At 72.5% G+C, this 57041-nt stretch carries 50 protein-coding genes and 1 tRNA gene; 29 read left to right on the top strand and 22 right to left on the bottom strand.

Features of this window, described 5'->3' with window-relative positions; genetic code table 11:
* Positions 1 to 17: 17 nt before the first annotated feature.
* Together ABZ471_RS25015 and ABZ471_RS25010 are read right to left on the bottom strand one after the other, a co-directional pair.
* Positions 18 to 1007, bottom strand: coding sequence for an EamA family transporter (locus tag ABZ471_RS25015; RefSeq protein WP_359069117.1), 990 nt, complete (start codon positions 1005 to 1007; stop codon positions 18 to 20).
* A complete protein-coding gene (locus ABZ471_RS25010) occupies positions 1004 to 2350 on the bottom strand; it encodes an MFS transporter (protein ID WP_359069116.1) in 1347 nt (448 codons plus the stop codon). The genes ABZ471_RS25015 and ABZ471_RS25010 overlap by 4 nt, the downstream gene beginning before the upstream one ends.
* Positions 2351 to 2457: 107 nt before the next feature.
* On the opposite strand from ABZ471_RS25010, the gene ABZ471_RS25005 reads away from it, so the two are divergent.
* Entirely contained in the window at positions 2458 to 2976 is a 519-nt protein-coding gene (locus tag ABZ471_RS25005) for a MarR family transcriptional regulator (protein WP_359069114.1), read from the top strand.
* On the opposite strand, the gene ABZ471_RS25000 is transcribed toward ABZ471_RS25005, so the two are convergent.
* Positions 2973 to 4436, bottom strand: a complete 1464-nt coding sequence (locus ABZ471_RS25000; RefSeq protein WP_359069112.1) for an FAD-dependent monooxygenase — start codon at positions 4434 to 4436, stop codon at positions 2973 to 2975. The two genes, ABZ471_RS25005 and ABZ471_RS25000, sit on opposite strands and share 4 nt — an antisense overlap.
* 146 nt (positions 4437 to 4582) lie before the next feature.
* Between ABZ471_RS25000 and ABZ471_RS24995 the strand changes: the two genes are divergently transcribed.
* Positions 4583 to 5182 carry a TetR family transcriptional regulator gene (locus tag ABZ471_RS24995; RefSeq protein ID WP_359069110.1) on the top strand — a complete coding sequence of 200 codons (600 nt, stop codon included), beginning with the start codon at positions 4583 to 4585 and terminating at the stop codon, positions 5180 to 5182.
* Between the two features lie 112 nt (positions 5183 to 5294).
* On the opposite strand, the gene ABZ471_RS24990 is transcribed toward ABZ471_RS24995, so the two are convergent.
* From ABZ471_RS24990 to ABZ471_RS24980, 3 genes are read right to left on the bottom strand one after another with little or no spacing between them, the layout of a single operon-like run.
* Positions 5295 to 5561, bottom strand: coding sequence for a hypothetical protein (locus ABZ471_RS24990; protein ID WP_359069108.1), 267 nt, complete (start codon positions 5559 to 5561; stop codon positions 5295 to 5297).
* A 52-nt stretch (positions 5562 to 5613) separates the two neighbouring features.
* Positions 5614 to 7713, bottom strand: a complete 2100-nt coding sequence (gene malQ, locus ABZ471_RS24985) for a 4-alpha-glucanotransferase (RefSeq protein ID WP_359069107.1) — start codon at positions 7711 to 7713, stop codon at positions 5614 to 5616.
* Positions 7714 to 7959, bottom strand: a complete 246-nt coding sequence (locus ABZ471_RS24980; RefSeq protein WP_359069106.1) for a hypothetical protein — start codon at positions 7957 to 7959, stop codon at positions 7714 to 7716.
* A 183-nt stretch (positions 7960 to 8142) separates the two neighbouring features.
* On the opposite strand from ABZ471_RS24980, the gene ABZ471_RS24975 reads away from it, so the two are divergent.
* The 3 genes from ABZ471_RS24975 to ABZ471_RS24965 are packed head-to-tail and all read left to right on the top strand — an operon-like array spanning position 8143 to position 10747.
* A complete protein-coding gene (locus tag ABZ471_RS24975) occupies positions 8143 to 8676 on the top strand; it encodes a PadR family transcriptional regulator (RefSeq protein ID WP_359069104.1) in 534 nt (177 codons plus the stop codon).
* Positions 8673 to 9371, top strand: a complete 699-nt coding sequence (locus tag ABZ471_RS24970; protein ID WP_359069102.1) for an ABC transporter ATP-binding protein — start codon at positions 8673 to 8675, stop codon at positions 9369 to 9371. The genes ABZ471_RS24975 and ABZ471_RS24970 overlap by 4 nt, the downstream gene beginning before the upstream one ends.
* A complete protein-coding gene (locus ABZ471_RS24965) occupies positions 9368 to 10747 on the top strand; it encodes an ABC transporter permease (RefSeq protein ID WP_359069101.1) in 1380 nt (459 codons plus the stop codon). Before ABZ471_RS24970 ends, ABZ471_RS24965 begins: the two co-directional genes overlap by 4 nt.
* Before the next feature lie 98 nt (positions 10748 to 10845).
* Here ABZ471_RS24965 and ABZ471_RS24960 read toward each other — a convergent pair whose 3' ends face one another.
* The gene (locus ABZ471_RS24960) at positions 10846 to 11382 is read right to left on the bottom strand and encodes an HNH endonuclease (RefSeq protein ID WP_359069099.1); all 537 of its coding nucleotides are present in this window, start codon (positions 11380 to 11382) and stop codon (positions 10846 to 10848) included.
* Between the two features lie 316 nt (positions 11383 to 11698).
* Between ABZ471_RS24960 and ABZ471_RS24955 the strand changes: the two genes are divergently transcribed.
* The 8 genes from ABZ471_RS24955 (at position 11699) to ABZ471_RS24920 (ending at position 20296) form a co-directional block, all read left to right on the top strand.
* Positions 11699 to 12805 (top strand): mechanosensitive ion channel family protein, encoded by a 1107-nt coding sequence (locus ABZ471_RS24955; protein ID WP_359069097.1) that lies wholly within the window; start codon positions 11699 to 11701, stop codon positions 12803 to 12805.
* Between the two features lie 147 nt (positions 12806 to 12952).
* Positions 12953 to 13381, top strand: a complete 429-nt coding sequence (locus tag ABZ471_RS24950) for a hypothetical protein (RefSeq protein ID WP_359069095.1) — start codon at positions 12953 to 12955, stop codon at positions 13379 to 13381.
* A gap of 215 nt (positions 13382 to 13596) precedes the next feature.
* Positions 13597 to 14808, top strand: a complete 1212-nt coding sequence (locus tag ABZ471_RS24945; protein ID WP_359069094.1) for an ROK family transcriptional regulator — start codon at positions 13597 to 13599, stop codon at positions 14806 to 14808.
* Positions 14809 to 14859: 51 nt separating this feature from the next.
* On the top strand, positions 14860 to 16215 hold the full coding sequence (locus ABZ471_RS24940; protein WP_359069093.1) for an ABC transporter substrate-binding protein: 1356 nt from the start codon (positions 14860 to 14862) through the stop codon (positions 16213 to 16215).
* A gap of 2 nt (positions 16216 to 16217) precedes the next feature.
* Positions 16218 to 17159 (top strand): sugar ABC transporter permease, encoded by a 942-nt coding sequence (locus ABZ471_RS24935; protein ID WP_359069091.1) that lies wholly within the window; start codon positions 16218 to 16220, stop codon positions 17157 to 17159.
* Between the two features lie 2 nt (positions 17160 to 17161).
* Positions 17162 to 18055 (top strand): carbohydrate ABC transporter permease, encoded by an 894-nt coding sequence (locus ABZ471_RS24930; RefSeq protein ID WP_359069089.1) that lies wholly within the window; start codon positions 17162 to 17164, stop codon positions 18053 to 18055.
* 7 nt (positions 18056 to 18062) lie between these two features.
* Complete coding sequence (locus ABZ471_RS24925) at positions 18063 to 19328, top strand: 6-phospho-beta-glucosidase (RefSeq protein ID WP_359069088.1); 1266 nt, start codon at positions 18063 to 18065, stop codon at positions 19326 to 19328.
* Positions 19319 to 20296, top strand: coding sequence for a BadF/BadG/BcrA/BcrD ATPase family protein (locus tag ABZ471_RS24920; protein WP_359069086.1), 978 nt, complete (start codon positions 19319 to 19321; stop codon positions 20294 to 20296). The genes ABZ471_RS24925 and ABZ471_RS24920 overlap by 10 nt, the downstream gene beginning before the upstream one ends.
* A 34-nt stretch (positions 20297 to 20330) precedes the next feature.
* Here ABZ471_RS24920 and ABZ471_RS24915 read toward each other — a convergent pair whose 3' ends face one another.
* Positions 20331 to 20849 carry a GNAT family N-acetyltransferase gene (locus ABZ471_RS24915; protein WP_359069084.1) on the bottom strand — a complete coding sequence of 173 codons (519 nt, stop codon included), beginning with the start codon at positions 20847 to 20849 and terminating at the stop codon, positions 20331 to 20333.
* A gap of 20 nt (positions 20850 to 20869) precedes the next feature.
* Entirely contained in the window at positions 20870 to 21337 is a 468-nt protein-coding gene (locus tag ABZ471_RS24910) for a VOC family protein (RefSeq protein ID WP_359069083.1), read from the bottom strand.
* 263 nt (positions 21338 to 21600) lie between these two features.
* Between ABZ471_RS24910 and ABZ471_RS24905 the strand changes: the two genes are divergently transcribed.
* From ABZ471_RS24905 to ABZ471_RS24875, 7 genes are all read left to right on the top strand, one after another.
* Entirely contained in the window at positions 21601 to 22983 is a 1383-nt protein-coding gene (locus ABZ471_RS24905; protein ID WP_359069081.1) for a hypothetical protein, read from the top strand.
* A 14-nt stretch (positions 22984 to 22997) separates the two neighbouring features.
* Entirely contained in the window at positions 22998 to 24029 is a 1032-nt protein-coding gene (locus tag ABZ471_RS24900) for a glutamate ABC transporter substrate-binding protein (protein ID WP_359069079.1), read from the top strand.
* A gap of 49 nt (positions 24030 to 24078) precedes the next feature.
* Positions 24079 to 25395, top strand: a complete 1317-nt coding sequence (locus ABZ471_RS24895) for a hypothetical protein (protein ID WP_359069078.1) — start codon at positions 24079 to 24081, stop codon at positions 25393 to 25395.
* Complete coding sequence (locus ABZ471_RS24890; RefSeq protein WP_359069076.1) at positions 25392 to 27869, top strand: tetratricopeptide repeat protein; 2478 nt, start codon at positions 25392 to 25394, stop codon at positions 27867 to 27869. The genes ABZ471_RS24895 and ABZ471_RS24890 overlap by 4 nt, the downstream gene beginning before the upstream one ends.
* Before the next feature lie 3 nt (positions 27870 to 27872).
* Positions 27873 to 29189 (top strand): protein phosphatase 2C domain-containing protein, encoded by a 1317-nt coding sequence (locus ABZ471_RS24885; protein WP_359069075.1) that lies wholly within the window; start codon positions 27873 to 27875, stop codon positions 29187 to 29189.
* A gap of 102 nt (positions 29190 to 29291) precedes the next feature.
* A complete protein-coding gene (locus tag ABZ471_RS24880; protein ID WP_359069073.1) occupies positions 29292 to 30638 on the top strand; it encodes a VWA domain-containing protein in 1347 nt (448 codons plus the stop codon).
* A gap of 50 nt (positions 30639 to 30688) precedes the next feature.
* The gene (locus tag ABZ471_RS24875) at positions 30689 to 32161 is read left to right on the top strand and encodes an FHA domain-containing protein (protein WP_359069072.1); all 1473 of its coding nucleotides are present in this window, start codon (positions 30689 to 30691) and stop codon (positions 32159 to 32161) included.
* Positions 32162 to 32184: 23 nt separating this feature from the next.
* Here the strand turns inward: ABZ471_RS24875 and ABZ471_RS24870 are convergent, their stop codons facing one another.
* The gene (locus tag ABZ471_RS24870) at positions 32185 to 33162 is read right to left on the bottom strand and encodes a methyltransferase domain-containing protein (RefSeq protein ID WP_359069070.1); all 978 of its coding nucleotides are present in this window, start codon (positions 33160 to 33162) and stop codon (positions 32185 to 32187) included.
* Between the two features lie 101 nt (positions 33163 to 33263).
* Here ABZ471_RS24870 and ABZ471_RS24865 point away from each other — a divergent pair, with 101 nt between their 5' ends.
* The 4 genes from ABZ471_RS24865 (at position 33264) to ABZ471_RS24850 (ending at position 40995) form a co-directional block, all read left to right on the top strand.
* A complete protein-coding gene (locus tag ABZ471_RS24865) occupies positions 33264 to 33668 on the top strand; it encodes a globin (protein ID WP_359069069.1) in 405 nt (134 codons plus the stop codon).
* Positions 33669 to 33862: 194 nt separating this feature from the next.
* A complete protein-coding gene (locus tag ABZ471_RS24860; protein ID WP_359069068.1) occupies positions 33863 to 37228 on the top strand; it encodes an FtsX-like permease family protein in 3366 nt (1121 codons plus the stop codon).
* Between the two features lies 1 nt (position 37229).
* Entirely contained in the window at positions 37230 to 39944 is a 2715-nt protein-coding gene (locus tag ABZ471_RS24855; protein WP_359069066.1) for an FtsX-like permease family protein, read from the top strand.
* A gap of 94 nt (positions 39945 to 40038) precedes the next feature.
* Positions 40039 to 40995: an ABC transporter ATP-binding protein gene (locus tag ABZ471_RS24850; protein ID WP_359069065.1), complete on the top strand. Its 957-nt coding sequence runs from the start codon at positions 40039 to 40041 to the stop codon at positions 40993 to 40995.
* Between the two features lie 26 nt (positions 40996 to 41021).
* On the opposite strand, the gene ABZ471_RS24845 is transcribed toward ABZ471_RS24850, so the two are convergent.
* From ABZ471_RS24845 to ABZ471_RS24820, 6 genes are all read right to left on the bottom strand, one after another.
* Positions 41022 to 41699, bottom strand: a complete 678-nt coding sequence (locus ABZ471_RS24845; RefSeq protein WP_359069064.1) for a hypothetical protein — start codon at positions 41697 to 41699, stop codon at positions 41022 to 41024.
* Positions 41696 to 42109 carry a thioesterase family protein gene (locus ABZ471_RS24840; RefSeq protein ID WP_359069062.1) on the bottom strand — a complete coding sequence of 138 codons (414 nt, stop codon included), beginning with the start codon at positions 42107 to 42109 and terminating at the stop codon, positions 41696 to 41698. The genes ABZ471_RS24845 and ABZ471_RS24840 overlap by 4 nt, the downstream gene beginning before the upstream one ends.
* A 6-nt stretch (positions 42110 to 42115) precedes the next feature.
* Positions 42116 to 43780 (bottom strand): energy-dependent translational throttle protein EttA, encoded by a 1665-nt coding sequence (gene ettA, locus ABZ471_RS24835; protein WP_359069061.1) that lies wholly within the window; start codon positions 43778 to 43780, stop codon positions 42116 to 42118.
* Between the two features lie 260 nt (positions 43781 to 44040).
* Positions 44041 to 44337 carry a zinc-ribbon domain-containing protein gene (locus tag ABZ471_RS24830; protein ID WP_359069060.1) on the bottom strand — a complete coding sequence of 99 codons (297 nt, stop codon included), beginning with the start codon at positions 44335 to 44337 and terminating at the stop codon, positions 44041 to 44043.
* Positions 44338 to 44565: 228 nt separating this feature from the next.
* Positions 44566 to 44823 (bottom strand): hypothetical protein, encoded by a 258-nt coding sequence (locus ABZ471_RS24825; protein ID WP_359069059.1) that lies wholly within the window; start codon positions 44821 to 44823, stop codon positions 44566 to 44568.
* 601 nt (positions 44824 to 45424) lie between these two features.
* Positions 45425 to 45835: a hypothetical protein gene (locus ABZ471_RS24820; protein WP_359069057.1), complete on the bottom strand. Its 411-nt coding sequence runs from the start codon at positions 45833 to 45835 to the stop codon at positions 45425 to 45427.
* Positions 45836 to 46165: 330 nt separating this feature from the next.
* On the opposite strand from ABZ471_RS24820, the gene ABZ471_RS24815 reads away from it, so the two are divergent.
* Positions 46166 to 46522 (top strand): DUF805 domain-containing protein, encoded by a 357-nt coding sequence (locus ABZ471_RS24815; RefSeq protein ID WP_359069055.1) that lies wholly within the window; start codon positions 46166 to 46168, stop codon positions 46520 to 46522.
* A 47-nt stretch (positions 46523 to 46569) separates the two neighbouring features.
* On the opposite strand, the gene ABZ471_RS24810 is transcribed toward ABZ471_RS24815, so the two are convergent.
* The 4 genes from ABZ471_RS24810 to ABZ471_RS24795 form a co-directional block, all read right to left on the bottom strand.
* Positions 46570 to 47916 (bottom strand): TQXA domain-containing protein, encoded by a 1347-nt coding sequence (locus tag ABZ471_RS24810; RefSeq protein WP_359069053.1) that lies wholly within the window; start codon positions 47914 to 47916, stop codon positions 46570 to 46572.
* 387 nt (positions 47917 to 48303) lie between these two features.
* Entirely contained in the window at positions 48304 to 48774 is a 471-nt protein-coding gene (locus ABZ471_RS24805) for a single-stranded DNA-binding protein (protein ID WP_359069052.1), read from the bottom strand.
* Between the two features lie 388 nt (positions 48775 to 49162).
* On the bottom strand, positions 49163 to 51313 hold the full coding sequence (locus tag ABZ471_RS24800; RefSeq protein ID WP_359069151.1) for a YfjP family GTPase: 2151 nt from the start codon (positions 51311 to 51313) through the stop codon (positions 49163 to 49165).
* Positions 51314 to 51640: 327 nt separating this feature from the next.
* Positions 51641 to 53248 carry a dynamin family protein gene (locus ABZ471_RS24795; protein WP_359069050.1) on the bottom strand — a complete coding sequence of 536 codons (1608 nt, stop codon included), beginning with the start codon at positions 53246 to 53248 and terminating at the stop codon, positions 51641 to 51643.
* Between the two features lie 271 nt (positions 53249 to 53519).
* Between ABZ471_RS24795 and ABZ471_RS24790 the strand changes: the two genes are divergently transcribed.
* Positions 53520 to 53592: transfer RNA gene (locus ABZ471_RS24790), tRNA-Arg, on the top strand.
* A gap of 203 nt (positions 53593 to 53795) precedes the next feature.
* On the opposite strand, the gene ABZ471_RS24785 is transcribed toward ABZ471_RS24790, so the two are convergent.
* The gene (locus tag ABZ471_RS24785) at positions 53796 to 54071 is read right to left on the bottom strand and encodes a hypothetical protein (RefSeq protein WP_359069048.1); all 276 of its coding nucleotides are present in this window, start codon (positions 54069 to 54071) and stop codon (positions 53796 to 53798) included.
* Between the two features lie 74 nt (positions 54072 to 54145).
* On the bottom strand, positions 54146 to 54907 hold the full coding sequence (locus ABZ471_RS24780) for a hypothetical protein (RefSeq protein ID WP_359069046.1): 762 nt from the start codon (positions 54905 to 54907) through the stop codon (positions 54146 to 54148).
* Between the two features lie 503 nt (positions 54908 to 55410).
* Between ABZ471_RS24780 and ABZ471_RS24775 the strand changes: the two genes are divergently transcribed.
* The 3 genes from ABZ471_RS24775 to ABZ471_RS24765 all read left to right on the top strand — a co-directional run bounded on the left by ABZ471_RS24775 (position 55411) and on the right by ABZ471_RS24765 (position 56920).
* Positions 55411 to 55887, top strand: a complete 477-nt coding sequence (locus tag ABZ471_RS24775) for a hypothetical protein (protein WP_359069044.1) — start codon at positions 55411 to 55413, stop codon at positions 55885 to 55887.
* 218 nt (positions 55888 to 56105) lie between these two features.
* Complete coding sequence (locus ABZ471_RS24770) at positions 56106 to 56402, top strand: hypothetical protein (protein ID WP_359069043.1); 297 nt, start codon at positions 56106 to 56108, stop codon at positions 56400 to 56402.
* Between the two features lie 224 nt (positions 56403 to 56626).
* Positions 56627 to 56920, top strand: a complete 294-nt coding sequence (locus ABZ471_RS24765; protein ID WP_359069042.1) for a hypothetical protein — start codon at positions 56627 to 56629, stop codon at positions 56918 to 56920.
* Positions 56921 to 57041 lie beyond the last annotated feature (121 nt).

Here is a 57041-nt window from a genome sequence, read left to right as displayed (position 1 = left end):
GGTGGTGGGGTGTGCACCTACCGTCGCAGCACCGAACCTGTCAGGTCCATCGAATCTTTTCGAGCAGTCTTTTCAGCAGAACTGAACAATGAGCGCCTTCCGGCACGGCCTCCGGCACGGCTTCCGACACGGCCTCCGGTACGGCTTCCGGCACGGCCTCCGGTACCCACCTGCCCGGCCACCGTCGCCCCGAACGCCAGCGCCATGCCCGCCACCTGCACGGGAGTGAGCGCCTGCCCGAGCGCCGCCCAGCCGACCACGGCGGCGGTCAGCGGGGAGAGCGGGCCGAGGAAGCCGGCCCGGGTGGCGCCGAGCCGGCCGATACCGCGGAACCAGAGCCAGTACGAGACCGCCGTGTTCGCCAGCGCGAGGTAGAGGTAGCCGCCGGCCGCACGGCCGTCGAGCGCGGGCGGGGCGCCCTCGACCAGGAAGGCCACCGGCGCGATGAGCAGGCCGCCCGCGGTGAGCTGCCAGCCGGTGAGCGCCAGCGGTCCGACGCCGTCCGGACGGCCCCACTTCTTCGTCAGCACCGTCCCGGCGGCCATCGAGGCGGTGGAGGCGACGGCCGCGAGCACCCCGACCGTGTCGAGGGCGCCGGCCCCCTTGAGGACGACCAGACTCACGCCGAACGCGGCCACGAGCCCGGTGAGCAGCGTGCGCGCGGCCGGCCGCTGCCCGAGCAGCAGCGCCGAGAGGCCCACGACGAACAGCGGCCCGACCGAGCCGACGACGGCGGCCATGCCGCCCGGCAGCCGGTACGCCGACACGAACAGCAACGGGAAGAAGGCGCCGATGTTCAGCGCACCCAGCGCGAACGCCTTCGCCCACCAGACACCCCGCGGCAGCACCCGGGCCAGCGCCACCAGGACCAGCCCGGCGGGCAGGGCCCGCATCAGGCCGGTGAACAGGGGGCGGTCGGCCGGGAGGAACTCGGTGGTGACGGCGTAGGTCGTGCCCCAGGAGACGGGGGCGAGGGCGGTGAGCAGGACGGTCACAGAGCGCTTCACGGCCGGGTCCCTTCGGTTTCGGGAGAGGTTTCGGCAGAGATGGGGGTGCTCACGGCGTGCCGGGTGGGCGAGGGTGCGGCGGCGGCGCGGGTCACGGTCACCGGCAGGGGCCGTACCGCCTCCGCCGGCAGCCGGCGCTCCACCCGGATCAGCAGGGCGGCGGCCACCGCCGAGGTGAGGACGAGGACGGCCCACGGCGCCCGGCCGTCCAGCGCGAGCAGGGTCGTGAACAGGGACGGCGCCACCGCCTTCGCCAGCGACCAGGACATCTGGTAGGCCGCCAGGTACCGGCCGCGCACCGCCTCCGGCGCCGCCGACACGGCGAGCACCTCGGCCGCGGGGCTGTGGACCAGCTCGCCGAGGGTGTAGACGACGACCACGGCGACCAGGGCGACGCCCAGGACCGTGCCCGAGGCGGGGCGCAGGGTGCCGAGCACGATCTGTGCGGCGAACGCGGTCGCGAACAGGGCCCCGCCCAGCGCAGCCGCCCGGGTGCGCCGGGCGCCGGCCCGCCGGACCCGCGCGCCGACGAGGACGCCGGCCGCCGCGCACAGCACGGTGTTGACGGTGAACGCGGCACCCGTGAGCACCGCGGGCCCGTGCAGCCACTCCACGACGAACAGCGGGAAGAGGACCGAGAGGGCCGAATAGCTCAGCGCGTTCAGGAAGTTGGCGCCGGTGACGACCAGGAAGGGCCGGTCGGCGAGGACGATCCGGTAACCGGCGCCCGTGCGCCGCGGAACCCGGGCTCCGGCCGCCGCACGCACCGGCTTCAGCGGGCGCAGCAGCAGCGCGGCCAGCGCGAAGGAGAGGGCGTTGCCCCAGGCCGCGTACGTGTAACCGGCGCTGCCCGCGAGGGCGATGACCAGCGTGGCCAGCAGCGCGCCCGCGCCGTTGCCGGCGTTCTGCAGCGCACGCGTCGACGCCTGCAGCCGGTCCCGCCCGGACCCGCGCGCCACCTCACCGATCAGGGACTGCTGTGCGGCGGGGAAGGCGCGGTCGGCGGCCGCGGTGACCAGGGCCACGGCCGCGAAGGCGGCGAGGGACTCGGCGAAGGGGTAGAGGACGAAGCCGACGACCCGGACGCCGTACAGCGTGTACTGCACGCGCTTCGCGCCGTACCGGTCCACCGCCGCCCCGGCGAGCGGCAGCGCGGCGATGCCGACGAGTCCGGTGGCCGTGAGCACGGCGCCCACGACCGTGAAGGACAGCCCGGTGACGTAGTGGAAGAACACCAGCGTGAACGGGACGTACATGCCGGTGCCGACGCCGTTGACCGCGGCGGCCGCGGGCAGGGCCCACTCCCCCGGGACGCGCTCGCTCTGCCCGCTCCGCCTCTTCATCCTGCTGCCCCCTCCAAAATGACTTGATGGAAAGTAGCTTACCATCAAGCTACTTTCCGTCAAGCTACTTTCTTGCGGGTGACCGTCCGGAGGTTCATACTCGGCGCATGAGTGCAGGCCGGCAGCAGCATGGGGATCCCGTCGACGCGATCATCGAGCAGTGGGCGGCCGTACGGCCCGACCTCGACACGAAGGCGATGGAGGTCTTCGGGCGGATCTATCGCCTCTCCCGCGCCCTGGGCGACCGCACGGAGAAGGCGTACGAGCCCTACGGCATCTCGCGCGGCGAGTTCGACGTACTGGCCACCCTGCGCCGCGCCGGCGAGCCGTACACCCTCTCCCCGCGCCAGCTCTCGGCGACGCTGATGCTCACCACCGGCGGCATGACCGGCCGCCTCGACAAGCTGGAACGGGCCGGCCTGCTGCGCCGCTCCCCCGACCCCCACGACCGCCGCGGCCTCCAGGTGACGCTGACCGACAAGGGGTTGGACATCATCGACCAGGCGGTCGGCGCGGGCCTCGCCGTCCAGACGGAGGCCCTGTCGTCCCTCGACGACGAACAGGCCGGCCAACTGGCCGGCCTGCTGAGAGAGTTGCTCGCGGGAACCCGGAGGGCGGGGGACTAGGGCCTGCCCGCCAGGGACGTCTCGTCGCCGACGTACGCGGCCAGCGCCGCCTCGGTGCGGGCCGGGTCCGTGGAGTCCGCGGCCCAGGCCACATAGCCGTCGGGGCGCACCAGCACGGTCGTACGACGCCCGGTCGCCCACCCCGCGACGGTCAGCCGGCCGGCCCGCCCGCCCTCGTACGGCTCCGGGGTGATCAGGACGAACCGGCCGCCGCGCAGGGCCTCGTAGAGGCGGCCGCCGCCGGCCAGGGCGACGTCGGGGACGCGGGTGCCGGTGAGCCGGTGGGCGCCCCGGGGCGCGGGGTAGCGGTAGCCGATACCGGTGATCTGGCCCGCGACCTTGCGGCGGGCGGGGCCGACGGCGTCGAGGAACGCGGTGAGTGCGGCGCGGGCGGCCAGCGTCCAGGGGTGCTTGGCCATGGCGAGGCGCACGATGCCGCCGCTGCTCCTCAGCACCGCCTTGCCGACCGGGTGGCGCTCGGCCTGGTAGCTGTCGAGCAGCTCCGGGTCCGCGTGGCCGGCAACGACCGCGGCGAGCTTCCAGCTCAGGTTGGCCGCGTCCTGCAGCCCGGTGTTCATGCCCTGGCCGCCGGCCGGGGTGTGCACATGCGCGGCGTCCCCGGCGAGGAAGACGCGGCCGGCCCGGTAGGCGGGCGCCTGGCGCTCGTCGCTGTGGAAGCGGGACATCCAGCGGGCGTCGTGCATCCCGAAGTCCCGGCCGAGCGCGAGCCGGGTGATCTCCTTGACCTCGGCCAGGTCGAGGGGCTCACTGTCGGGGACGTTGCGGCCGCGGTGCCAGCCGATGACCCGGTGGTAGCCGTCACCGAAGGGCGCGAGGAAGGCGAAGGCGTCACCGACGGCGTTGACGGTGAGCAGGGCCGGAGGCTTCTCGGCGAGCCGGACGTCGGCGAGGACGACGGACCGGATCACCGACCTGCCCGGGAACGGCAGCCCGATCGCCTCCCGCACGGCGCTGCGCATGCCGTCGGCGCCGACGACGTACGCGGCCCGCAGGGTCTCCGTCCGGCCCTCGGGACCCCGGACCTCCACGGTCACGCCGTCCGCGTCCTGGGTGAGGCCGGTCAGCTCGGTCTCGTGACGGAAGTCGACGCCCGCCTCGACCGCCCGCCGCTCCAGCACCTTCTCCACCTCGTACTGCGGGAGGACGAGGAGGTGGTTGAAGCGGGAGGGGAGGGTGTCGAGGTCGATGGTGAGGCGGCCGAAGAGGCGGAGCCGGTCCAGGGGTTGACCGACGGCCTCCAGGTCGTCGGCGAGACCCCGGGCATCGAGCTGTTCGAGGGTGCGGGCGTGCAGGACGAAGGCGCGGGAGAGGTTGCTGGTCTTGTGCGGGCGCTTTTCGAGGACGGTGACCGGGACGCCGGCGGCGGCGAGATCGCCGGCGAGGAGGAGGCCGGTGGGGCCGGAGCCGACGACGAGGACGCGGGGCGTGGTGCCGTTCATGAGGGCCTCCTGGAAACCAACGCTTGTGGGCCAACATCTGTTGGTCAACGCTTGTTGGCAAGCGTAGGGCGGCACGGAGAGGAGTGTCAACGCTTGTTGGCCAACAGATGTTGGCCTACGGCGCACGGTGGCCTACGCTCGTTGGCATGACCGGCAGCCCCAGCAGAAGCACAGATTCCGCCACCGCCCCGGCGGCCCGTCGCTCCGACTCCACCCGAGCCGCGATCCTCGCCTCGGCCCGCGACCGCTTCGCCTCCGACGGCTACGAGCGGGCCACCATCCGCGCCATCGCCAAGGACGCGCGCATCGACCCGTCGATGGTGATGCGGTACTTCGGCAGCAAGGAGGGGCTCTTCGCCGCGGCCGTCGCACTCGACCTGCACCTGCCCGACCTGGGGCCGGTCCCGCGGGACGAGGTCGGCCGGGCGCTGGTGACCCACTTCCTCGGCGTATGGGAGGAGAACGAGGAGCTGACGGCCGTACTCCGGGTCGGTGCGACCAACCAGGCCGGGGCCGAGCGTATGCAGGGCATCTTCCGGGAGCAGTTGCTGCCGGTGGCCGCGCGGGTGTGCCCCGACCCCGAGCAGGTGCCCACGCGGGCCGCGCTCATCGCCACGCAGCTGCTCGGGCTGGCGCTCACGCGCTACGTACTGCGGCTGCCGCCGGCGGTGGCGCTGCGCCCCGAGGAGATCGTGGCGTGGCTCGCGCCCACCGTGCAGCGCTACCTGACGGCGCCCAGCCCCTGAGCCGCGCCGCCCGGGAACTCACCGAGGGCACCGGCCGGAGAAACACCGAGGGCGCCGTCCCCACCGCACATGTGCGGCAGAACGGCGCCCTCGGCAGAGATCAGGTGCGCGCTCAGGCCTTCGCCCTGGCCTTCGCGGCGCTGGGCTTGTGCACGCGGATCTTGGACTTGTCCAGGATCATCACCAGCCCCGCGATGACCACGAACAGCACCAGCGGAAGGACCACGTAGAGGCCCAGCGTCTGGATGACACTCAGACCCGGGCCGGGGTCGTCACCGTCGTCGCGGGCGACCGCGAGCGCGGGGGACGACATGAGCAGCATCATCAGCGTCGTACCGGCAGCCAGGGCGCCGGCGCGCAGGGCGTTCTTCTTGTCCACGCTCCCCAAGTTAGCGAACGGTCGGAAGGGGCGCGCGCCCGGGGTGCCGTACTCAGGCTCCGGGCGGGCCGAGGCGCTCCCGCAGGACGTCCAGCAGGTCCCTGAGCCGCGGTGCGGCCGTCAGTTCCTCCAGCGTCACCGGCCTGCCCCCCGCGTCCGCGATCGGCAGGCGCCAGTTCGGGTACTGGTCCCAGGTGCCCGGCAGGTTCTGCGGGCGGCGGTCGCCGACACCGTCCGGTAGCCAGACGCCGATCAGGTGGGCCGGGGTGCGCAGCAGGAAGCGGTACACGCCCTGGATCTCCGCCTCCTCGTCGGATCCCGGGGGCCCGGCCGCCGGGCGGTCGAGCAGGCCGAGGCTGCCCAGCAGGGCGAGCCACTCCGCCGTGTCCGCGGTCGCCTCCGCATGTTCCTCGGACGCCGGGCGGGCGAGCAGGCCGAGACGGTCGCGCAGGTCGACGTGTTCGCCGGTGAGGCGGGCCGCGGTGGGCGGCAGGTCGTGGGTGGTGGCGGTGGCCAGGCAGTCCGCACGCCAGCGCTCCGGCGGCAGCGGGCGGCCGTCGCCCTCCCAGTCCCGCTCGAACCAGAGCACGGAGGTGCCGAGCACCCCGTGCCGCTGCAGCGTCTCGCGCACCCCCGGCTCGACGGTGCCCAGGTCCTCGCCGATCACCACCGTCCCGGCCCGGGACGCCTCCAGGGCGAGCAGGGCGAGCATGGCGTCGGCGTCGTAGCGGACGTAGGTGCCCTCGGTGGGCGGGCTGCCGCGGGGCACCCACCACAGCCGGAACAGGCCCATCACGTGGTCGATGCGCAGGGCGCCGGCGTAGCGGAAGAGGGCGCGCAGGAGGTGGCGGTAGGGGGCGTGGCCGGAGGCGGCGAGGCGGTCGGGGCGCCAGGGCGGCAGCCCCCAGTCCTGGCCGCGGGCGTTGAAGGCGTCGGGCGGGGCGCCGACCGACATGCCGACGGCGAAGTGGTCCTGCTGGGCCCAGGCGTCCGCGCCCCCGGGATGCACGCCGACGGCGAGGTCGTGCACGATCCCGACCGGCATGCCGGCCTCCCGGGCGGTGCGCTGGACGGCGCGCAGCCGGCCGTCGGTGAGCCAGGCGAGGCGGGCGTGGAAGTCGACGCGGCCGGCCAGCTCGGCGCGGGCGCGGGCGGTCTCGGCGGAGCGCGGGTCGCGCAGTTCCTCGGGCCACAGCTGCCAGTCGGAGCCGTGCCTCTCGGCGAGGGCGCACCAGGTGGCGTGGTCCTCCAGGGCCTGCCCCTCCTCGGCGCGGAAGGCGTCGTACGCGGCCTGCCGGCCGGGCCCGAGCGGGACCCGGACGACCAGCTCCAGGGCCTCCCGCTTCAGCTCCCACACCGCGTCCCGGTCGATGTGGGCGCCCTTGTCGAGGACGTCGGTGCGCAGCCGCTCGGCGCGCTCGAGCAGGGCGCGGACCCGGGCGCGGTCTTCGGGGTGCTCGATGTGGGCGAACTCGGGGATCTCCTCGATCCGCAGGTGCACCGGGTCGGGGAAGCGGCGCGAGGACGGCCGGTACGGGGACGGGTCGGTCGGCGCCCCGGGTACGGCCGCGTGCAGCGGGTTGACCTGTACGAACCCGGCCCCGGCGGTGCGCCCGGCCCAGTCGGCCAGCTCGGCGAGGTCGCCGAGGTCGCCCATGCCCCAGGAGCGCCGGGAAAGCAGCGAGTACAGCTGGACGAGCAGGCCGTAGGAGCGGGTGGCGAGGGCGGGCAGCCGGTCCGGGGCGACGATGAGATGGGCGTGCCCGGTGCGGCCGTCGGGGGCGGTGGCGCTCACCCGGTGCACACCCGCGGGCAGACCCTCGGTCCCGTCCCGTTCCTCCCCCTCCTCGGTCTCGACGCGCAGACGGGTGCCGGGCGGCAGCGCGGCGACGGCGTCGGGCGGTCCGCCGGCGCCGGCCCAGCGGACGACTGTCGGCGGGAGCAGCCGTTCGCGCAGCTCGCGCTCCCGTGCGGCCAGTGCGGTGCGGACGGCGTCCGGGGTGCCCGCGTCGACGCCGAGGGCGGCCAGGGCGGCGACCACGGCGGAGGCGGAGACCGCGACCGTACGGTCCGGTGAGGGGCTGTAGGAGGTGGCGACACCGTGCAGCCCGGCGAGCCGGGACAGCTCCTCGTCCTCGAGCGCCGTGGTCATCTACAGTCCCGCGCCGAAGGAGTCCGGAACCGGGTCGGACTCGCTGGTCAGCGGGGCGGCGTCGGCGAGCGGCGGCTCGCTGGTCAGGGGCTCGGCGTCGGGCAGCGGCGGTTCGCTGGTCAGCGGGGCCTCGGCGCACGCGCTCTCCGCGCTGAAGACGCACGCCTGCGTCCCGGGGGTCTCGGCGGACGACTCCGCCGCGGGTTTCCACTGGGCCGGGATCGGGAGCTGAGCCGGTGCGGCCACGGGGGCCTCCTCGTCATGGGTCGAATGCTGCGGCTTGCGGTGGTAGAGGCAGGCCTACCCCGTGGAGGCGATCGCAGACGTGACGCGGGGGAACTGCGCCGGAGGACCGGCTGCCAGTTCTCTCCCGGTCCCTTCCCAGATCACTATTCACTCAGTACATGTAGTCAGTGCATAATGATCCGCATGAGCACCCGCCACATCCTCCTGGGACTGCTCGCGGCAGGGCCGAGCCACGGCTACGACCTCAAGCGACGTCACGACGCACGCTTCCCGCAGGCCCGCCCGCTGGCCTACGGGCAGGTCTACACCACCTTGCAGCGCCTGGTGCGCGACGGCCTCGCGGAGGTGGACGGCACCGACGCGGACGGCGGACCGGAGCGGACGCTGTACCGGACGACGGCCGCCGGCTCCGGCGAACTGGCGCAGTGGGCGGCGCAGATCGCCCCGCCCGCGCCCTTCGTGGCGAACGAGATCTTCGCGAAGGTCGTCGTGTCGCTCCTGTCCGGGGGCGATCCGGAGGCCTACCTCCGGGCCCAGCGCGCCGCACACATGAATCGGATGCGGGAACTCACGGCCGTGAAGACGGCCCCGGGCGCCGATCTGACGACTGTGCTCTCGGCGGACTACGCCCTCGACCATCTCGACGCCGACCTCCGCTGGATGAACACCACGGCGGCCCGGCTCACCACTCTGACCGCGGAGGTCGACACAGCATGAGCAACAGGGGGGACTCCTCGGTGCCGCTTCTGGAGGGCCGGGACCTCGTGAAGGCGCACGGCAGGACGGACGCGCTGCGCGGCGCCTGCGTCGAGCTGCGCGCGGGCGAGATCCTCGCCGTGACCGGAGCCAGCGGAAGCGGCAAGTCGACGCTGCTGCACTGCCTGGCGGGGATCGTACGACCGGACGAGGGCGCGGTGGTCTACGAGGGGCAGCGGCTCGACCAGCTGCCGGAGAAGCGGCTGAGCGAGTTGCGCCGTACCGACTTCGGGGTGATGTTCCAGTTCGGGCAGCTGATCCCCGAGCTGACGGCCGTGGACAACGTGGCGCTGCCGCTGATGCTGGCAGGAGCCGACCGCGCCGGGGCGCGGGGGCCGGCCTCCGAGTGGCTGGAGCGGTTCGGGGTGCGCGGACAGGAGGAGCTGCGGCCCGGCGAGATGAGCGGCGGCCAGGCCCAACGGGTCGCACTGGCCCGGGCGCTGGTGACAGGCCCGAAGGTGGTCTTCGCGGACGAGCCGACGGGGGCGCTGGACTCCCTGGCGACCGAGCAGGTGATGACGGCACTGGTGCACACGGCCCGCGAATCGGGCACGGCGGTGCTGCTGATCACGCACGACGCCCGGGTGGCGGCGTACGCGGACCGCGAGGTGCGGCTGGCCGACGGCACGGTGGCGCCGGCGGAGGTGGCGGCATGACGGCCCGTGCGAGCGGCGGTCTGACCGCCGATGTGCGGCTCGCCTGGCAGCTCACCCGCGGCTCCGACCGGCAGGAGTGGTGGCGGGTGGGACTGACCGCGGCCGGGGCGGCGGCGGCGACGGGGTTCGCCCTCACGGCCGTCGCGCTGGCGTCGGTCCGGGGGTATCACCGGGTGCCCCTCGGCAGCGGCCTGCTGGACAACCCCGGCGAGCGCTCGGGGGTGATCGTCAGCCTGCTGCTTCTCCTGGTGCCGGTGCTGGGCTTTCTCGGACAGTGCGCCCGGATCGGCGCCGTGCACCGCGACCGGCGGCTGGCCGGGCTGCGGCTGGCCGGCGCCGGCCCGGCCCAGGTGCGCCGGATCGCCGCGCTGGAGACGGGGCTGGCCTGTCTGCTGGGCTCGCTCCTCGCCACCGCCGTCGCGGTGCCGGTCCTGCTGGGGCTGTGGGACAGCCCGACAGCCGTGGCCTGGGCCGGCCTCGTGATGGTCGCCCTCGGGGTGCCGGTGCTGGGCGCGGCCGCCGGCGCGCTGGCGCTGCGCCGCGTCGTGGCCTCGCCGCTCGGGTGGGTGCGCCGGGTGCGGCCCGGCAGCGGGCGGGGACCGGGGCTGCTGTTCGTCGGCGGGGTGCTGGTCGTCCTGCTCCTGGCGCTCTGGGCTCTCACGAACACCTCCGGCACCGACCGCGGGCAGCTGCCGCTGACCGTGTTCGGACTGGTCGTCGCCGTCGGGTCGGGAACGGTGTGGCTGGCCGGGGGCACGGCCAAGCTGCTCGGGCGGGTGCTGGCGGGGCGCGCCCGGTCCGCGGCGACACTGATCGCGCTGGAACGGCTGCGTGACGACCCGTGGGCCGCGGCCCGCACGCACGCGGCCGTCCTGCTGGTCACGATCGTCGGTACGGGCTTCGTCGGCGTCCGCCAGGCGTTCCTCGCCGACCTGCACGGCATGAGCCGCGAGGACCACCTCGGCATGCCCCTGTCCTTCTACACCACCGGCGTCAACCTCACCGGCGCCGCGATCCTCGTCGCCTTGGTGATCACCCTCTCCGGCCTCGCGGTCGGCACCGCCGAGTCACTGGCGAACCGCCGCCGCGGACTGGCCGCACAAGTGGCTGCCGGAGTGCCGCGGGCGGTGCTCGGCCGGGCGCTGCTCCTGGAGACGGCACTGCCGCTGGCTCCCGCGGTCGTGCTGGCCGGCGCGGGCGGCATGGCGATCGGCATCTGGTACGCCTCGCTCGCCCAGGAGTACGTCACCCAGACCGTGCCGTACGCCGCGCTGCTGGTCCCGGTGGGGGTGTACGCGTGCTGCCTGCTGGCGGCGGCCACCTCGCTGCCCCTGCTGCGCCGCTCGGTGCACCCGGCGGAGCTGCGCTACGCGTGATCCCCGCAGGAGACGTCCGGCCCCGGGGCACGGGGGTCCCCGGGGCCGGACCGCACGCGTGCCCCGGTACGACCCCGGGCACACAAAGGCCCGGATCGTCAGGCGGAGATGCCGTCGATCCGGGCCATGGCGTCGTCCGCGCCGAACGGCTGCAAGTACGGCAGCCAGCGCGGGTCCCTATGGCCGGTCCCGATGATGCGCCAGGCCAGACCGGTGGGCGGGGCCGGTTTGTGGCGCAGCCGCCAGCCGATCTCGACGAGGTGTTTGTCGGCCTTCACGTGGTTGCAGCGGCGGCAGGAGGCCACCACGTTGTCCCAGGCGTGCTTGCCTCCGCGGCTGCGTGGGATCACGTGGTCGACGCTGGTTGCGACGCCACCGCAGTACATGCACCGGCCCCCGTCGCGGGCGAACAGCGCCCTGCGGGTCAGAGGAACGGGCCCCCGATAGGGAACCCGGACGAATCGCTTGAGCCGGACCACGCTGGGTGCGGGGACTGTGACGGTTGCGCTGTGCATATAGGCGCCGGATTCCTCCAGGGAGACTGCCTTGTTCTCCAGGACGAGGACGAGCGCGCGGCGAAGCGGTACGACGCCGAGCGGCTCGTACGACGCGTTGAGGACCAGGACATGCGGCACGGGGGCCTCCTTGGGCGTCGGCGGCGCGTGGCTCGCGCCGGGACGATCTGCAGTCAGTCTCCCCTCATGCCTGGTGGAAGCGCCACCATGTCCCGGTAACGGGCTGGGAGTGTTTTCGACCACACCCGATTCATCCCCCGGATCACGGCCTGTTCAAGCCCGGGTGATGCCGGTCTCTCCTGCACCTCTCCTTTGCGGATCGGCGCGGGGCACACACAATGCCCCGTTAGTGTGGTGGGTCAGTCCGTCCGGTGACCTTTTCGTGACCTTGACCGCCCACCGGAGCGGACCGCGCAGCACCATGGAGGTACCTGCCGTGTCCTTGCCCGTCGTCCTGTCGGCCGCCGGAGCGACGCCGTCCCCGTCCCCCTCGGGGTCGACGGCCCCGGTCGTGCCGAGCCTTCAGGATGCCCAGCAGAGCGCGACGAACGCGGCGAGCTGGGTGGAACAGAACTGGTCGACCTGGCTCGCGATGGGCCTGCAGATCCTGCTGATCCTGGTCGTGGCGTTCGTCCTCAGAGCGGCGGTGCGGCGGGCGATCACCAAGCTGATAGACCGGATGAACAGGACCGTGGAGTCGGTGGACGGCACCGCGCTGAGCGGACTGCTGATCAACGCCGAGCGGCGCAGGCAGCGTTCGCAGGCGATCGGCTCGGTACTGCGCTCGGTGGCGAGCTTCCTGATCCTCGGCACGGCCGCGCTGATGGTGCTGTCCACCTTCAAGATCAATCTGGCACCGCTGCTGGCTTCGGCCGGTGTGGCCGGTGTGGCGATCGGTTTCGGCGCCCGGAACCTGGTCACGGACTTCCTCTCCGGCGTGTTCATGATCCTGGAGGACCAGTACGGCGTCGGCGACACGATCGACGCGGGCGTGGCCTCCGGCGAGGTGATCGAGGTCGGGTTGCGCGTGACCAAGCTGCGCGGGGACAACGGCGAGATCTGGTACGTCCGCAACGGCGAGGTCAAGCGGATCGGCAACCTCTCCCAGGGCTGGGCGACCGCCGGGGTCGACGTGACCGTGCGGGCGAGCGAGGACCTGGACCGGGTCAAGGCCACGCTGGACGAGGTCGCCGATCAGATGAGCAAGGAAGAACCCTGGAACGAGCTGCTGTGGGGGCCGATCGAGGTGCTCGGCCTGGACAGCGTGCTGATCGACTCCATGGTGGTCCGCATCTCGGCCAGGACCATGCCCGGCAAGTCGGTGACCGTGGAACGCGAGCTGCGCTGGCGCGTCAAGCGGGCGTTCGACGCGGCGAACATCCGCATCGTGGGCGGGGAGACGGCCGCGGCGAGCCCGGAGGCAACCCCGGCCGCCGACCCGGCTGCTGCGGTGGCAGCACCCTCGGTGTACTCCAACGCGGACTCGCCGCAGTCGGCGGCGGCCTCGCCGATCACACCGCAGCAGCGGTCGGCGCCGAAGTAGGGCGCCCAGGAGCGGAACGGTTCAGCACGCTCGTTCGAGTGGGCAGGTGGGGCATCCGGCGCCGAGCGCGCGCCGGGTGCCCCATCGTTCTGCCGGGGCACCCGGCGCGGGCTCAGCCCGGCACCAGTGCGACAAGGAGGACGAGCGATGAGCGCCGAACCTCCCCACAGTGACGGCAGCGTCTCGGACGACTACCTGCACAGCGACAACGACGTGACCATGTGGGGCAACCTCACCTCGGTCATGATGCAGCGCGCGGCCAGGCTGACGGTCGACGCCACCCCGGAGCCGGCGGTCGCGGGCCGGACGCTCACCGTCAAGGGCAAGCTGACCCGGGCCGACCGGGAGAACCTCAGGTACTCCGGTTACCAGGGGCAGAAGGTCGTGCTCCAGTTCCGGGCGGACGGGGCCGGCGCGTACAAGGCCGTGAAGACGATCACCTCCGGCGCCGGGGGCGCACTGTCCACCACCACGAAGGCGACCAAGAGCGGCTCCTGCCGCTTCGTCTTCGCCGGTACGGCCACCACGGGCACCGCGCAGGCCGCCGCCGACCACGTCAAGGTCACCCGGCACTGACCGGTCGCACCACGCCGTCTCCCACGCCCCCGAGGTAACGACTCTGTTGCCTCGGGGGCGTTGTCTATTGACGCCCTCTTCGTCCTGGGCTTACGTTCCTCCCACCCAATAGGAAAGTTTCCTAACAGTGATCTCCACCGTCCAGTGATCAAGGCTGGACGTCCGGCCCGGGTCACTGGGAAGCTGGGCAGTTGGAAAGGCAGGTGTCGACCCCCATGGCAGGAACCGCCGGTACGCCGGGCACCCCGCGCGTCCTGCGCGCCATGAACGACCGCGCCGCCCTGGACCTCCTGCTGGAACACGGGCCGCTGTCCCGCACCCGCATCGGCAAGCTCACCGGCCTGTCCAAGCCGACCGCCTCCCAGCTGCTGGCCCGGCTGGAGGCGGCCGATCTGGTCCGGGTCACCGGCACCAGCGAGGGCCGGCCGGGCCCCAACGCCCAGCTGTACGCGGTCAACCCCACGGCCGCGTACGCCGCCGGGCTCGACGTCACCCCCCACCGCATCCGCGCCGCCGTCGCCGACATCACCGGCCGCACGGTCGGCGAGTACGAACTGCCCACCCCCGGCCGCCGTCCGGCCCACCCCGTCGTCCAGCAGGTCACCGACGCTCTCGACGGCGCCTTGAAGGCCGCCGGGCTGGCCCGTGACGACGTCCACCGGCTGGTCATCGGCACCCCCGGCGCCTTCGACCCGGGCACCGGCCGCCTGCGCTACGCCTCCCACCTGCCCGGCTGGCACTCCCCCGCGCTGCTCGACGACCTCGCGGCGGCGCTCCCGATGCCGGTCGAGTACGAGAACGACGTCAACCTCGTCGCCATCGCCGAACAGCGGCTCGGCGCGGCCCGCGGCCACGCGGACTTCGTGCTGCTGTGGAACCAGGAGGGCATGGGCGCCGCCCTGGTCCTCGGCGGCCGGCTGCACCGCGGCTGGACCGGCGGCGCCGGCGAGGTCGGCTTCCTGCCCGTGCCCGGCACCCCCCTCGTACGCCAGGTGACCAAGGCCAACAGCGGCGGCTACCAGGAACTGGCCGGCTCCCAGGCCGTACCGAAGCTGGCCCGCGAACTCGGTATCGAGGACGTGCCGTCGGGGCCGTACACCGAGGCCGCCGCCGACCTCCTGGCCCGCGCCGCCGACCACGCGGGCGGACCCCACCGGGAGCTGCTGGCGACCTACGCGACCCGGCTGGCCACCGGTCTCGCCTCGCTCGTCTCCGTCCTCGACCCCGAACTCGTCGTCCTCAGCGGCTCCGCCCTGACGGCCGGCGGCGAGGTGCTGCGCGCCCTCGTCCAGGCCGAACTGGAGGAGCTGGCGGCGGCCCGCCCCCGGCTCGTCGTCGGCGACGTCCGTGAACACCCCGTGCTGCGCGGCGCGTTGGAATCTGCGCTCGCGACCACCCGCGACGAGGTCTTCGACACCTCGCGCTGAGCCCCCCGCAGTCCCCCTTCCTCACCCACCTCGCCCCTGGGAGACCTCGCCATGCCCGAAGTCGTACCCTCAGCCATATCCTCAGTCGCCCGAAAGACGGCTTTTGCCCTGACCGTGTCGCTGGCCCTGCTCACCACCGCCTGTACCGGCCAGTCCAGCTCCGGCGCCACTGACGACGCCTCCAAGGACACGACGATCAACTTCTGGCACGCGTGGAGCGCGCCGAACGAGGTGAAGGCGGTCAAGTCCCTGGTCGCCGGCTTCGAGAAGGCCCACCCCAACATCCACGTGAACATCGTCGGCAACATGACCGACGACAAGATGAACCAGGCGCTGCGCTCGGGCGGCGACAAGGCCCCGGACGTGATCTCCTCCTTCACCACCAACAACGTGGGCAAGTTCTGCTCCTCGGGCGCGCTGGTGGACCTGAACCCGTTCTTCAGGAAGGCGAAGATCGATCCGGAGACGACCTTCCCGAAGACGATGAACGAGTACACCCAGTTCGACGGCAACCGCTGCGCGGTGCCGCTGCTGGGCGACGCGTACGGCCTCTACTACAACAAGACGGCGTTCGAGAAGGCGGGCATCACCGCCCCGCCGAAGACCTGGTCCGCATTCGAGGCCGACGCCAAGAAGCTGACGATCCCGCAGGGCGACAGCTACAAGCAGCTGGGTTTCATGCCGGACTACCACGGCTGGGAGTCCACGACCGAGCACTACTTCGGGCAGTTCTCGCCGACGTACTTCGACAAGAACGGCAAGTCCGACGTCGCCGAGGACCCGGCGTTCGAAAAGGGCTTCACCCTCCAGAAGAAACTCGTCGACGAACTCGGCGGATTCCAGAAGCTGGAGAAGTTCCGGGCGACGCTGGGCGACGAGTGGGGCCGCAAGCACCCCTTCCACACCGGTCAGGTCGCCATGCAGCTGGACGGTGAGTGGCGCCTGGGCATGGCCGAGGAGACCAAGCCGGACTTCGAGATCGGCGTCGCCCCACTGCCCGTGCCGGACGACCAGGCCGACCAGTACGGCAAGGGCTACATCACCGGCACCATCGCAGGCATCGCCGCCACCAGCCACAAGCAGAACGCGGCCTGGGAACTGGTGAAGTACATGACGACGGACACGGACGCGGTGGTCGGCTTCGCCAACGACATCCACAACGTGCCCTCCACACTCGCCGCCCTGAAGTCCCCGAAGCTGAAGTACGACCCCCGGTTCAAGACCTTCCTGGACATCGCCGCGAACCCGGACTCCACCACGACTCCCGCCTCCATCAACGGCGGTGTGTACCTGGTGACGATCCAGCAGTTCGGCTACGACTACGAGAGCGGCAAGGTCACCGATCTGAGGGCCGGCCTGAAGAAGACGGCCGCGCAGATCGACACGGACATCGCGCAGGCGAAGTGACGATGAGCAGCATCACGCTGGCGTCGAAGCGCCGTCGCGCGGCGCTTCGTACGGCCGCCTTCATGTCGCCCTGGCTGATCGGCTTCGCGGTCTTCTTCGCGTACCCGCTGATCTCGACGGTCTACTTCTCGTTCATGCACTACGACGGCTTCAAGCCGCCGACGTGGAGCGGCACGAAGAACTGGACGTACGTCTTCGAGCACTACCCGCTCTTCTGGCCCGCCCTGCGCAACACCCTGTGGCTGGTGCTGGTCATGGTGACCCTCCGGGTCGTCTTCGGACTGGGTGTGGGCCTGCTCATCACCAAGATCAGGACGGGCGCGGGCGTCTTCCGCACCCTCTTCTACCTGCCCTACCTCGCCCCGCCGGTGGCGGCGACGATGGCCTTCGCCTTCCTCCTCAACCCCGGTACGGGCCCGGTCAACTCGATCCTGGAGAAGGTGGGCGTCCCGGCGCCGGGCTGGTTCAACGACCCCACGTGGTCCAAGCCCGCCCTGACCCTGCTGGCCCTGTGGGGCATCGGCGACCTGATGGTCATCTTCATGGCCGCGCTGCTCGACGTACCGACGGAGCAGTACGAGGCGGCCGAGCTGGACGGCGCGTCGGCGTGGCAGCGGTTCCGCTACGTCACCCTGCCCAACATCTCACCGATCGTGATGTTCGCCGTGGTCACCGGCGTGATCCAGACGATGCAGTACTACACGCAGCCGCTGATCGCGGGGAAGGTCGCCTCGGGCGTGATCCAGGGCGCGGGCACCCAGTTCGAGCCCGGCTACCCGGACAAGTCCACGCTCACCCTCCCGCAGCTCGTCTACAACCTCGGCTTCCAGCGCTTCGACTACGGATCCGCGTGCGTCGTCGCCCTCGTCCTCTTCGTCCTGTCGATGGCGTTCACCGCGTTCCTGATGCGGCGCCGGGGCGGTCTCATCCAGGCAGGTGACTGACCATGACCCACGTACTGGACCAGCCGGTGAAGCCGGCGCCGCCGCTGTCCGGGGCGGAGCGCACCGCCCGCCGCAGGGCACTGCTCGAATGGATCGCGATCCACTCCCTCGGGGTCGCCGCCGCGCTGTTCTTCACGCTGCCCTTCGTGTTCGTGTTCCTGACCTCGCTGATGAGCGACAGCCAGGCCCTGAGCCGGGACCTGATCCCGCACACCTGGGAGTGGGGCAACTACAAGAAGGTCTTCGACACCCCCGGCTTCCTGACCTGGTGGAAGAACACGCTGATCTACGCCGGCCTCGGCACCGTACTGACCGTGGTGTCGTCCATACCGGTGGCGTACGCGCTCGCGAAGTTCCGCTTCCGGGGCCGCAATCTGTCCCTCATGCTGGTGATCTCGATGATGATGCTGCCCCCGCAGGTGATCATCATCCCGATGTACCTGTTCTGGGCGAAGCAGCTGGACCTGTCGGGCACACTGTGGCCGCTGATCGTCCCGATGGCGTTCGGGGACGCGTTCTCGATCTTCCTGCTGCGCCAGTTCCTGATGACGATCCCGAACGAGTACGTCGACGCGGCGAAGGTGGACGGCTGCGGCGACCTGCGCACCCTGCTGCGGGTGGTCCTGCCGATGGCGAAGCCGGGCATCGCCGCCGTCGCCCTCTTCCAGTTCTTCTACGCCTGGAACGACTACTTCGGCCCCCAGATCTACGCCTCGGAGAACCCCGGCGCCTGGACCCTCTCCTACGGCCTGGAGTCCTTCAAGGGCGCGCACCACACCGACTGGAACCTGACCATGGCCGCGACCGTGCTGGTCATGGCCCCCGTGATCCTCGTGTTCTTCTTCGCCCAGAAGGCGTTCGTGGAAGGCGTCACGCTCACCGGAGTGAAGGGTTAATCCGTACATGAAACTCACCGTGGTCGGCGGAGGCTCGACCTACACCCCCGAACTCATCGACGGCTTCGCACGCCTCAGGGACACCCTGCCCATCGAGGAACTGGTACTCGTGGACCCGGCCGCCGAACGCCTGGAACTGGTGGGCGGTCTGGCCCGCCGGATCTTCGCCAAGCAGGCGCATCCCGGCCGGATCGTCACGACCTCCGACCTGGACGCGGGAGTCGACGGCGCCGACGCCGTACTGCTCCAGCTCCGTGTCGGCGGTCAGGCGGCCCGCGAGCAGGACGAGACCTGGCCGCTGGAGTGCGGCTGCATCGGCCAGGAGACGACCGGCGCGGGGGGCCTCGCCAAGGCACTGCGCACGGTCCCCGTCGTCCTCGACATCGCCGAGCGGGTCCGCCGGACGAACCCCCGCGCCTGGATCATCGACTTCACCAACCCGGTCGGCATCGTCACCCGCGCCCTGCTCCAGGCGGGCCACCGGGCGGTGGGCCTGTGCAACGTGGCGATCGGCCTCCAGCGCAAGTTCGCGGCGGTGCTGGGCACCGACCCGAAGGACGTCCACCTGGACCATGTGGGCCTGAACCACCTCACCTGGGAGACAGGGGTGCGCCTCGGCGGCCCCGAGGGTGCGAACGTCCTCCCCGAACTGCTGGCCGAACACGGCGACACCATCGCCGACGACCTGCGGCTGCCCCGCCCCCTCCTGGACCGCCTGGGCGTGGTCCCCTCCTACTACCTGCGCTACTACTACGCGCACGACGAGGTGGTACGGGAGCTGGGCACCAAACCCTCCCGGGCGGCGGAGGTCGCGGCCATGGAACGCGAGTTGCTGACGATGTACGGCGACCCGGCCCTGGACGAGAAGCCGGCGCTGCTGGCCAAGCGGGGTGGCGCCTTCTACTCGGAGGCGGCGGTGGACCTGGCGTCGGCGCTGCTGGGCGGCGCGGGCAGCCCGTACCAGGTGGTGAACACGCTCAACAAGGGCACGCTGCCGTTCCTCCCCGACGACGCGGTGATCGAGGTGCAGGCGGCGGTGGGACCGAGCGGAACTGCGCCGCTCCCGGTCCCGGACCTGGACCCGCTGTACGCGGGCCTGGTGGCCAACGTGACGACGTACGAGGACCTGGCCCTGGAGGCGGCGCTGCGCGGCGGCCGCGACCGCGTCTTCAGGGCGCTGCTGGCCCACCCCCTGATCGGCCAGTACGAGTACGCCGACACCCTCACCGACCGACTGATCGCGCACAACCGGGAGCACCTGGCGTGGGCCTGACCTCGACCGTCCTTGCCATCGACGCGGGCAACAGCAAGACCGACGTGGCCGTGGTCACCGCCGACGGGCAGGTGCTGGCCACGGCCCGCGGCGGCGGCTTCCGCCCGCCTGCCGTGGGCGTGGAGGCGGCGATGGACGCGCTGGCCGACCCGGTCGCCCGGGCACTCACGGACGCGGGCCTGCCCAACGCCTCGCACATCTCCGCCTGCCTGGCCAACGCCGATCTTCCGGTGGAGGAGGAGCAGTTGGCGACCGCGCTGCACGCGCGCGCGTGGGGCTCCTCGGTGGAGGTCCGCAACGACACCTTCGCGATCCTGCGGGCGGGCGTGGCCGAGCCCCGGGGCGTGGCCGTGGTGTGCGGCGCGGGCATCAACTGCGTCGGCATGCGCCCCGACGGCCGCACCGCCCGCTTCCCGGCGATCGGCCGCATCTCCGGTGACTGGGGCGGCGGCTGGGGCCTGGCCGAGGAGGCTCTCTGGTACGCCGCCCGCGCCGAGGACGGCCGCGGCGAGCCGACCGACCTGTCCCGCACGCTCCCCGCCCACTTCGGCCTCCCCACGATGTACGCGCTGATCGAGGCCCTGCATCTGGAGCACCTCGAACACGGCCGCCGGCACGAACTGACGCCGGTCCTCTTCGAGACGGCCGCGCAGGGCGACCCGGTCGCCCGCACGATCGTGCACCGCCTCGCGGAGGAGGTCGCGACGATGGCCACGGTCGCCCTCACCCGCCTCGACCTCCTCGGCGAACAGACTCCGGTCCTGCTGGGCGGCAGCGTCCTGACCGCGGGCCACGCCCAACTGGACGACGGGATCCGCGACCTGCTGTCCTCCCGGGCCCCCAAGGCCGATGTCCGGGTGGTGACGGCCGGCCCGGTCCTGGGCGCGGCCCTGCTGGGCCTGGACCGGCTGGGGGCGGGGAGGGAGGCGCAGGAGCGGGCCCGGGCCCACTGGGAGAGGGGAGATTGACCAGCCGGGTGCGTGTTCTCCCTGCTCAGCGGCGTCAGACCCGTACGGGCTTTTCGAGGAGCGTGAACGACTTGGGTGCGCCGCCCGGCTGCGGCTTGCCCGCCTTGTGGCCGACGGCCTGGTAGCCGGCGTTCAGGTAGTACGTGTTCAGGCGCGCATTGCCGGCCAGGCAGTCCAGGCGCACCAACGCCCGCCCCGCCGCGGCCACGCGGCGCTCCGCGGCCTGCAGAAGCAGTCGCCCCGTCCCGGGCGGGGCACTGCTGCGGTCCACCATCAGACGGTGGACGTAACCGGCCACCGGCGGCTGCGGCCCCCAGGCGTCCTCGTCCTCCCACCACAGCTCCCAGGCCCCGGCCAGGCGGCCGTCGACCTCGGCGAGCCAGACCTCGCCACTCGCCGTGACCCGACGGAAGTGGCTCTCGTCCAGTTCGCCGGGCTGCCATTGGCCGGTGATGCCCCGGGCGAGCATCCAGCGCGCGGCATCGTCACGCAGGCGAACGACAGAGGCGAGGTCGGCGTCGTCGGCGGCGAGGCGGAAGCGTATGTCGTTCATGTCGCGATCTTCGCAGGGATTCAACTGCCCTGGTCTTCAGGCTCGTCCCATGGTGCTGGCCGCTGGTGCTGGCCGCTGCTGCCGTCCACGTAGAGGCAGAAGGGGTGGCCGGCCGGGTCGAGCAGCACCCTGACGTTGTCCTGGGGCTGGTGGTCGGCCTCCCGGGCGCCGAGTTCCAGCGCGTGCGCCACCGCGGCCCGCAGGTCCTGCACTTCGAAGTCGAGGTGCATCGTGATCCGCCCGGCGCCCTCCCGGGCGGGCCAGACCGGGGGAACGTAGTCGGCCGCGCACTGGAAGGCGAGGTAGGCCACGCCCTCCGGCGGGCTGATGGCCGCCCCGTCGGCGTCCTCCTTGGCGATCTCCCAGCCCAGGAGTTCCGCGTAGAAGCGGGCGAGAGCGTGCGGATCGGGTGCTTCGAGCACCACGCCCCACCAGTCGTGGCGTGACATACGAGGAGTGCCGGGGCCGTGGCTGGGTCGTCCGTGCATGTCGGCGAAGGGTACAAGGGCCGGCGGAGGCCGCAAGGGAACCGATCCGATGCGCCCGGCGTGTTCATCGGCAGGGGGTGGTGCGGCCCGCCCCTCGCGCCGTCACACCGTGGGTTGCGCTGCGATCCGATCAAGATCGAGTGAAGGCTGGTGCGGATGTCGGTCCGGGCGGTGATACTTGGCGGCGAACGGATGACCATGGGGGAGGTCAAGTGACACACCCGCCGAAGAGCAGCACGGCGCCACCGACGGCGGGATCTGCCGTGCCCGGTGTCCCTGCCCAGCCCGGCCGGGCACCCGTCACCCCGGCCGTCTCCCCCGCCCCGCCCGCGCGCCGTACCGCCTTCGCCGAAGGGGTCGAGCGGGTGCGGGCCGCGGCGACCACCGAACCGGGGCGCCTGCGGATCATCGGGGCCGTCCTCGCGCTGCTCGTCGTCGCGTTCGGCGCGGTCACGGCCTGGCAGACGTCCGAGCGGGCGGCCGCCGCCGACGACGTGCTGCACCGCAGCCAGCCGCTCAGTTCCGGCGCCGCCGGCATCTACCGCTCGCTGGCCGACGCCAACACGGCCGCCTCCAGCGGGTTCCTGGCCGGCGGGCAGGAGACCGCGAACTCCCGCGACCGGTACGAGAAGGACATCAGTACCGCCGCCGCGGGGCTCGTCAGGGCCGCCGCCAACGCGGAGCCCGGCTCGCCCTCCGAGGCGACCATCACCAAGCTGAACCGGCTGCTGCCCGAGTACAAGGGCCTCATCGAGCGCGCCCGGACCTACAACCGGCAGGGATATCCGGTCGGCGGCGCCTATCTGCGCTACGCCAACGAGAAGATGCAGAAGGAGATGCTCCCGGCGGCGGAGGATCTCTACACGAAGGAGAACCAGCGCCTCGACGCCGACTACGGGGACGCGACGCCGTACCCGTGGGTCGCGATCGCGCTCGGCGTGCTCGCCCTGGCCGCGCTCGGCTGGGCCCAGCACCGCACCTACCGGCGCACCAACCGCGTCCTCAACCACGGCCTGGTCGCCGCCACCGCCGCCACCGCCGTGGTGCTGCTGTGGCTGGTCGTCGGGCACACCGTCGCCCGCTCGGGCCTCGACGGCTCGTACGACCACGGCATCCGCTCGCTGAACGTACTGCACGACGCACGGATCGCCTCCCTGAAGGCACGCGGCAACGAGAACCTCAGCCTGGTGGCGCGCGGCGCCGAGACCGTCACGGTCGACGGGCAGCAGCACGACGCGTACTACTACGACTTCGACAAGGACATGACCGTGCTCGGCAAGGGTCTCACCGAGGCCGACGGGCTGGCCGACGACCAGGCGGGCACCCGGCCGGTCCAGGCGGCCGAGGGCAACATGGCGGTGTGGAAGAAGCGTCACGCCTCCGCCCGTACCGAGGACGAGAACGGCAACTACCAGCAGGCGCTGGACATGGTGATCGGCGGCAAGGGCGCGACCGGTGAGTGCTTCGACAGCGTCGACAGCAATCTCGCCCGTGCCATCGACCACGAGCAGGCCGAGTTCCAGCAGGCCGCCGGTGACGGGCGGGACGCGATGACCGGACTGCCCGTCGGCGCCGCGGTCCTGGCGGTCCTCGGCGCCGTGGGCGCGGTCGCCGGCATCGGGCGCAGACTTTCGGAGTACCGGTGACAGGGGGCAGGACGATGTACGCAGCACGTGCACGGGCCTCCCTGCGGGGCTGGGGCGGAGTCGGCGCGATGGCGGTGCTGTGCGCCCTGGCGCTGGCGTTCGTCCTTCTGCTGCCACGGACCCAGGCGGCCCAGGAGGGCGCGGTCACGGCCGGCCCGGGGACGGCCAACGGCACTCAGGCGCGGGCCGGGGACTGCAAGGACTCGGAGGCGCAGAAGCAGACGCTGTCGCCGTCCGGCGCCGACGGGCCGACCATCGACGCCATCAAGTCGCGTGCGGGCGCCAAGCGCAAGCTGGTCGTCGGCGTCGACCAGAACAGCTACCACTGGGGCTACCGCAACCCGAACACCAAGGGCGCGGAGCTGGAGGGCTTCGACATCGATCTGGTGCACCGGATCGCCCAGGACATCCTCGGCGACCCGGCCGCGGTGCAGTTCAAGGCCATACCGACCAGCCAGCGCATTCCCGCCATCCAGGACGGCCGGGTGGACATGGTCGTGCGCACGATGACCATCACCTGCCAACGGCTCGACGAGGTCGCCTTCTCCGCCCCGTACTTCAAGACCGGGCAGCAGGTGCTGGCGCCCAAGTCCTCCTCCGTCACGGGCTACGACAAGACGCTCGCGCACAAGAGGATCTGCACGGCGTCCGGTTCCACCGCCTACAGCAAGCTGAAGGCGGACCGGGACGGGGGCACCCTGCCCGCCTCCACCGACATCTCCACCACCGTCCCCAACCAGCTCGACTGTCTGGTCCGGCTGCAACTCGGCGAGGTCGACGCGGTGGTCACCGACGGCGCGCTCGCCGCGAGCCAGGCCGCCCAGGACCCGACGGTCGAACTGAAGGGCGAGGCGTTCACCACCGAGTACTACGGCGTGGCAATGAAGAAGGACGCCACCGATCTGGTACGCCGGGTCAATCGGGTCCTGGTCGACTACCGCGCGAGCGGCTGGCAGGCGTCGTACGACAGATGGCTGTCGGCCACACTGGGCACGGACGCGGGACCGTCCAAGCCGCCCGCACCGCAGTACCTGCGCACCAGCTGACCACCGACCCCAGAACCCAGGCCAACCACACAGCAGCGAGAGGTGATCGATGGGCGTCACGGACCCCGCCGGGCCGGTGATGGACCGGGACGAGGTGGACCGTGCGCTGGCGCGGCTCGGCGCCGAGCACGAGGCGATCGAGACCTCGCTGCTCGCCCTCCAGGACCACGCGGGCCGCAGACTTCTCGAAGGCGCCGAACTGACCGGCGTCACCCGGGAACGCTGGGCGGCCGCGGAGGCGTCGATCACCCTGCTGTGGGCGTACTTCGACGCCTACACGGCCGCGCTGCGCTCCGCCCGGGAGATCCGCGCCCGGCGCCGCTGGTCCAGCCGCGAGGACCTGGCGGAGCTGACCGAGCTGCTGCGCGGCGCGGCCGTCACCGTGCCCGGCGGCGCCGGCACACCCGCCGTCACCGGCTCCGGCAAGCTCAGCGAGCAGTTCTCGCTCGGCACGCTGGTCGACCGGATGAACGAGCTGTACGCGTCCTCGCTCGACCTGGTCGTCACCGCCGACGCGGTCTGGTCGGCGCTGCCCGCCCGGATCGATTTACTCGCCGCGGAACTCCGGCGGACCCGCACGCTCGCGCACTCCGTCGGCGTACGCCCCGGAGAGCACCCGGCCGGCGACGACCTGGAACGCATCACGCGCACGCTGACCAAGCTGCGCGAGGACGTGGTCTCGGACCCGCTCGCCTTCTGGGTGCCGGCCGAGGGCAGTTCGGCGCCCGGCGGCGGCCGGCCGGACACCACGGTGTACGACCGCGAGGCGCGCGCCCTGGAGGACGTACGGCGGGAGATCGACGCCGTGCTGACGGTCCGCCAGGACGCCGAGGCGCGGCTGATCCGGCTGCGGGACGTGCTCTCCCGCGCGGACCGCACCCTGGCCGAGGCGCGCACCGCGCGCGGGGAGGTGCTGGCCAAGATCGCCGCGACCGAGGTGCCCGTCGTCAGCGGGCCGCCGACCGCGCTGCAGGAGCAGCTGGCGGCCGCGGCGGAGTACCGGCGGCACGCGCAGTGGCACCGGCTCTCGCCGCTCCTGGAGTCCCTGGAGCAGAAGGCCGAGGACGAACTGCTGCGTGCCCGCGAGTCGTTGACGGCGGTCACCGCGCCCCTGGCGGTCCGGGCCGAGCTGCGCGGCCGCCTCGACGCGTACAAGGCGAAGGTGGCCCGGCACGGCCTGGCCGAGGACCCGCTGCTGATCGAGCGGTACGACAGCGCCCGGCGCATGCTGTGGAGCGCCCCCTGCGACCTGCGGGTGGCCGAACAGGCGGTCCTGCGCTACCAGCAGGCGGCGGCCGAGCAGTTCGGCGCACCGAGGATTCCCCAGCAGGGCGGACCTCAGGACCGTAGGAGTGAGTCGTCATGAGTCAGGCTCAGCAGACGTGCCAGCGGCCGGGCTGCGAGGGGACGTACGAGGACGTCGGCGGCGGCGAGCTGTACTGCGACACCTGCGGCCTGGCCCCCGTCGTCTCCGGGAGCGGCATGGTCGGGTCGCCGCCCACCGGCATCACCGTCGGCGGCAGGGGCTCGGCGAGCAGCGGCAGTGCACGCAGCGCGCGTACGTCGTCCCAGCCGTCCCACTCGTCCAGGTCGCGGCGCTCGGTCTCCGGGCGGCTCTCGCGCTCCCTGTCGGGCAAGTCGACCGGCCGCTCGGTGTCGGTGCGCAGCTCCGGCTCCTCCTCCGGCACGTCCACGCGGGGGCGGCTGGGCGCCGGGCTGGTCTCGGTGCCGCAGGTGCCGCGGCCCGACCCGCGCGCGATGGTTCTGGAGAACGCGGAGGTGCCCGAGCGGAAGCGGTTCTGCTCGCGGTCCGACTGCGGGGCTCCCGTCGGCCGGGCCCGGGGCGAGCGGCCGGGGCGCACGGAGGGGTTCTGCACCAAGTGCGGACACCCGTACTCGTTCGTGCCCAAGCTGAAGGCCGGCGACGTCGTGCACGGGCAGTACGAGGTCGCGGGCTGCCTGGCGCACGGCGGCCTGGGCTGGATCTACCTCGCCGTGGACCGGGCCGTGTCCGACCGGTGGGTGGTGCTCAAGGGCCTGCTGGACACCGGCGACCAGGACGCGATGGCGGCGGCGATCTCCGAGCGGCGGTTCCTCGCGGAGATCGAGCACGCCAACATCGTGCGGATCTACAACTTCGTGGAGCACCTCGACCAGCGCACCGGCTCCCTCGACGGCTACATCGTCATGGAGTACGTCGGCGGCAAGTCGCTGAAGGAGATCGCCAACGCCCGCCGCACACCGGACGGCCGGCGTGACCCGCTGCCGGTGGAGCAGGCGTGCGCCTACGGCATCGAGGCTCTTGAGGCGCTCGGCCATCTGCACAGCCGCAACCTGCTGTACTGCGACTTCAAGGTCGACAACGCGATCCAGACCGAGGACCAGCTCAAGCTGATCGACATGGGCGCGGTGCGCCGCATGGACGACGACGAGTCGGCGATCTACGGCACGGTGGGCTACCAGGCGCCGGAGGTCGCCGAGGTCGGCCCGTCGGTGGCGAGCGACCTGTACACGGTGGGCCGCACCCTCGCGGTGCTCGCCTTCGACTTCCAGGGCTACACGAACGTCTTCGTGGACTCCCTGCCCGACCCGGACAACATCGAGGTCTTCCGCCGGTACGAGTCCTTCTACCGCCTGCTCGTCCGCGCCACCGACCCCGACCCGGCCCGCCGGTTCGCCTCCGCGCAGGAGATGTCGGAGCAGCTGACCGGGGTCCTGCGCGAGGTCGTCTCGCTGCAGACCGGGCAGGCCCGGCCCGCGCTGTCGACGCTGTTCGGGCCCGAAGTGAAGGTCACCGACACGGAGTTGGTCCCCAGGTCGGCCGGGGACGTGTCGCGGTTCGGGGCGCGGGCGGCGGCACCCGCCGAGTCCGCCCCCGCGCTGCCCCCGGCGGCCCTGGTCAAGCAGGTCGACACGCCCGCCGCCGCGCTCGCCCTGCCCGTCCCGCTGGTCGACCCCGGCGACCCCAACGCCGGTTTCCTGGCCGGCCTGATGGCGTCCGCGCCGGCCGAGCTGATCAGCGCGCTGGACGCGGCGCCCGTACGGACCGTCGAGACCCGGCTGCGGCAGATCCGCGCCCGGCTGGAGAGCGGCGACCACCAGGCGGCGCTGATGTCGCTGGACAAGCTGGACGAGGAACGGCCCGACGACTGGCGGGTGGTGTGGTATCGGGGCGTGGCCGCCCTGGTCACCGGCGACTTCGAGGGCGCGGCGCTCTCCTTCGACGCGATCTACGACGCCTTCCCCGGCGAGGCCGCGCCCAAGCTGGCGCTCGGCCTGTGCGCGGAGGTGCTCGGCCAACTGGACAACGCGGCCGAGTACTACCGCCTGGTGTGGGCGACCGACCCGAGCTTCGTCAGCACCGCCTTCGGGCTCGCCCGGGTGCGGCTCGCGGCCGGGGACCGGCACGGTGCCGTACGGACCCTGGAGTCGGTGCCGGAGTCCTCCATCCACTACACGGCCGCCCGGGTCGCCGCCGTCCGGGCCCGGCTCAGACAACGCACGGCGAGCGCGGGTGACGTACCGTTCCTTGACGACCTGACGGCCGCCGCCGGGCAGGTCGAGGCGCTGGATGCATACGGTCTGGATCCGGCCCGGCGTGAGCAGTTGTCGGCCGAAGTGCTCGGCAGCGCGCTGGACTGGATACTCTCCGAAGGCCAGGGCACCGACCGGCCCGCCGCCGGCGGACGGGTGCTGCTCGGCAGCGGTCTGGACGAGCGGGGCCTCCGCTTCGGCCTGGAGCGCGCCTACCGCACGCTGGCCCGGCTGGCGCCCGGCGGCGAGGAGAGGATCGAACTGGTGGAACGGGCCAACCGTTACCGCCCCCGGACGTGGGTGTAGTTGATGTCGCAGATGCCCCAGCAGGCCGCACGGTCGAAGTGCCCGAGCTGCGCGGAGCCGCTCGAGTCGGGTGACCTCTTCTGCGGCGCGTGCGGATACGACCTGTCCGTCGTGCCCGTCCCGCCGCAGGACCATCCGACGCTCACCATGACCGGCTCCCCCGTGCCCGGAGACGGCCTGGACTGGCCGGCCCCCGAGCCGGCCGGCTCCGGCAGCGCGCCGGCCGCGGCGCATCTGCCGTCCGATCTGCCCGGCACCGACTCGGGCGGCAAGCCTCTGCCCGCGCAGGAACCGGCCGCGCCCGGCGTCCGCTTCGACCGGCCCCCGGAGCCCGACGAGTACCCGCTGCAGGCACCGGACCCGCGCGCGGCCGCCGACGCCGCGCCGGCCGTGCCGACTGACCCCCAGCAGGTCTGTGTGGCCTGCCGGGCGGGCCGGGTGGACCACGACGGCTACTGCGAGAACTGCGGGCACGCCCAGCCCCGCGAACGCGACCACATGGAGCGGGAGTCCGGCCCGGTCGCCGCGGTCAGCGACCGCGGTCTGCGCCACCACCGCAACGAGGACGACTTCACCGTCGGCCGCACCGCGCTGCCCGACGGCACGTCGGCCGCCCTGGCGATCGTCTGCGACGGCGTGTCCTCGGCGACCCGCCCCGACGAGGCCTCGACGGCCGCCTCACAGGCGGCCGGCGACACCCTGCTGGCGGCCCTGCCGCGCGGCACCCACCCGCAGCAGGCGATGCACGAGGCGATCGTGGCCGCCGCACAGGCCGTCAACGCGCTCGCCGAGGAGCCCGCGACGGCCCGCGAGCACGCCCCGCACCAGAACGCCCCGGCCTGCACCATCGTGGGCGCGATCGTCACCTCCGGACTGCTGGTGGTCGGCTGGGTCGGCGACAGCCGCGCCTACTGGGTACCGGCGGACCGCGGCGCGCCCCCGGCCCGGCTGACCGAGGACGACTCGTGGGCCGCGCAGATGGTCGCGGCCGGCCTGATGAACGAGGCGGAGGCGTACGCCGACGAGCGCGCCCACGCGATCACCGGCTGGCTCGGCGCGGACGCCTACGAACTGGAGCCGCACACCGCCTCCTTCAAGCCGGACCGGCCCGGGGTCGTGGTGGTGTGCACCGACGGCCTGTGGAACTACGCGGAGACGGCCGAGGAGATGTCCGAGGTCATCCCGGCGGACGCGGCCGAGCGACCGCTGCACAGCGCCCGCGTGCTGGTCGGTCACGCCCTGGACGGCGGGGGCCACGACAACGTAACAGTGGCCGTCCTGCCGTTCCCGGCACCGCCCCAGGGGGCAGGATCGGCCTGAGGCCGCAACACCACGGGGAAGTCTCGGCGGACCGGAGGGGACCGGTCCGTCTACACGCATCGCCTCGTGTCAGCGGGGTGTCCGAGGGGGATTTGAACAAGTATGGCCAATTTCGCGAAGTCGAGCGTGCCCCAGTTCTCGGTGGACGTCTACCAGAACGAGTACCTGCCCGAGGGCGGCCGTGAGGTCAACGCCATCGTCACCGTGACCGCGACCGGCGGCGGCACGGTCGGGAACGCCGCCCTGGCCCCGCACCTGCACGCACCCGGCCAGGGCCCCGCCGCCGCGGTGGCGATCATGGTCGACTGCTCGGGCTCCATGGACTACCCGCCGACCAAGATGCGCAACGCCCGCGACGCCACGGCCGCCGCGATCGACACGCTGCGCGACGGCACGCGCTTCGCGGTGGTCGGCGGCACCCACGTCGCCAAGGAGGTCTACCCGGGCGGCGGACGGCTCGCGATCGCCGACGCCACCACGCGCGAGGAGGCCAAGTACGCGCTGCGCCGGCTCAGCGCGGGCGGCGGCACGGCCATCGGCACCTGGTTGCGGCTCGCCGACCGGCTGCTGTCCGTGGCGGACGTCACCATCCGCCACGGCATCCTGCTGACCGACGGCCGCAACGAGCACGAGTCGCCGGAGGACCTCCGGGCCGCCCTCGACGACTGCGCCGGGCGGTTCACGTGTGACGCGCGGGGCGTGGGCACCGACTGGGAAGTGAAAGAAGTCACAGGCATCGCCTCCGCGCTGCTCGGCACGGCCGACATCGTCGCCGACCCGGCGGGGCTGGCCGCCGACTTCACCCGGATGATGGAGACGGCGATGGGCAAGGAGGTCGCCGACGTCGCACTGCGGGTGTGGACGCCGGTCGGTACGACCATCAGATTCGTCAAGCAAGTGGCGCCCACGGTGGAGGAGTTGACCGGCCGGCGCACGGAGGCCGGACCGCGGGCCGGGGACTACCCGACGGGGTCCTGGGGGGACGAGTCCCGCGACTACCACCTGTGCGTCGAGGTCCCGGCGGCCGGTCTCGGCCGGGAGATGCTCGCCGCCCGGGTCTCGCTGGTCGTCCCGCAACCGGACGGAAGCGTGCAGAACCTCGGGGCGCAGGGGCTGGTACGGGCCGTGTGGACCGACGACATGACAGCCTCCACCTCGATCAACCCCCAAGTCGCCCACTACACCGGGCAGGCCGAACTGGCACAAGCCATCCAGCAAGGGCTCGATCTTCGCAAAGCGGGCGATTCCGATGGAGCAACGGCCAAACTGGGGCGCGCTGTTCAGCTCGCGAGCGCCTCGGGCAACGCTGATACTGCGAAACTGCTTGCGAAGGTGGTGGACGTGGTCGACGCCGCGACAGGTACTGTGCGACTGAAGGCGAAGGTCGCGGAGGCCGACGAGATGACTCTCGAGACACGGTCCACAAAGACTGTTCGTGTAAAGAAGTAGTGACCTGACAGTACTGAGTAGGACCCTGATGGAGAGGGGGAAGCGCCGACATGCCGACCTGCCCGAACGGACACCAGTCGGGTTCCGACGACTGGTGCGAGGTCTGCGGTCACCGCATGGCCGGTGCCGTACCTCCACCCCCGCCGCCCCCGCCCGGCAGCGGCTACGGATTCCCGCCCCCGCAGGGCACCCAGCCCGGCGGCCGCCCGCCCGTGTCCGGCGGGCCCGAGCCGGAGCTGTGCCCGCAGTGCCGTACGCCCCGCGAGGGCGGCGCGCCCTTCTGCGAGGAGTGCCGGTGGAACTTCCTGACCAACACCGCCACGTCCTACACCCCGGCCGCCCCGCGCCCGCCCCAGCCCCGCTTCCAGCCGCCGAGCGCGACGTACGGCAGCGGTGACTCGTACGAGTACCAGGGCTCGCGGCCCTCGCAGATGAACCGGCCCGCCGAGCCGATCCCGTCCTTCGGCAGCGAGCCGTCGGGCCCGACGCCGTTCGCCGGCGAACGCGGCCCGTCCGGCCCGCCGCCCACCGCAGGCGGTCCGGGTGGCTTCGGCGGCGAGCGTCCGCCCGGCCCTCCGTCGCCCTTCGGCAACGGCCCGGGGCAGGGGCCCGGCGGCCCCTCCGGCTTCGGCGGCGGCCAAGGCCAGGGACCTGGCGGTCCGGGTGGCCCCGGCGGTCCGTCCGGCTATGGCCCTGGCCAGGGTCCCGGCGGGCCCGGTGGTCCGTCCGGCCCGCCGCCCTTCGGCCGTGAGCCCTCCGGTCCCGGCGGCCCCGGTGCGCCCGGTCCCTCCGGCTTCGGTGGCACCCCCTCCCACCCGGCTCCGCCGCAGCCCGGCGGTCCCGGTGGCACGGCAGGCGGTGCGCCGCAGGCCTTCCAGCAGTCCGGCCCGCCCGCGCCGCCCGCGTTCCCGCGGGAGACCGGCCGGCCCCCGGCCGGCGGTCCGGCCTTCGGCGGCGGTGACGACGACTGGGTGATCTCCCCGCCGTCGTCCACCGGCCCTCCCGGAGGCCCCGGAGGTCCCGTCGGCGGCGGACAGGGCGGCGGCTACGGCTATCCGCACCCCGGCGCCACCCAGGCCCCGCCCGGACCCGGCTTCCCGCAGGCCCCACAGGGTCCGGTGACGTGGACGGCGACCATCGGCCCGGACCGCGCGTACTTCATGGCGATGATGCATCGCTCGGGCCCCGAGGCCGCGGGTCTGAACCTGCCCGCCTACTCGCCCGAGCAGCAGCGCACGCTCACCGGCAACCAGGTCACCATCGGGCGCCGCCGGCACTCCACCGGCGACACCCCCGACATCGACCTGTCGGTGCCGCCGGAGGACCCGGGCGTCTCGCACCAGCACGCCGTGCTGGTCCAGCAGCCGGACGGCAGTTGGGCGGTCGTCGACCAGAACTCGACGAACGGCACCACGGTGAACGGCTCGGACGAGCCGATCCAGCCGTTCGTGCCGGTGCCGCTGCTGGACGGCGACCGGGTGCACGTCGGCGCCTGGACGACGATCACGGTCCGCAGGGGCTGAGAGCAGCACGGAGGCCGGGACGACTAGCGGAGGGGCCAGGTGTACGGCCCCTCCGGGTCGTCCAGCCACGCCCACACGCGGTCGCCGTCGACCGTGACGCCGTACCGGTCGCGGTCCGGTCTGCCCTCGCGCTCCCACAGCGCGTAGGTCTCCTGCGGATCGAGGGCGCCCCGGGTCAGGTCGAGCAGGAAGCGGAACAGCTCGTCCGCGCGAGCCCGCTGCGGCAGCCCGTGCAGGGACACCACCTCGGGCTGGGCCCGGTCCGCGCCGCGCAGCGGCACGAAATAGGCGGCCGAGGACAGGAAACGGCCCTCGGCGTGCCCGGCGTCCTGGACGGTGAGGGCGAGCAGGCCCGTGGCCAGCGGCGCCAGGATGCGTGCGCCGGGGCTGCACTGGGCGAGCCAGGCGCGCGGGACCGTGGGCAGCCCACAGGTGGCGATGATCCGGTCGAAGGGGGCCCGTTCGGGCACCCCGCGGGCGCCGTCGCCGGTGACGACCACCGGGTGGTATCCGGCCGCGGCCAGGTGCTGCCGGGCCGACTCGGTGATCTCCGGCTCCAGGTCGACGGTGGTGACGAGATCGTCGTCGCCGAGCCGGTGGGCGAGCAGCGCCGCGTTGTAGCCGGTGCCGGCGCCCACTTCCAGGACCCGGTTGCCGTCCTCGACCCGCAGGGCGACCAGCATCCGTGCCATCAGCGAGGGCTGGCTGCTGGAGGTGAGCAGTTCACCGTCGCGCAGCCGGGTGGCCAGCGGAGTGTCGGCGTAGGCGCCGCTCGCCCAGCACTCCCGCTCCGCGGGGTCCGGGCTCTCGCCCCAGCGGCGCTCGTAGCCCTCCTGGACGCCGACGTAGTAGTACGGCACGAACAGGTGGCGGGGCACCTCCTCGAACGCCTCCCGCCACACCGGGTCCTCGTCCCAGACCCCCTCGGCGTCGATCTCCCGCACCAGCGCGGCCCGCGCCGCGGCGGCGAGAGCCTCGATCCCGCTGTCATAGGCGCCCATGTGTCCACAGTAGGGGCGGACCCGGTGCCCGTGGCGGCGGACCCGGTGCGGGCGGTCCTAAGCCTCGAGTCCTGGGTCACTCCGTCTGAGACCATGGACGGGTGAGAGAGATTCGGCGCGGCACGCTTCCGGAGCAGACCTTCTACGAGCAGGTCGGCGGGGAGGAGACCTTCCGTCGGCTCGTCCACCGTTTCTACGAGGGAGTCGCCGAGGACCCGATCCTGCGGCCGATGTACCCGGAGGAGGACCTGGGCCCGGCCGAGGAGCGGATGACCCTGTTCCTCATCCAGTACTGGGGCGGGCCCACCACGTACAGCGACAACCGCGGCCACCCCCGGCTGCGCATGCGGCACGCTCCGTTCACCGTGGACCGGGCCGCGCACGACGCCTGGCTGAGGCACATGCGGGTGGCCGTCGACGAGCTGGGGCTGTCCGAGGAGCACGAGCGGACGCTGTGGAACTACCTGACGTACGCGGCCCAGTCGATGGTGAACACTCCGGACTGACCGGCGCCCGGCCGGAGTTGGGGATTCCGGGCGCAAGGACCCGCTGAACGTCGGATTCCGGTCGTCCGACGCCGGAATCCGGTCACGATCCGGTATAGACCGGTCGACAACCGCTTACCCGCGGGCCGTCCCCTCTGCGAGCATCGCCGGAGATCTGGAACAGCTTCTGAACGTCCGGACGACACGGGGGTCGGGTGACGGGGTTCGTCGTCTCGCGCGCGCGGGCACACCGCCTTCTGCTCGGCTCCGCCCTGCTCACGGTGGTGCTGACGACCGCCGTGCTGGCGACGCTCACGGCGTACTCGGGTGCGATCGGGGACGCGGCCCTGCGCCGCGTGCTGAACGACCCGCGCAACGCGGCCGACACCTCGCTGGTCGTCAAGGCCGAGGTGCAGGCCGACCGGCGGGCCGCCGCCGACACCGCGGTACAGCAGGGCGCGCGCAGGACCTTCGACGGGCTGCCGGTGACCGTACGGACGCTGCGCCGCTCCGGCCCGTACGCACTGCCCCGCACGCTGCAACCGCCCGCCCGGCGCTCGGGCGACCCGGACCTGACCTACGTCGCGGCGCTGGACCGCACCCAGGTGCGGCCGACCGCCGGCCGGCTTCCGGGCCGGTCGGCCGGCGAGATCGAGGTGGCGCTCCCCCGGACGGCGGCCGGACCGCTCGGGCTGAAGCCCGGGGACCGCCTCACCCTGGCCGACCGGCTGGGCGGCCCGGCGGTCCGGGTGCGCATCAGCGGGCTGTACCGGCCCGCCTCCGCGAGCGCGCCCTACTGGCAGTTGGACGATCTGCTCGGGCGCGGGGTGAAGAAGTCCGGCTTCACGACGTACGGGCCGCTGCTCGCCGACCCCTCGGTCCTCACCGGCGGGCGGGTGAGCGCCGGGCCGACCGCCTGGCTGGCGTCGGCCGACTTCGGCTCGGTGACGACCGGGCGGATCGGGGCGCTGCGGAACGCGGCGCGGGCGGGGAGCGGGAAGCTGCGCGGCTCCGACGCCCTGAGCGGCGTGACCGCGTCGACGACCTCGCTGCCGGACGTCCTCGACCGGGCCGACCGCTCGCTGCTCGTCTCCCGCTCCACCCTGCTGATCGTCGCGCTCCAGCTGGTGCTGCTCGCCGGGTACGCGCTGCTGCTGGTGGCCCGGCTGCTCGCCACCGAACGGGCGGCCGAGACACGGCTGCTGCGGGCCCGCGGCGCCTCCCGCGCCCGGATCGCGGCCCTGGCCGCCGCCGAGGCCCTGCTGCTCGCCCTCCCGGCGGCCGTCTGTGCGCCCCTGCTCGCCGGACCGCTCACCACCCTGCTGACCGCCCACGGCCCGCTGCACCGCCTCGACCTGCGGCTGGACCTGCCGCCCGGCGGCAGCCCCGGCGTGTGGCTCGTGGCGGCGGGGGCGGCCCTGGGCTGCGCGCTGACGGTGACGCTGCCCGCGCTGACGGGGGCCGACGCGGAACAGTCCGGCCGGCGCGGCAGACGGGGCGCGGAGTCCGGCCGGACGCGTACCCGACCGCTCGTCTCCCGCTTCGGAAAAGGCCGTTCCGCGGGCCTGCCCGGCTCCCGGACCGCTCCGCGTGCGCGCCGCGACGGCGCCGGTCTGCTTCCCTCGCCCCTGCGCGCCGGTGCCGACCTCGGCCTGCTCGCCGTGGCCGCGGTGGCGTACTGGCAGTTGGGGCAGCAGGCCTCGGGCGGCGTGGCCGCCGACCGGTCGGGGGCGCTCGGGGTGGATCCGCTGCTGGTCGCCGCGCCCGCGCTGGCGCTGCTCGCCGGGACCGTGCTGACGCTGCGGCTGCTGCCGCCGGTGGCACGGCTCGCCGAGCGGTGGGCCGCGGCCGGGCGGGGGCTGCCGATGGCACTGGCCGGCTGGCAGTTCAGCCGCCGTACCGCACGCGCTGCCGGGCCGGTGCTACTGCTCGTGCTCGCCGTCGCGCTCGGCATGCTGGCCATCGGGCAGGCGTCCTCCTGGGACCGCTCGCAGGACGACCAGGCCGACTTCCGCGCCGGAGCGCCGGTACGGGTGCTGTCCGGGGGAGACGGCGCGCTCGGCCGCACCGACATGTACGCGGGGCTTCCGCACGTGCGCAGGGCCGTCCCCGCCGCACGCACCGAGGAGCCGCTGTCCGGCGACCGTACGGCGACCGTGCTGGCCGTGGACACCGCACACGCGACGGACACCGTGCTGATGCGCCCGGACCTGGCGGCCGTACCGGTCAAGCCGCTGCTGACCGCTCTGACGCCGAAGGACTCCCCGGCCGGGACACGGGTGCCGGCGCACGCCGCGCGACTGCGGCTGACGGCGAGTCTGCGCAGCTCCACCGGCTCCGGGACGACCGCCGACGTCACGGTGGGCCTCGAGGACCCGTACGGGGTGGCCTACCAGGTGCCGCTCGGGCAGCTGCCCGCCGACGGCCGCCCGCACACTCTCGACCTCCGCCTCACCTCCGCCCCGGTGGTCCTCACCGCATTCCGGCTGGACATGCAGCAGCCCACCGAGGGGGCCGAACAGCACCGCTTCACGGTCAGGGACCTGACCGCGGTCGGGACCGACGGGACCGAACATCCGCTCCCGCTGCCGGCTTCCTGGACCACGGCGGTGGAGACCGGCGGTGCCGCCGTCTCGAGCCCGGCCACCGACCCCACCCGGCCCCGGGTCGTCTCCACCCGGCCGCCGACCTTCTCCTACGGCACCGGATACCTGCCGGACTCCCGGACGCTCGCCACCGTCGCCGTCCAGTTCCGGGTGGCGCGACCCGCGCCGCCCGAGGTGACGGCCGTCGCGACCGACCGGTTCCTGGACTCGGCGGGCGCCCGCACCGGGCAGCGCGTGGACGTGACGATCGGCGACCAGAGCCTGCCGGTGCGGATCGTCCGGTCGGTGCGCGCGCTGCCCACGACGGGCGCCGCCGCGGCCGCCGGTGCCCGGGACGGCGGCGCCCTCCTGGTGGATCTGCGCGCCGCGAACCGGGCGCTGCAGGCGCGGTACGGAGAGAGCCTCACGCCCACCGAATGGTGGCTGAACACCGCGCCGGGCGACGCCGCCCGGGTCTCCGCCGCCGTCCGGGCGCTGCCGGACGTCGACCCGGACCAGGTGGTGGTCCGTGACGAGATCGCCGCCGAACTGCGCGACGACCCCTTCGGCGCCGGTCCCACGGCCGCGTTCGCCGCGGCGGCCGTGGTGGCGGCGGCCCTCGCCGCGGTCGGCTTCGCCGTCGGCACCGTCGGGTCGCTGCGGGCGCGGGAGGCGGACTTCGCGGTCCTGCGCGCCCTCGGCGCCCCGCGCCGCCGGCTGGCCCGGACGGTTGCCGCCGAACAGGCCGTCCTGGTGGTCCTGGCGCTGGCGGTGGGCGTCGCCCTCGGCACCGTACTGGCCCGGGGGGTGCTCCCGTTGATCGTGCTGACCGGTGAGGCCACCCGGCCCGTGCCGGAGCTGCTGGTCCGGCTCCCGATCGGACAGGTGGTGTCGCTGCTGGCGGCCACCGCCGCGGCTCCGCTCGTGATCTCGGCGGTGACGGCCGTGCGCCGGGCGGATCCGGCCCGGGCACTGCGCGAACAGAGGGGTGAGTGAGGTGAGTCCAGTGCCTGCCGCGGTCGCGCCCTGGGTGCGGACCCGGCTGCGGGCCGCGCCCGGTGCCGCCCTCGCGCTCGCGCTGCTGGTCGCGCTGACCGCCTGCCTGGCGGGCGCCTTCCCGCGCGCGGTCGACCGGTACGAGGACGCGGGCCTGGTGCACAGCATCCATCAGGCCCGCCCCGAGCGGACCACCGTGCGGGCGACCGCGCTGATGCCGCTGTACGACATGTCCGTCGAGGACCCGGACACCGTGCTCCGCCCCGACGTCCTGAGGCGGCAGTACGAGAAGCTGCTGACCTCGGTCGGCGACTCACTGTCCGTCGACCGGGCCCAGTCGGCGTACGGGGTCGCGACCGACACGCCCATAGGGGTGTTCGATCCGTGGATCCCACGGCCGAGTGGCCTTGCCGCCAAGGTCTCGCTCGTCACGCAGAGCGACCTGGCCGGGCACGCGAGCGTCCGTGCGGGCCGGCTGCCACGCACCTCGGGCCCGGTGGACGCGAGTTCGCCCGAGGTGGAGGCCGCCGTCACCGTCGCCACCGCCAAGAGCCTGCACATCAAGGTGGGTTCGGTCATCCACGTGCCGGGCTTCGCCCGCGGATCGCTCGCCGTCCGGATCACCGGCATCCTCGTCCCGCACGACCCGGCCGGTGCCTACTGGTCGACGGTTCCCCTGCTGCGCACGCCCGAGCTGGCCCGGCTGCCGGATCCGGGCCCGCCGCAGTACTACTGGCTCGCCGCGCTCCTGCTCCCCCAGGAGGCGGCTCCGGCCCTGACGGGCACCGGCGCGAACCCCTTCCGCTACTGGTACCTGGCTCCTCGCCTCGACGACCTGCGCGCCCACGACCTCGATCGCCTGAAGTCCGCGGTCGCCTCGCTGGAGTCCGGCCCCGGTCTGCAGCGCGCCCGCTCCCTCACCGGCCCGGAGCTGGACGTCGGCACCGGCCTGGACGACGCCCTCAACGCCTTCTCCCGGCTGCGCTCGGGCATCTCCCCGCTGGTCGCGGTGGCCGTCGCCGGTACCGCCACGGTCGCCGTCGTCGTGCTGCTCATGGCGGGCGGCCTGGCCGCCGACCGCCGGCGCACCGAACTCGCCCTGCTCCGTGCCCGGGGCGCCTCCCTGCCCGGCCTCACCGGCCGACTGCTGGCCGAGACCGCCGTGGTCGCCGTACCCGCGGGCGCGGCCGGCCTGGCAGCCGCGCTCCTCCTCTTCCCCGGCGCCCGCGCCCGCCACGCCGTAGCCGCCGCCCTCGCCGTCACCCTCACCGCCTGCGCCGCCCTCCCGCTGCGCGCCGCGCTCGCCCACCGCTCGGTACGGATGACGGCCCCGCGCGAGGACATGACGGCGCTACGGCCCTCCCGGCGCCGCACGGTCGCCGAGCTGACGCTGCTGGCCCTGGCGGCCGGAGCGGTGGCCACCCTGCGCCGAAGCGGCACCTCGGCCGGGCAACTGGTCTCCCTCGCCCCGGTACTGACCGGCATCATCGCGGCCCTGCTGCTGCTCCGCCTCTACCCCCTGCTGCTGCACCGTCTCGCCCGTCCGGCCGGGCGGCTGCGCGGGGCGGTCGGCCATCTGTCCCTGGCCCGCGCGGGACGCACACAGACCTCCGCGGTGCTGCCGCTGCTGGCCCTGCTGACCGCGCTGACCACGGCGGCCTTCGGCGGCTCGGTCCTGGCGGGCGTGGCCGAGGCCCGGGACCAGGCGGCTCTGCTCTCCGTCGGGGCCGACGCCCGCCTGGACGCGGCCGCCCCGCTCCCGACGGACCTGGCCGCTCGGGCACGCAAGCTGCCCGGGGTGCGGGGGGTGGCGGCCGTGAGCATCACGTACGAGGCGAAGCCGCTGGACGGGGAGAACACCGTACAGCTGGTGGGGGTGGACCCCGCCCCCTACGGGAAGTTGGCGTCCGCCACCGGCCTGGGAGCCTTCCCCGCCGACCGGTTGAAGGCCGCGGACACCCTCCCCGCCCTGGCCTCCCCCTCCATCGCCCGGGCCTACGGCACCCGACGCCCCTTCCTGGTACGGCTGGAGGACGGCAGCTCGGTCACCGTCCGGATCACCGCCGTCCGCGACCGCACTCCCGCCGTGCCCGGCGCCGACTTCCTGGTCGTCGACCGCGCCGGACTCCCCGCGGCGGCCGCCCACCCGACCACACTGCTGCTCACCGGCGCCCACCTGGACGCGGACGCGCTGCGCCGGGCGGCCCCCGCCTCGGCCTCGGTCCACGCACGGGCCGAGGAGCGGTCCCGGTACGCCGACTCGCCCCTGCAGACCGGCGCCGGGCACCTGTACACGGCGGCGGTGGCGGCGGGCGCCGGCTTCGCCGTCCTCGCCCTGCTCCTCGCCCTGCTGCAGGCGGCCCCGGAACGCGCCGCGCTCCTCGCCCGCCTGCGCACGATGGGCCTCACCCGCACCCAGGGCCGCCGCCTCCTCGTCCTGGAGTCCCTCCCCCAGGCCCTCCTCGCCGCGATCGGCGGCACCCTGACCGGCTGGGCCGCCATCCGCCTCCTGGCCCCCGGTATCGACCTCACCACGATCGCCCTGCCCTCCGCACCGGCCAGCACGGACGAGGCCGTACTCCACCCCGACCCCTGGTCCCTGACCGCACCGGCGATCACGGTCGTGGTGCTCGCGGTGGGGGTGGCGGCGGTGCAGGCGTGGTGGACGGGACGCCAGGGGTCGGTACGGGAACTGCGGGCGGGAGACGGCCGGTGAACGACCGCCCTGGATTCAGCGGCACCCCGCAAGCGCGGGCGAGCGACCCCACCCCCGGCCGGCAGCAGCACAGGGAACCCCTGCAGGAGACCCCATGACAAGCACCCCCAGCCTCACCGACCTGGCCGACCGCGTCACCGAGTCCCGCAACCGCCCCGCCTACGGCCACGACGCCCTCATCACCTGCGACCGCCTCGTCCGCATCTTCTCCGCGGACGGCGTGGAGGTCCAGGCCCTCCAGGGCCTGGACCTCCTCGTCCGCGGGGGCGAGCTGATGGCCCTGGTCGGCGCCTCGGGCAGCGGCAAGTCCACCCTCATGAACATCCTCGCCGGCCTCGACACCCCCACCGCCGGAGCCGCCCGCGTCGCCGACCGTGACCTGCTCACCATGACCGCGAAGGACCGCCTGGCCTACCGCCGCGAGGTCGTCGGCTTCGTCTGGCAGCAGACCTCCCGCAACCTGCTCCCGTACCTCACCGCCGCCCAGAACGTCGCCCTCCCCCTCCAGCTGTCCGGCACCCGCACACGCCGCCGCGACCGCACCGAACGCGTCCTGGAACTCCTGGAGTTGCTCCAGGTGGCCGACTGCCGCGACCGCCACCCGCACGAGATGTCCGGCGGCCAGCAGCAGCGCGTCGCGATCGCCGTGGCCCTCGCGAACGCCCCCGCGGTCCTCCTCGCCGACGAACCCACCGGCGAACTCGACTCCCAGACCGGCGCCCAGATCTTCGACGCGTTCCGCACGGCGAACGAGACCCTCGGCACCACCATCGTCATCGTCACCCACGACCAGGCGGTGGCCGGCGAGGTCCGCCGCACGGTGGCCATCCGCGACGGCCGCACCTCCACCGAGGTACTGCGCCGCAGCGAGGTCGACGCCACGACGGGCCACGAGACGGTGGTCGCCCGCGAGTACGCGATGCTCGACCGCGCGGGCCGCCTCCAGTTGCCCGCCGAGTACACCCGGGCCCTGAACATGCGCGACCGAGTGGCGCTGGAACTGGAACCGGACCACATCGGAGTGTGGCCGGACGACAGCGAAGAGAGGTAGGCGCCGGGCTCCGGGCCGAGGCCGGGTCAGCGCACGCTGACGCCGAGGGTGCCGATCCCGGCCCGCCGCACCGCGACGGATCCGTACGGCGTCCGCAGCCGGAGCCATGCCCCGGAGGAGAACAGCCCGGTGTCGGCCGCGCCGGTGCCCGGCCGCAGGAAGCCCAGGGACTGCGCCGCGTGCACGGCCCGCACCGGCAGCCGGGTCTCCCCTATGTCCCGGGACCAGATGTCCCGTCCGATCCGGTCCAGCTCGGCACGGGTACGCCGCTCCGGCGCCAGCTCCTCCGTACGGGACCGGAACTCGGCGACGGCCGCGGCGACCGTCGTACGCAGCGCTTCCGGCGCGGGCAGTCCCGGCTCGGGCTGCCAGCCGCCGCGCGGCGGCAGCACGCCGGCCCACGGCGGTCCGGTGACCGCGGCCGGCACGCCGGCCGTGGCCGCCCGCTCGTCCATGGACTCCAGGAGTTCACCGGCGGAGACGGTCACGTCCAGCGTGACGTCGAGCCCGTCCTCGTACGGCTTGGCCAGCCGCACCGCGCGGACCACCACCACCTCGAAGGACGGCGGCCGCCCGAACACGGCGAGCGCGGTCCCGGCCGCCTGCAGGCGCACCGCGGCTCCACGGTCGTAGTGGAGCAGCCGGGAGAGGAAGGCGGCGAGGTCGGCCGCCTCCGTCTCGTCGGCGAGGTGCAGCACCGTCATGCGGCGACGGCCTCCTCGTCGGCCGCGTCCATGTACTCCTCGAGGAACGCGCGCTCCTCGGCGGTGATCCGGCGCGGCCGCTCGGCCTCGAAGTCGAACGGTACGACCACCGTCGAGGCTCGCACGTAGACCAGGTCGTCGTCCTTCACCTCGTAGGTGATGGTGAAGGACGCGGCCCTGATCTCGGTGACCCACAGCTCGATGTCCACCGGGTGGTGCCGGTGCACGAGCTGCCGCTTGTAGTCGATCTCATGGCGCGCCACCACGGACCCCTGCTTGAACTCCTTCTCCGGGCGGAAAAGGAAGTTGATACGGGCTTCCTCCAGGTAGCGGATGAAGACCGCGTTGTTGACATGGCCGTACGCGTCCATGTCCGACCAGCGCAGCGGGCAGCGGTAGATGTGCCGCAAGATCGATCAGCCCCGGGTCAGCTTCTTGTAGGTGGCACGGTGCGGACGAGCGGCGTCCGCACCGAGACGCTCGATCTTGTTCTTCTCGTACGACTCGAAGTTGCCCTCGAACCAGAACCACCGCGACTCACCCTCGTAGGCGAGGATGTGCGTGGCGACCCGGTCGAGGAACCACCGGTCGTGGGAGACGACCACGGCCGCACCCGGGAACTCCAGCAGCGCGTTCTCGAGGGAGGACAGCGTCTCGACGTCGAGGTCGTTGGTCGGCTCGTCGAGGAGGAGCAGGTTGCCGCCCTGCTTGAGGGTGAGCGCGAGGTTGAGGCGGTTACGCTCACCGCCGGAGAGGACTCCGGCCGCCTTCTGCTGGTCGGGACCCTTGAAGCCGAAGGCGGAGACGTAAGCCCGCGAGGGCATCTCGACCTGGCCGACGTTGATGTAGTCGAGCTCGTCGGACACCACGGCCCACAGCGACTTCTTCGGGTCGATGTTCTCGCGGCTCTGGTCGACGTACGAGATCTTGACGGTCTCGCCGACCTTGATCGAGCCGGAGTCCGGGGTCTCCAGACCCTGGATCATCTTGAAGAGGGTCGTCTTGCCGGCACCGTTCGGGCCGATGACGCCGACGATGCCGTTGCGCGGCAGCGTGAACGACAGATCGTCGATGAGGACCTTGTCACCGAAGGCCTTGGAGAGGTTGTTGACCTCGACGACGATGGAGCCCAGGCGCGGGCCCGGCGGGATCTGGATCTCCTCGAAGTCCAGCTTCCGCATCTTGTCCGCCTCGGCGGCCATCTCCTCGTAGCGCGACAGACGCGCCTTGGACTTGGCCTGACGCCCCTTGGCGTTGGACCGCACCCACTCCAGCTCTTCCTTGAGCCGCTTGGCGCGCTTGGCGTCCTTCTGGCCCTCGACCTTGAGGCGGGAGGCCTTCTTGTCGAGGTACGTGGAGTAGTTGCCCTCGTAGGGGTGCGCGCGGCCGCGGTCGAGCTCGAGGATCCACTCGGCGACGTTGTCGAGGAAGTACCGGTCGTGGGTCACGGCGACGACGGTGCCGGGGTACTTCGCGAGGTGCTGCTCCAGCCACTGCACGGACTCGGCGTCCAGGTGGTTGGTGGGCTCGTCGAGGAGCAGCAGGTCGGGGGCTTCGAGGAGCAGCTTGCACAGCGCGACGCGGCGGCGCTCACCACCGGAGAGGTTGGTGACCGGCCAGTCGCCGGGCGGGCAGCCCAGGGCGTCCATCGCCTGCTCGAGCTGGGTGTCCAGGTCCCACGCGTTGGCGTGGTCCAGGTCCTCCTGGAGCTTGCCCATCTCGTCCATGAGCGCGTCCGAGTAGTCGGTCGCCATCAGCTCGGCGACCTCGTTGAAGCGGTGCAGCTTGCCCATGATCTCGGCGGCGCCGTCCTGGACGTTCTGCAGAACCGTCTTGGACTCGTCGAGCGGCGGCTCCTGGAGCAGCATCCCGACGCTGTAGCCGGGCGACAGGAACGCGTCACCGTTGGAGGGCTGCTCGAGGCCCGCCATGATCTTGAGAACGGTGGACTTACCGGCACCGTTAGGTCCGACCACACCGATCTTCGCGCCGGGCAGGAAGCTCAGCGTCACGTCGTCAAGGATGACCTTGTCGCCGTGCGCCTTGCGCGTCTTGCGCATGGTGTAGATGTACTCAGCCAAGAGAAACCGTCCGGCAGCTTGAAATCTGGCAGTGGGCAGATACACCCCATCTTGCCTGACTGCCAGCCTTGGGTGGTAACCCGTTCACACGGGGGGCTGTGACCTGGAGGTTCGCTGGTGGCAGGTATGGCCCGTCTGTCACTGTCAGTCGCCGTCGGGTGACCTCGGGCGGCATCGGACGGCTCAGCGGCGGCCCGGAAGCGACCCCCTGACAGGCGCCTACCCGCAGTAGGGGGCCGGCGGAGAACGTCGGCGACCGATCAGACTCCAGGGTGCTGGTACGGCTGCTGCGACTGCCCGTACACCTCACCGCCGGGAGCGCCTGCGGCTTGTGCCTGCAACCGCTCGGCCCACTCCTTGGTCACCTCCTGCTCCGCGCCACAGAACGTGCACTGCGTCGCATAGGTCGTCGAGAAGGGGAACAGCGGCACGAAGAACAGCGTGAACTTGATGACGCGCTTCCTGAGCGTGTGCGCGGCAGGGTTTCCGCAGTGACGGCACACCAGAGTGAGTATCGCGAGCTGGTACAGGTATCCCTTGGTGCCAAATATGATCATGAGTTCGGCCCTTCTGGGCTCAGCGCCTGCCGCCGGGCGGGAGACGCTGACCGAGTTCCTCTCTCACATTTTCCCAGGCGGCCCCCAGCGCCGCCCAGGAACCCGACTCGCACTGCGGACGAGCCCCTGACCTGGCGGTTCGCTGACCTGGGCTTTCTTGGGACGCTCGCCGAGACTTCCCGTTGTTCCCCGTCGACCGCTCCCGTCGGGCACGTCAGGGGCACAGGGTCACTCGTAGATGCGCGCCGCGCTCAGGGCCCGGGCGATGAACGTCCAGTCGCCTTTGGCGGGTAGCTCCTCGCCGCGGTTCGCGTACCACCCTGGGGCGTCGGACACCCAGGCTCCCAGAGCTTCCAGGAAGCCGTCCAGCGTCCGGTTCTCCCACTCCGCGCCGTTCTCCTCGAAGTCGATTCGAAGACGCCTCAGGAAAGCGCTCAGGGCTTCCCGGTCGGGAATGTGGTCATCGGACGTCACTGGACCGGCCATGCGTCGGCGTCTCCCCACTCGCTGAGCCTGAACTTCACTTGCCAGGGCCACGCGTATTCCGTCATGGGTCGATCCTGTCAGGCATCAACTCACAGCCTCTCGCCCTTCCCCCACCTCGACCCACCAACCACCCCCAGCCTCCGGCGCACGCCGTCCACGGCCCGGCACCCGCGGACTGTGCCCCCTCCGTCTCGGAGCCTGAGCGCCCCCGCCGGAGGCACCTGACGGCCGAGACCGCCGTCGACCTCGGTGAGCAGCTTGAGCATCTCGACGGGCTGCGCTGGTTCCCCCGTGGCTGCCATCGGTGCACCGCTGACCGTGCGCACCACGCCATGCTCGAACACTGCTCGTTCTGCCGGTTCTGCGCGGTCGCGGACAAAGCGGCGGACTGCATCCTCGGCCGCGGTCTGTACCGCCTCCAGATGGAGTGCCGCCGATGACTCCGAAGAGAACTGCTGCGCCCAGGGCGAGGGCGGCCGGCTACTGCGGCGAGTGGTGCCCCGGCCAGCGCGGGTTCTGTACCCGACAGCCTCACACAGACAAGCGCCACGTCGACCACCACAGGGGCAAGAAGTCCATCATCGCTGCGATCGCCAACTCCTCAGTGGTACAGAACGATGAGAGAGGTGAGCAGCAGCGTGGCTGAAGCTGTGATCCCCACGATCCGGTAGCGGCTCCACGCGGCGAGTGCGAGGACGCACGACCATGCTCCGCCGGCGATGGCGGCAGCCCACCAGCCTGCGGTCGTCTGGGCGGCCGCGAGAGGAAGAGGCGCCAGCAGGAACGTCGGCGGGATGATGGCGAGCCGTGGCCTGATGTCCAGTTGCTTGTAGACGACGATCAGGACGACCAGGGCGATCGTCATGACGAGGGGGACGGCCGTCAGGCCCCACCAGGTGAAGCAGAGACCGTCGGTCGTTTCGCATGTCTGATCGCTGTGATCCTTGACCCACGCGAGGTACTGCCCGGCGCCGGTGGCCAGAACCGCACCCGTGGCAGCAGCGCCAGACACGCGCGGTACAACCGGCCGCAGTCCTGTGCGGGAGGTGTTCATGCCTGCAGCCTTCCCTCATCGACGGCCAGGGGCCTGAGTACGGATACTCAGGCACTCGGATTCACCACCTGCAGTCGATGTCTGCCGATCCTCCGCGGATGACGGGATCTCCGCTCGTACCGCTGATCCGCAGAAGACCGCCATCCTGCCCCCCTGGTCCCGCAGGGCGCAGCAGGGGCGCTTGTGGGCCGGTTCCTGAAGCAGCTTGCCCCCCATACCTGAGGGCACATATGTTCCCCTCCGGCCTGTCCTTGAGGGCGGGTGCCATTCACCATCCCTGGGGGCGAAGTGCACTGGTACGTGGACGCGCTCAAGAAGTACGCCGTCTTCACCGGGCGCGCGCGCCGCACCGAGTACTGGACGTTCAGTCTGGTCAACCTGTTGATCGCACTCGCGCTGCTCGTCATCGATCGGCCCCTGGGATTCGATTACCCGCGCAGCCTGTTCGCGCTCGCCATCCTCCTGCCCTCCCTCGCAGTGAGTGTGCGGCGGCTGCACGACACAGGGCGCTCCGGGTGGTGGCTGCTCATCGGCCTGATCCCGGTCATCGGCCCCATCACGGTGCTGGTCTTCACCGCCATAGAGGGCGAGCCGGGCGACAACACGTACGGGGCGAGCCCCAAGTACGTCCCTGAACATCTCTGACCGCTCCGGCCTTCATGGCCGAGTCAAACCGGCGGAGCGCCTGCCGGTCAGTCGCCGGCGGGTGTCTCCTTGCGGCGCAGCACCACCAGGACCGCGCCGCCGATCACCACAAAGCCGATGGCCAACCCGGCGATCATCGGGGTGATCGCGGAGCCGCCCGTAGCGGCGAGGTCGGTGTCGGACGGGGTGGTGTAGCCGCCGATCGTGGCGGGGGTGGGCTCGCCGAGGGTCTGCGTGGACTTGGTGGTGAGCACGCCCTGGATCCTGCAGTCGAGAACGCCGGTGAAGCGCCGGCTGAAGCCGTTGGGACCGGTGATCGTGAAGTCGTACGGCTGGTCCTCCTGGAGCGGGACCGTCACCGTGCGGGACGCACCGACGGGGATGGTGTGCTCGGCTCTCATCAGCTCGAAGGAGAAGGGCTGGTCGCCCTTGTTGGCCACGGTGATGTCCACGCCGCCCTTGGCGCAGTTCTTCCGGGCCGACACCGCCGGTACGGCCCCCTCGGCCGCCCAGGTGGCGGCCGCGGCCGCGGAGACCGTGGACTCGCTGGAGCCGGCCAGGATCTGGGTCTGGCTGCGGCTCTCGGAGGCGAAGGCACGACCCACGGGCACGGTGGTCGACGCCTGCACGGTCAGCTCGGCCGACCCGTCCGTCGCGCCCTCGGGGACGTCGAAGAACAGTTGACTGCCGTCCTTCGCCGACGTGATCACCTTGCCGGTCCTGTCGATGATCCGCACCCCGCTGGTGGCCGCGTCGGCCGGCGGGCTCACCGTCACGCCGGCCGCGTTGGTGTGCACGGTCACCGGCCCGAGCAGATCACCGGGGCGGCCGGAGACCGCGGGCGGGTCCAGGGTCAGCGAGGCCTGCGGCTCGTCGACGCCGCGGGCGCTCTTCTCCAGGTAGTCGGCGAGCTCCTCCGCCTGCCGGTCGACGGCGTCGACCTTCGCGTCGTCCGAGTAGCGCCAGATGGCCACCTGCGTGCCGGCCGCCGCGTCCTGCTCGGTCAGGCCGCTCGCGCCCGCCCGCCGGGCGAGCGCGGCGAGGTCGTTGACCTGGGGGTAGGAGTTCTGCAGGATCCAGCGGATCCGGCCGGCGTCCTTGTTGGTGCCCAGCGAGGTGCCGCTCCAGGGGGTCTCCTGGTAGGGGGCGTCACGCTGGGTGGGGTTGTGGAGGTCGATGCAGTACGTCTGCAGGGTGCCGCCGCCGTCCACCGACATCTCGAACAGGCCCGCGGCCACCCGCTGGTCGCCGCCGTCCTCGTGGATCACGGCGTCGCCGTAGGTCTTCAGACCGTTGATCGTGGCCGTCGCGCCGCCCTGGGTCTGCGGTGTCCCGTCGGCCACGGCCGTACCGGCGCCGGACAGCACACCCGCCGCCACCAGACCGGACACCATCGTGACGGCACCGAGGCGGGCCGCTGTGACGGACCGAGGAAGCCCAGAGAACGCAGCAAGCACAGAATTCCCCTTCGAGCAGGACCCGTTGGACGTGGGGGACGGTCCCACCAGCAGAATCGGCAGCCCCAAGGGGCACGCCCGGCATCCTATGGATCACGCGGACCTCGCCGACCGGTCAGATCGTCCGACAGCCGATCCGATCCGTAATCGTTATCGCCCGGACAGGACACGGGCTGTGCTTGTCGACAAATCCACCGATTCGGCGGGGACTTCGGAACGCGTTCGTCGACAGGGCACAGCTCGGCCAGGGCGCCGGCCGAGCCGTTGCGGTCGGTGGAGCCGGAGCAGCCGATGGAGCCGGTGGGGCTTCCGGATCGACTTACGTCACGTCACCGCCGCCGGTTCCGGGCGCTGTTGGGCCGGCTCGCCGTCCGGCACCTCGGTGGGCGGCGTCTCCCAGTTCGGCTCCGGGCGTGTCACCGCCGGCGCCTCCGGCTTGGCCGCGCGGCGGAAGAGCGCGGTGCCCCGCGTCAGGTCGTGGCCGATGACCACCGCGTCGATGTCGGCCGACGCCCAGCCCGGCTGTCCCTCGCGCTGCTCCGCGCGCACCTTCAGCCGGCCCTGGACGACGACCGGTTGCCCCACCTCCACCGACGCCGCCACGTTGACGGCGAGCTGGCGGTTGGCCCACACCGTGAAGAAGTTGGTGTGCCCGTCCGTCCAGACGCTCTTCTCCCGGTCCCAGTAGCGCGAGGTCACCGCCAGCCGGAACCGGGCCGACGGGCCCGCCGCCATCTCCCGGTACACCGGCGGCGTCGCCACGTTGCCCAACACGCACACCATGGTCTCGTTCATCGCGAACCCCTCCCTCACCCCGGCCCCTCGGCCGGGCGGACACGCGTACGGGCCCCTCCCGTACGGCTGCGGCTGCCGTGCCGGCGCACACGATCCGCGTACGCCGTCGCACGCCACGCCGATCGCCGACGCCGCCCGCCCTCGCTCCCCGCTCTCGTCGGACGTGCGGCGCGATCGCCGTGGCATCAGACTGCCTCCGCCGGGCCGGGCCCGCTGAGCGCTGTGGACGGCCTCTCACCTGTGGAAATCCCCGTCACCCGAACGAGTGCCCCACCCGCCCGCGGTCCGCTCATCCACCCCCAGCGCGGGCTTCACCCACTCCCCAGCGGGCTCCACCGACCCCGTCGACGTCACCCCGCGGTCGGCGGCAACCGCACCACGCCCGGCCTCACCCCACCCCCGCCCCCTTCCGAGCCACCCGCCCGTACTGCTCCCGCACCTCCTGGTAACGCAGCAGCTCAGCCGCCACCGGATCGAGTACCCGGCCCCGGCCGCAGCTCGCGGCCGCCTCCCGCAGCCGGCGTTCCGCGTCCTGGCCGTAGCGCCGTGCCGGCCCCCGGGCCCCCATCCGGCAGCCCCACTCCACGAGCGGTCCGCCGACGATCCCGCACACCATCAGCAGCACCGGCACTCCCAGGTTGGGAGCCATGACGCCGGCGATCTGGGCCGCCAGCCACAGGCCGCCCACGATCTGCAGCAGGGTCATGGCCGCCTGGACCAGTACGGCCACCGGCCACCACCCCGGCCGGGGCGGTCGTCCCGGCGGCAGTCCGGCCCGCGCCGCCAGGTCGTCCAGCGCCTCGGACAGCCCCTGGGAGCCGCGTACGGTCGCCTCGCGCACCGCCTGCGCCCACGGCGCCGGCAGCCCCGCCGAAGCCCGGTCGGACACCGTACGCACCGCCTGTTCGACCCGCTGGCGTGCCGTGGCCTGCTCGTCCGCCTGGGTACGCACCGGCATCCGGCCCGTCGTGTGCTCGCCCCGGCTCTGGTACCAGCGCCACAGCCGCAGCCAGGGGGTGCCGCAGGCGCGGTTGGCGTTGCGCAGCCAGGCGCGTTCGGCAGCCTCGCCGGCCGCGGTGGCGCCGACCGCGTCCGCGAGCCGGGCGGCGAAGTCCTCCCGTGCCTCCTCGCTGAGGCCGACGCGCCGGCCGGTGGCGTAGAGGGGCCGCAGATCGGCCGCCGCGGAGTCCAGGTCGGCCGCGACCCGGCGGGCCGCCGCGCCGCGCTCCGCCACGAACTCGCCGAGCGACTCGCGCAGATCGCCGACGCCGTCACCCGTGAGCGCGGACAGCGCGAGCACGGTGGCGCCCGGTTCGCCGTACTCGCCGAGCGCGACACCGTCCTCGTCGAGCAGCCGGCGCAGATCGTCCAGGACCTGGTCGGCGGCCTCTCCGGGCAGCCGGTCGACCTGGTTGAGCACGATGAACATGACCTCGGCGTGGCCGGCCATGGGCCGCAGATAACGCTCGTGGAGCACGGCGTCGGCGTACTTCTCGGGGTCGACCACCCAGATGACGGCGTCGACCAGTTTCAGGATCCGGTCGACCTGTGTGCGGTGTTCCACGGCCGCGGAGTCGTGGTCGGGCAGGTCGATCAGGACCAGTCCGCGCAGTTGCCCCTCGCCCTCCGCACTCTGCACGGGGCGCCGGCGCAGCCGGCCGGGGATGCCGAGCCGGTCGATGAGGCTCGCCGCGCCGTCGCTCCAGCTGCACGCGATGGGGGCCGCGGTGGTCGGGCGCCGTACGCCGGTCTCCGAAATGGCCACCCCGGCCAGCGCGTTGAACAGCTGCGACTTGCCGCTGCCGGTCGCACCCGCGATGGCGACGACGGTGTGCCTGCCCGAGAGCTTGCGGCGGGCGGCCGCCTCGTCCAGGACCCGACCCGCCTCGGCGAGGGTACGGCTGTCCAGGCGGGTACGGGAGAGGCCGACGAGTTCACGCAGGGCGTCGAGGCGGGAGCGGAGGGGGCCGTCGTACGCCAGGGGTGCGGGGGTGTAGCTGCTCGGGCTGCGGGAGGGTCCGTCCAGTACGGAGGCGCGCTCGGCGGCGAGGGCGGCGGCCGTGTTCTCCGTCACGCGCCGCGCGATGAGACCGTCGTCCCAGGCGTCGGCGGGGTCGGTCTCCGCGTCGGCCTCCGAGGCGGTCTCCGAGGCGGTCTGCGAGGCGGTCTGCGAGGCGGTCTGCGAGTCGGAGGCGGGGACGGGGACGGGCGTCTCGCCGGCCTTGGGACGGGCATGAGACCCGCGGCCACTGCCGGTATCGGCCTCTGCCCCGGCCTCGGCTACGACCTCAGCCTCGGCCCCGGGGGCCTTCCTTCGCGCGTGCCTCCCTCTGTCCCCGTCCGTCTCAGGGCCCTTCAGGCGTGCGGGCCGCTCCCGTTCGCCGTCCCCCTCCGCCTCAGGGGCCTTCACGCGCGCGGGCCGCTCCCTCTCCCCGTTCGCCTCGGGTACGCGCGCGAGCCGCTCGCTCTCCCCACGCTCCTCCGACACCCACGCGAGCCACTCGCTCTCGACAAGCTCCTCCGGCACGCGCGCGTGCAGGGCACCCTCCGCCCCCGCGTCCCGCTTCTCGGCCCCGGCCCCGGCCCCGGCCCCGGCCCCGGCCCCGGCCTCGTCACCATCCTCGGCCTTGTCCCGGACGTCGTCAGCGGCCTCCGTGGCGCGGTCCAGGGACGGTGTCCGTCCCGGAGGGACTTCCGCGGATCCCCCGTCCACCAGCGGGCGGACGTCGCCGGGCTCCCTCTTGCCTCCGGGCCCGGGGTCCACTCCCCCGGAACCGCCCGCAAGCTCCCTGTGGTCCGTGTGGTCCATGTGTTCCATGTGATCCGTGTGGTCCGTGTGGTCGTGGTCAGTGACGGCGGTCACCGGTCACCTCTCCTTCTGCAGTACGGACAGCGCGGCAATGAGTTCGACCTGGGGTTCGGCCTGGACATCCAGGGCGTCGAGCGGAGCGAGGCGTCGCTCCCGTTCGGAGTGCATGACGCGGTCGACGTGCTCGGTCAGCAGGCGCCCGGCCCGGTCTCGCAGCCGCAGCGCGCCGTGGGCGCCGATCCGCTCGGCGAGCCCCTCGCTCGCATTGCGCGCCCGGCGCCCGCCCAGCAGCGCGGTGGCGACCAGGGCGGCGACGGCCTCTGCGTCGGGTGCGGTGCTGCGCTCGAGTTCCCGTACCTCGTCCTCGGCGTACTCCTCCAGCTCGCGCCGCCAGCGCCGTACCGCGAGCCCGATGCGGTGCTCGGCGCTCTCCATGGAGGGATCCCGGCCGGCCAGTCCGGGGGCGCCCGAGGCCGGCTCTCGCCGCCAGACGTCGTCGACGCGCTCGTCGGCTGCGGTGACGGAGCACAGCAGCAGCGCGGCCAGACTGCCCACGAGCGCGTCGAGCAGTTCACCCGCGGTGCAGTCGAGGGGGAAGGCGCGCCAGCGCTTGAGCGCGTCCCCGGCGAGCACGGCCCCGGACTGCAGCCGGCCGCGCACGCGCGCGTGCTCGTTGTCATAGGCGCTGTCCACGGCTGCGCTGAGCCGGAGGGCGGCCGCGTACTGCGCGGCGGCGGCACTGGCCAGCTCGGGCAGGCGCGCCTTCAGCGAGTCGAGGAGGCCGTGTGCCGTACGGGCCATGACCTGCTGGCGGGCCGAGTTGTCCTGGGCGTGATGGACGAGCCAGGTCCGCAGGGCTGCCACGGCGGTGGCGGGCAGCAGTCCGCCGCCCCACGCGGACTCGGGCAGCTCGGGCACGGTGAAGCGGGGTACGTCGCCCAGACCGGCCTTGGTGAGCAGCGCGCCGTACTGGCGCGAGACCTCCGAGACGACCTGGTGGGGCACGCGGTCGAGGACGGACACCAGGGTGGCGTCGTACTCCTTGGCGGTGCGCAGCAGGTGCCAGGGGATGGCGTCGGCGTACCGCGCGGCCGTGGTGACCATGACCCACACGTCGGCGGCGCAGATCAGCTCGGCGGCCAGGACGCGGTTGTCGGCGATCAGGGAGTCGATGTCGGGGGCGTCGAGGAGGGCGAGCCCGCGCGGGATGCTGTCTGCGCTCTCGACGCGCAGCACGCGCGGGGGATCGTCGCCGCGCAGCAGGAATTCGTCGCCCGTCTCCTTCTGGGGCGCCCACACACGGGTGAGGTCGGGGAGCACGCGCATGTCGCTGAACCAGTGATGGTCCTCCGGATGGCAGACCAGTACCGGTGTGCGGGTCGTCGGGCGCAGTACGCCCGCCTCGCTGACCCGTCGTCCCACGAGCGAGTTCACGAGGGTCGACTTGCCGGCCCCGGTGGACCCGCCGACGACGGCCAGCAGGGGCGCCTCGGGATCCCGCAGCCGGGGTAGCAGGTAGTCGTTGAGCTGCGCCAGGAGTTCTTTGCGGTCGGCGCGCGCGCGTGGTGCCCCGGCCAGGGGCAACGGAAAGCGCGCGGCGGCGACACGGTCGCGCAGAGCGGAGAGTGTGTCGAGCAGCTGAGGCCGAACGTCCAAGGTCACCACATGCGAAGAATGCCCAATTTTAGGGGATTTCTGAAGCATATGGACATCTCAGCGCGCCGATGGAACACATCAGACGTAAGGGACGACTGGGACAAGGGCACAGTCCAGGCATAACGAGTGCACAACACCCGGTGCGTCGGGGGCCAAAAGCGGTGCACGATTCGTACCTGCCTGCGATTATCAGGACCGCTTCACCGAACCTCCACATCGAGCCACGGAGGCGAAGCAGCCGGGTCGAGGAAGGGGGAGCTTTATCCTTGTCCCGCACCAGGCCCCCGTAGCTCAGTGGATAGAGCAGGCGCCTTCTAAGCGCTTGGCCGCAGGTTCGAGTCCTGCCGGGGGCGCCCGTCTCCGCCCTCCCTCCGGGAGGGCGTTTCCCGTCGCTCAGGGCGATGCAGCCGCACACAGAAGAGCGCCGGACCCTCCCCCGGTGGTCGCGGGGAGGATCCGGCGCTGTCCGGCTGTCACCGGGTCTCTGCGGGGCGCGCCTCGGCGGGCGGCTTCACAAGGCAGAGCGGCCTCGGGAAAATGCGTGTAGCGCGGTCGGTCAGAGTGCCTTGCTGTTGCAGCCCATGTCCGAACCGAGGTGGCTGGGCTGCGCACCCGGGGACCCCTCACCGTTGAGCGCGTTGCCCAGCAGGCCGTTGATGGCGCCGACGTTACCGAGGACGTCGATGTTCATGTCGTGCGAGCGGCACTCGATGCCCTGCGTGATGTCGAGGTCGTGGCCCGGCTCACCGTGTGCAGAGGCGGTGTTGACGCCGAAGGAACCGACACTGCCGAGGACGGCGCCCACGAGGACGACCTTCTGAAACTTGCGCATTACTTCTCCGTTGGTCGAGCGGATGCGATCTGCAGCAGATCGAGTTGGGAAGGCGGACGGCTGCGGGGAGGCCGTCAGCCGAGTCGGGGAAGACCCAGCTGGCCGACGGGAGGCGCGGCGACCTGTCCGAGGCCGAGCGGCGACACCGGGGGCGCGCTCGGTGGCGCGAGCAGCGGGTTGATGAGCGGGTTCACCTGCGGGTTGACCTGCGGGTTGACCTGCGGGGCAACACGCGGCGGGGGCTCCGGACCGAAGGCCTGGGGCACGGCGACCTGTGGGGCGACCTGCGGCATGACCTGCGGCGCCGACTGCGGGGAGACCTGAGGCATGACCTGCGGCGCCGGCTGCTGGGGGGCGGCCTGCTGCAGGACCTGCGGCTGCGGCGCGGCGACCGGCTGCGGGGCGTACGGCGAGCCGGAGGCATGCGCGACGCCCCCCGACGAGGCACTGGCGGAGGCGTAACCGGCCTGCTGCGGCGCGGGCGCCGGGGGAGCGGCCTGCATGACCGGCTGGGCGTACGGCTGCGGTGCCGCGGTGGCCTGTGCGGTGCCCGCCGCGCCGGATGCCGCCGCGGCCTGCGGGACAAACGGCTGGGGCGCCGCGTACTGCGGTGCGTACTGGGGTGCCGCGTACTGCGGTGGCGGGTACTGGGGAGCAGGCGCCGGGGCTGCGTACTGGGGTGCCGCGTACTGAGGTGCCGGGTAGTCGGGAGCCGGCACCGGAGCGGCGCCGCCGTATCCGACGGGATAGTCGGCGGCATGGCTGACGCCGGCGCCGATGGCGGACAAACCGCCGGCCGCTGCTACGACGAGCGCGGCCTTGTGAAGCTTGCGCATGGAACCCCTCGGCCCTTCAATAACCTGAAACAGGGAAATCTTTTGTCTTCAGTGCAATGTCGCGCGCGCCCAGTCCGATATTCGTACCGCGCCGTTACAGGGGTGATCCTGAGGCCGCACGCGGACTTCCACGCCGGAGTCGGCAGCAAATCCCTTGCCCCACTGTGATCGATAGGTCACTGCCCTCTCCCAGCTGGCAACGACATTTCCCCCGCCCCGGTCACGGCATCCAAAACCCCGTCACCCATTTGCCATTGACGCCGGACGCGACCGGACAGGATTACCGAGGCACGCACGACGGGGAGTTGGGGCCCGCACGACCCTGTGTCAAATGGGTGACCAAGGCGCGGCGCCCGTGTCTGCCTCGCTGTTCAACTCGTTCCCACGGGGCCAGAACGATGGTTCCGTCGCAGCCGTACAGGGCAGCACGAACAACAACAGCGGTACTGGCTTAAGTAATTCAATACGTTCCGTGCACAGGTCAATGAAGGGCCGAGGGTTCCATGCGCAAGCTCCAGCAAGTCGCGCTCGTCTTCGCAGCAGCCGGAGGTCTGTCCGCCGTGGGCGCCGGCCCCAGTTCCGCCGCGCCCGTTGCCTACAACGGTGCCGCTCCGCCCCCCGTTTCACAGCCGGACGCCCAGGCGGCCTCGGCGACCTCCTCCCAGGCCAGCGTGCAGACTTACGGCTACCCGGCCCCACAACAGGCGGCCCCGCAGCGGGGTGCTGAGGTAACCCCGCAGATCAACCCCTCGCTGAGCCCGCAGATCAGCCCGCACATCTCCCCTCAGGCGACCCCGCAGGCACCCGGCGCCGCGGCGACCCAGAGCAACCTCTTCCGTCCGTCCCAGGAGTGCAGCCCGCAGTCCCTGCTCGACGCGAACGTCCCGGTCGCTCTGCTCGCCGCTTCCGAGACCCACGGCGTCAACTGCACTCAGGCCAACAGCCAGTCGAACGCCCTCGCCACCGCACGCGCACGCTAGACACCACCGCGCTGCCGGTCAGCGACGCCCCGCACGGGCCCTTCGAGGATCGCCTCGAAGGGCCCGTTCGCATGCGATACGGCTTTCGGGTGGTTCCACTTCGAGATCATGAAATCGGCGCGCCGCTGTCCGTTTTGGGATATTTCGTATTAGCCTCCCGTAACCGTAAGAAGTCGATCTGCCACAGATCGAATCCACTTCACTCCACCGGAGAAGACATGCACAAGCTTCGCAAGGCTGCCGTCCTGGTCGCCGCCCTCGGTAGCATCGCGCTCGTGGGCGGCACGGCCCACGCCGACCAGGGCTGGGGCGGCGGCAAGGGCAAGGGCGAAGGCGACAAGTTCAGCGTCCTGCAGAGCTCCAACTGCAAGTCGCACGACCTGAACCTCGACGTCCTCGGCGAGGTCGGGATCCTGAACGGCCTGCTGGGCAACGGGCTCAACGGCGAGGGCGACCCGGGTGCCCAGGCCACCCACATCGGCTCGACCATGGGCTGCAACAACAGCGCTTTCTAAGCGAGTGACCGCCGCATAGGCGGCCACAGCGGGAATTGGTCCCGGCGCCGAGTCCACATCCGGCGCCGGGACCCTTTTTGTGCGCCGATAAGGCGTCCGAGGTGACATGAATTACCTGAATTCGGCGCGTCGTCACCTGCCTTCGGATACTTCGTATTAGCCTCCATTACCGTACGAAGTCGATCTTTCACGGATCGCATCCACTTCACTCCACCGGAGAAGACATGCACAAGCTCCGTAAGGCTGCCGTCCTGGTCGCCGCCCTCGGGAGCGTCGGACTCGTGAGCGCCGGCGCCGCCCACGCCGACCAGGGCTGGGGAAAGCGCGGCGGCGACAGCTTCAGTGTCCTGCAGAGCTCCAACTGCAGGTCGCACGACCTGAACGCCGACGTCCTCGGTGAGGTCGGCATCGCCAACGGCCTGGGCGGCAACCTGCTGAACGGCGAGGGCAACCCGGGCGCGCAGGACTCGCACCTGGGCTCGACCATGGGCTGCAACAGCAGCGTCGGCGGCAAGTAACCCGGATCTTCCCCGGTGTCCCGGCCGCAGGCCGGGGCCCCCGGGGCGTGGAAGTGGGCGGGCCACCCCCCCAAGGTATTGAACCACACTGTAAAACCATCACACTTGTAATGTTTATGTG

The sequence above is a fragment of the Streptomyces sp. NPDC005728 genome, from assembly GCF_040630895.1.
Taxonomy (GTDB): domain Bacteria; phylum Actinomycetota; class Actinomycetes; order Streptomycetales; family Streptomycetaceae; genus Streptomyces.
Note: the sequence above shows the minus strand (reverse complement) of the source record. Positions and strands in the feature narration are given on the sequence as shown.

Excerpts from the sequence above, each read along its gene's own strand:
- ABZ471_RS25010 (WP_359069116.1), bottom strand. The coding sequence starts at position 2,350 with ATGAAGAGGCGGAGCGGGCAGAGCGAGCGCGTCCCGGGGGAGTGGGCC.
- ABZ471_RS25005 (WP_359069114.1), top strand. The coding sequence starts at position 2,458 with ATGAGTGCAGGCCGGCAGCAGCATGGGGATCCCGTCGACGCGATCATC.
- ABZ471_RS25000 (WP_359069112.1), bottom strand. The coding sequence starts at position 4,436 with ATGAACGGCACCACGCCCCGCGTCCTCGTCGTCGGCTCCGGCCCCACC.
- ABZ471_RS24995 (WP_359069110.1), top strand. The coding sequence starts at position 4,583 with ATGACCGGCAGCCCCAGCAGAAGCACAGATTCCGCCACCGCCCCGGCG.
- malQ (WP_359069107.1), bottom strand. The coding sequence starts at position 7,713 with ATGACCACGGCGCTCGAGGACGAGGAGCTGTCCCGGCTCGCCGGGCTG.
- ABZ471_RS24975 (WP_359069104.1), top strand. The coding sequence starts at position 8,143 with ATGAGCACCCGCCACATCCTCCTGGGACTGCTCGCGGCAGGGCCGAGC.
- ABZ471_RS24970 (WP_359069102.1), top strand. The coding sequence starts at position 8,673 with ATGAGCAACAGGGGGGACTCCTCGGTGCCGCTTCTGGAGGGCCGGGAC.
- ABZ471_RS24965 (WP_359069101.1), top strand. The coding sequence starts at position 9,368 with ATGACGGCCCGTGCGAGCGGCGGTCTGACCGCCGATGTGCGGCTCGCC.
- ABZ471_RS24950 (WP_359069095.1), top strand. The coding sequence starts at position 12,953 with ATGAGCGCCGAACCTCCCCACAGTGACGGCAGCGTCTCGGACGACTAC.
- ABZ471_RS24945 (WP_359069094.1), top strand. The coding sequence starts at position 13,597 with ATGGCAGGAACCGCCGGTACGCCGGGCACCCCGCGCGTCCTGCGCGCC.
- ABZ471_RS24940 (WP_359069093.1), top strand. The coding sequence starts at position 14,860 with ATGCCCGAAGTCGTACCCTCAGCCATATCCTCAGTCGCCCGAAAGACG.
- ABZ471_RS24935 (WP_359069091.1), top strand. The coding sequence starts at position 16,218 with ATGAGCAGCATCACGCTGGCGTCGAAGCGCCGTCGCGCGGCGCTTCGT.
- ABZ471_RS24930 (WP_359069089.1), top strand. The coding sequence starts at position 17,162 with ATGACCCACGTACTGGACCAGCCGGTGAAGCCGGCGCCGCCGCTGTCC.
- ABZ471_RS24925 (WP_359069088.1), top strand. The coding sequence starts at position 18,063 with ATGAAACTCACCGTGGTCGGCGGAGGCTCGACCTACACCCCCGAACTC.
- ABZ471_RS24915 (WP_359069084.1), bottom strand. The coding sequence starts at position 20,849 with ATGAACGACATACGCTTCCGCCTCGCCGCCGACGACGCCGACCTCGCC.
- ABZ471_RS24910 (WP_359069083.1), bottom strand. The coding sequence starts at position 21,337 with ATGCACGGACGACCCAGCCACGGCCCCGGCACTCCTCGTATGTCACGC.
- ABZ471_RS24900 (WP_359069079.1), top strand. The coding sequence starts at position 22,998 with ATGTACGCAGCACGTGCACGGGCCTCCCTGCGGGGCTGGGGCGGAGTC.
- ABZ471_RS24895 (WP_359069078.1), top strand. The coding sequence starts at position 24,079 with ATGGGCGTCACGGACCCCGCCGGGCCGGTGATGGACCGGGACGAGGTG.
- ABZ471_RS24890 (WP_359069076.1), top strand. The coding sequence starts at position 25,392 with ATGAGTCAGGCTCAGCAGACGTGCCAGCGGCCGGGCTGCGAGGGGACG.
- ABZ471_RS24885 (WP_359069075.1), top strand. The coding sequence starts at position 27,873 with ATGTCGCAGATGCCCCAGCAGGCCGCACGGTCGAAGTGCCCGAGCTGC.
- ABZ471_RS24880 (WP_359069073.1), top strand. The coding sequence starts at position 29,292 with ATGGCCAATTTCGCGAAGTCGAGCGTGCCCCAGTTCTCGGTGGACGTC.
- ABZ471_RS24875 (WP_359069072.1), top strand. The coding sequence starts at position 30,689 with ATGCCGACCTGCCCGAACGGACACCAGTCGGGTTCCGACGACTGGTGC.
- ABZ471_RS24870 (WP_359069070.1), bottom strand. The coding sequence starts at position 33,162 with ATGGGCGCCTATGACAGCGGGATCGAGGCTCTCGCCGCCGCGGCGCGG.
- ABZ471_RS24850 (WP_359069065.1), top strand. The coding sequence starts at position 40,039 with ATGACAAGCACCCCCAGCCTCACCGACCTGGCCGACCGCGTCACCGAG.
- ABZ471_RS24845 (WP_359069064.1), bottom strand. The coding sequence starts at position 41,699 with ATGACGGTGCTGCACCTCGCCGACGAGACGGAGGCGGCCGACCTCGCC.
- ABZ471_RS24830 (WP_359069060.1), bottom strand. The coding sequence starts at position 44,337 with ATGATCATATTTGGCACCAAGGGATACCTGTACCAGCTCGCGATACTC.
- ABZ471_RS24825 (WP_359069059.1), bottom strand. The coding sequence starts at position 44,823 with ATGGCCGGTCCAGTGACGTCCGATGACCACATTCCCGACCGGGAAGCC.
- ABZ471_RS24810 (WP_359069053.1), bottom strand. The coding sequence starts at position 47,916 with ATGGTGTCCGGTCTGGTGGCGGCGGGTGTGCTGTCCGGCGCCGGTACG.
- ABZ471_RS24805 (WP_359069052.1), bottom strand. The coding sequence starts at position 48,774 with ATGAACGAGACCATGGTGTGCGTGTTGGGCAACGTGGCGACGCCGCCG.
- ABZ471_RS24785 (WP_359069048.1), bottom strand. The coding sequence starts at position 54,071 with ATGCGCAAGTTTCAGAAGGTCGTCCTCGTGGGCGCCGTCCTCGGCAGT.
- ABZ471_RS24780 (WP_359069046.1), bottom strand. The coding sequence starts at position 54,907 with ATGCGCAAGCTTCACAAGGCCGCGCTCGTCGTAGCAGCGGCCGGCGGT.
- ABZ471_RS24775 (WP_359069044.1), top strand. The coding sequence starts at position 55,411 with ATGCGCAAGCTCCAGCAAGTCGCGCTCGTCTTCGCAGCAGCCGGAGGT.
- ABZ471_RS24770 (WP_359069043.1), top strand. The coding sequence starts at position 56,106 with ATGCACAAGCTTCGCAAGGCTGCCGTCCTGGTCGCCGCCCTCGGTAGC.
- ABZ471_RS24765 (WP_359069042.1), top strand. The coding sequence starts at position 56,627 with ATGCACAAGCTCCGTAAGGCTGCCGTCCTGGTCGCCGCCCTCGGGAGC.